At 67.8% G+C, this 55,278-nt stretch carries 58 protein-coding genes (1 of these 58 only partly in view); 31 read left to right on the top strand and 27 right to left on the bottom strand.

The window, feature by feature from the left end; translation table 11 throughout:
* A protein-coding gene (locus tag QCD70_RS09350) for a LamG-like jellyroll fold domain-containing protein (RefSeq protein WP_301215414.1) crosses the window boundary here: on the top strand, positions 1–2,509 show its 3' portion. The gene continues 935 nt to the left of window position 1, outside the view; only the last 2,509 of its 3,444 coding nucleotides appear in the window; its start codon lies beyond the left edge, outside the window; its stop codon occupies positions 2,507–2,509.
* A gap of 122 nt (positions 2,510–2,631) precedes the next feature.
* Here QCD70_RS09350 and QCD70_RS09345 read toward each other — a convergent pair whose 3' ends face one another.
* Complete coding sequence (locus tag QCD70_RS09345; RefSeq protein ID WP_301215412.1) at positions 2,632–3,396, bottom strand: glycoside hydrolase family 16 protein; 765 nt, start codon at positions 3,394–3,396, stop codon at positions 2,632–2,634.
* A gap of 128 nt (positions 3,397–3,524) precedes the next feature.
* Positions 3,525–4,736, bottom strand: a complete 1,212-nt coding sequence (locus QCD70_RS09340; protein ID WP_301215410.1) for an FAD-dependent monooxygenase — start codon at positions 4,734–4,736, stop codon at positions 3,525–3,527.
* A gap of 58 nt (positions 4,737–4,794) precedes the next feature.
* Here QCD70_RS09340 and QCD70_RS09335 point away from each other — a divergent pair, with 58 nt between their 5' ends.
* Positions 4,795–5,319: a MarR family winged helix-turn-helix transcriptional regulator gene (locus QCD70_RS09335; RefSeq protein ID WP_301215408.1), complete on the top strand. Its 525-nt coding sequence runs from the start codon at positions 4,795–4,797 to the stop codon at positions 5,317–5,319.
* 35 nt (positions 5,320–5,354) lie between these two features.
* On the opposite strand, the gene QCD70_RS09330 is transcribed toward QCD70_RS09335, so the two are convergent.
* Together QCD70_RS09330 and QCD70_RS09325 are read right to left on the bottom strand one after the other, a co-directional pair.
* Positions 5,355–6,056, bottom strand: a complete 702-nt coding sequence (locus QCD70_RS09330; RefSeq protein ID WP_301215406.1) for a haloacid dehalogenase type II — start codon at positions 6,054–6,056, stop codon at positions 5,355–5,357.
* A 13-nt stretch (positions 6,057–6,069) separates the two neighbouring features.
* Positions 6,070–6,642, bottom strand: coding sequence for a TetR/AcrR family transcriptional regulator (locus tag QCD70_RS09325; protein ID WP_301215404.1), 573 nt, complete (start codon positions 6,640–6,642; stop codon positions 6,070–6,072).
* Between the two features lie 82 nt (positions 6,643–6,724).
* Here QCD70_RS09325 and QCD70_RS09320 point away from each other — a divergent pair, with 82 nt between their 5' ends.
* Positions 6,725–7,609 carry an SDR family oxidoreductase gene (locus QCD70_RS09320; protein ID WP_301215402.1) on the top strand — a complete coding sequence of 295 codons (885 nt, stop codon included), beginning with the start codon at positions 6,725–6,727 and terminating at the stop codon, positions 7,607–7,609.
* Positions 7,610–7,616: 7 nt separating this feature from the next.
* Here the strand turns inward: QCD70_RS09320 and arr are convergent, their stop codons facing one another.
* Complete coding sequence (gene arr / locus QCD70_RS09315; protein ID WP_301215401.1) at positions 7,617–8,027, bottom strand: NAD(+)--rifampin ADP-ribosyltransferase; 411 nt, start codon at positions 8,025–8,027, stop codon at positions 7,617–7,619.
* A gap of 121 nt (positions 8,028–8,148) precedes the next feature.
* Positions 8,149–9,102, bottom strand: a complete 954-nt coding sequence (locus tag QCD70_RS09310; RefSeq protein WP_301215400.1) for a manganese catalase family protein — start codon at positions 9,100–9,102, stop codon at positions 8,149–8,151.
* Between the two features lie 388 nt (positions 9,103–9,490).
* Between QCD70_RS09310 and QCD70_RS09305 the strand changes: the two genes are divergently transcribed.
* Together QCD70_RS09305 and QCD70_RS09300 are read left to right on the top strand one after the other, a co-directional pair.
* Positions 9,491–9,970 carry a neocarzinostatin apoprotein domain-containing protein gene (locus QCD70_RS09305; RefSeq protein WP_301215398.1) on the top strand — a complete coding sequence of 160 codons (480 nt, stop codon included), beginning with the start codon at positions 9,491–9,493 and terminating at the stop codon, positions 9,968–9,970.
* 125 nt (positions 9,971–10,095) lie between these two features.
* Positions 10,096–13,551 (top strand): HtaA domain-containing protein, encoded by a 3,456-nt coding sequence (locus tag QCD70_RS09300; protein WP_301215396.1) that lies wholly within the window; start codon positions 10,096–10,098, stop codon positions 13,549–13,551.
* A gap of 56 nt (positions 13,552–13,607) precedes the next feature.
* Here QCD70_RS09300 and QCD70_RS09295 read toward each other — a convergent pair whose 3' ends face one another.
* Positions 13,608–14,267, bottom strand: coding sequence for a TetR/AcrR family transcriptional regulator (locus QCD70_RS09295; RefSeq protein ID WP_301215395.1), 660 nt, complete (start codon positions 14,265–14,267; stop codon positions 13,608–13,610).
* A 118-nt stretch (positions 14,268–14,385) separates the two neighbouring features.
* On the opposite strand from QCD70_RS09295, the gene QCD70_RS09290 reads away from it, so the two are divergent.
* Complete coding sequence (locus tag QCD70_RS09290) at positions 14,386–15,891, top strand: MFS transporter (RefSeq protein ID WP_301215394.1); 1,506 nt, start codon at positions 14,386–14,388, stop codon at positions 15,889–15,891.
* A 104-nt stretch (positions 15,892–15,995) separates the two neighbouring features.
* On the opposite strand, the gene QCD70_RS09285 is transcribed toward QCD70_RS09290, so the two are convergent.
* A complete protein-coding gene (locus QCD70_RS09285; RefSeq protein WP_301215392.1) occupies positions 15,996–16,700 on the bottom strand; it encodes an ABC transporter ATP-binding protein in 705 nt (234 codons plus the stop codon).
* Positions 16,697–17,761 (bottom strand): ABC transporter permease, encoded by a 1,065-nt coding sequence (locus tag QCD70_RS09280; RefSeq protein WP_301215390.1) that lies wholly within the window; start codon positions 17,759–17,761, stop codon positions 16,697–16,699. Before QCD70_RS09280 ends, QCD70_RS09285 begins: the two co-directional genes overlap by 4 nt.
* 163 nt (positions 17,762–17,924) lie before the next feature.
* Between QCD70_RS09280 and QCD70_RS09275 the strand changes: the two genes are divergently transcribed.
* On the top strand, positions 17,925–19,112 hold the full coding sequence (locus QCD70_RS09275; protein WP_301215388.1) for a sensor histidine kinase: 1,188 nt from the start codon (positions 17,925–17,927) through the stop codon (positions 19,110–19,112).
* Positions 19,109–19,735, top strand: coding sequence for a response regulator (locus QCD70_RS09270; protein ID WP_301215386.1), 627 nt, complete (start codon positions 19,109–19,111; stop codon positions 19,733–19,735). Before QCD70_RS09275 ends, QCD70_RS09270 begins: the two co-directional genes overlap by 4 nt.
* 102 nt (positions 19,736–19,837) lie before the next feature.
* Here the strand turns inward: QCD70_RS09270 and QCD70_RS09265 are convergent, their stop codons facing one another.
* Positions 19,838–20,323, bottom strand: coding sequence for a MarR family winged helix-turn-helix transcriptional regulator (locus QCD70_RS09265; protein ID WP_301215384.1), 486 nt, complete (start codon positions 20,321–20,323; stop codon positions 19,838–19,840).
* 86 nt (positions 20,324–20,409) lie between these two features.
* On the opposite strand from QCD70_RS09265, the gene QCD70_RS09260 reads away from it, so the two are divergent.
* Positions 20,410–21,201, top strand: coding sequence for an SDR family NAD(P)-dependent oxidoreductase (locus tag QCD70_RS09260; protein WP_301215382.1), 792 nt, complete (start codon positions 20,410–20,412; stop codon positions 21,199–21,201).
* Between the two features lie 16 nt (positions 21,202–21,217).
* Here QCD70_RS09260 and QCD70_RS09255 read toward each other — a convergent pair whose 3' ends face one another.
* Both QCD70_RS09255 and QCD70_RS09250 read right to left on the bottom strand, forming a co-directional pair.
* Positions 21,218–21,586, bottom strand: a complete 369-nt coding sequence (locus tag QCD70_RS09255) for a nuclear transport factor 2 family protein (RefSeq protein WP_301215380.1) — start codon at positions 21,584–21,586, stop codon at positions 21,218–21,220.
* A 101-nt stretch (positions 21,587–21,687) separates the two neighbouring features.
* Positions 21,688–22,047 carry a DoxX family protein gene (locus QCD70_RS09250; RefSeq protein ID WP_301215377.1) on the bottom strand — a complete coding sequence of 120 codons (360 nt, stop codon included), beginning with the start codon at positions 22,045–22,047 and terminating at the stop codon, positions 21,688–21,690.
* Between the two features lie 87 nt (positions 22,048–22,134).
* On the opposite strand from QCD70_RS09250, the gene QCD70_RS09245 reads away from it, so the two are divergent.
* The gene (locus tag QCD70_RS09245; protein ID WP_441004934.1) at positions 22,135–22,512 is read left to right on the top strand and encodes a winged helix-turn-helix transcriptional regulator; all 378 of its coding nucleotides are present in this window, start codon (positions 22,135–22,137) and stop codon (positions 22,510–22,512) included.
* A gap of 67 nt (positions 22,513–22,579) precedes the next feature.
* Here QCD70_RS09245 and QCD70_RS09240 read toward each other — a convergent pair whose 3' ends face one another.
* Entirely contained in the window at positions 22,580–23,410 is an 831-nt protein-coding gene (locus QCD70_RS09240; protein WP_301215375.1) for an alpha/beta fold hydrolase, read from the bottom strand.
* A 107-nt stretch (positions 23,411–23,517) separates the two neighbouring features.
* Here QCD70_RS09240 and QCD70_RS09235 point away from each other — a divergent pair, with 107 nt between their 5' ends.
* Entirely contained in the window at positions 23,518–24,096 is a 579-nt protein-coding gene (locus QCD70_RS09235) for a TetR/AcrR family transcriptional regulator (RefSeq protein ID WP_301215373.1), read from the top strand.
* A gap of 14 nt (positions 24,097–24,110) precedes the next feature.
* Here the strand turns inward: QCD70_RS09235 and QCD70_RS09230 are convergent, their stop codons facing one another.
* Positions 24,111–24,785 carry a GntR family transcriptional regulator gene (locus tag QCD70_RS09230; protein ID WP_301215371.1) on the bottom strand — a complete coding sequence of 225 codons (675 nt, stop codon included), beginning with the start codon at positions 24,783–24,785 and terminating at the stop codon, positions 24,111–24,113.
* Positions 24,766–25,710, bottom strand: a complete 945-nt coding sequence (locus QCD70_RS09225) for a DMT family transporter (protein ID WP_301215370.1) — start codon at positions 25,708–25,710, stop codon at positions 24,766–24,768. The genes QCD70_RS09230 and QCD70_RS09225 overlap by 20 nt, the downstream gene beginning before the upstream one ends.
* Positions 25,711–25,786: 76 nt before the next feature.
* Between QCD70_RS09225 and QCD70_RS09220 the strand changes: the two genes are divergently transcribed.
* From QCD70_RS09220 to QCD70_RS09210, 3 genes are read left to right on the top strand one after another with little or no spacing between them, the layout of a single operon-like run.
* Complete coding sequence (locus QCD70_RS09220) at positions 25,787–26,119, top strand: PadR family transcriptional regulator (protein ID WP_301215368.1); 333 nt, start codon at positions 25,787–25,789, stop codon at positions 26,117–26,119.
* Positions 26,116–26,763, top strand: coding sequence for an HAAS signaling domain-containing protein (locus QCD70_RS09215; protein ID WP_301215366.1), 648 nt, complete (start codon positions 26,116–26,118; stop codon positions 26,761–26,763). Before QCD70_RS09220 ends, QCD70_RS09215 begins: the two co-directional genes overlap by 4 nt.
* Positions 26,764–26,783: 20 nt before the next feature.
* Positions 26,784–27,620: a zinc-ribbon domain-containing protein gene (locus QCD70_RS09210; protein WP_301215364.1), complete on the top strand. Its 837-nt coding sequence runs from the start codon at positions 26,784–26,786 to the stop codon at positions 27,618–27,620.
* A gap of 34 nt (positions 27,621–27,654) precedes the next feature.
* Here the strand turns inward: QCD70_RS09210 and QCD70_RS09205 are convergent, their stop codons facing one another.
* Positions 27,655–27,846, bottom strand: a complete 192-nt coding sequence (locus QCD70_RS09205) for a hypothetical protein (RefSeq protein WP_301215362.1) — start codon at positions 27,844–27,846, stop codon at positions 27,655–27,657.
* 40 nt (positions 27,847–27,886) lie between these two features.
* Entirely contained in the window at positions 27,887–28,537 is a 651-nt protein-coding gene (locus tag QCD70_RS09200) for a TetR/AcrR family transcriptional regulator (protein ID WP_301215360.1), read from the bottom strand.
* A gap of 83 nt (positions 28,538–28,620) precedes the next feature.
* Between QCD70_RS09200 and QCD70_RS09195 the strand changes: the two genes are divergently transcribed.
* Positions 28,621–28,869: a DUF4287 domain-containing protein gene (locus tag QCD70_RS09195; RefSeq protein ID WP_301215358.1), complete on the top strand. Its 249-nt coding sequence runs from the start codon at positions 28,621–28,623 to the stop codon at positions 28,867–28,869.
* A 191-nt stretch (positions 28,870–29,060) separates the two neighbouring features.
* Here QCD70_RS09195 and QCD70_RS09190 read toward each other — a convergent pair whose 3' ends face one another.
* A complete protein-coding gene (locus tag QCD70_RS09190; protein ID WP_301215356.1) occupies positions 29,061–29,474 on the bottom strand; it encodes a winged helix-turn-helix transcriptional regulator in 414 nt (137 codons plus the stop codon).
* A gap of 86 nt (positions 29,475–29,560) precedes the next feature.
* Between QCD70_RS09190 and QCD70_RS09185 the strand changes: the two genes are divergently transcribed.
* The gene (locus tag QCD70_RS09185) at positions 29,561–30,418 is read left to right on the top strand and encodes an NAD(P)H-binding protein (RefSeq protein ID WP_301215354.1); all 858 of its coding nucleotides are present in this window, start codon (positions 29,561–29,563) and stop codon (positions 30,416–30,418) included.
* Positions 30,419–30,957: 539 nt separating this feature from the next.
* Here QCD70_RS09185 and QCD70_RS09180 read toward each other — a convergent pair.
* Positions 30,958–31,569, bottom strand: a complete 612-nt coding sequence (locus tag QCD70_RS09180) for a LysE family translocator (protein ID WP_301215353.1) — start codon at positions 31,567–31,569, stop codon at positions 30,958–30,960.
* A 224-nt stretch (positions 31,570–31,793) separates the two neighbouring features.
* Between QCD70_RS09180 and QCD70_RS09175 the strand changes: the two genes are divergently transcribed.
* The 12 genes from QCD70_RS09175 (at position 31,794) to QCD70_RS09120 (ending at position 43,979) form a co-directional block, all read left to right on the top strand.
* Positions 31,794–32,699 (top strand): ABC transporter ATP-binding protein, encoded by a 906-nt coding sequence (locus QCD70_RS09175; RefSeq protein WP_301215351.1) that lies wholly within the window; start codon positions 31,794–31,796, stop codon positions 32,697–32,699.
* Positions 32,696–33,571, top strand: coding sequence for an ABC transporter permease (locus tag QCD70_RS09170; RefSeq protein WP_301215349.1), 876 nt, complete (start codon positions 32,696–32,698; stop codon positions 33,569–33,571). The genes QCD70_RS09175 and QCD70_RS09170 overlap by 4 nt, the downstream gene beginning before the upstream one ends.
* Positions 33,568–34,509, top strand: a complete 942-nt coding sequence (locus QCD70_RS09165) for an ACP S-malonyltransferase (protein WP_301215347.1) — start codon at positions 33,568–33,570, stop codon at positions 34,507–34,509. Before QCD70_RS09170 ends, QCD70_RS09165 begins: the two co-directional genes overlap by 4 nt.
* The gene (locus tag QCD70_RS09160) at positions 34,499–35,248 is read left to right on the top strand and encodes an SDR family oxidoreductase (RefSeq protein ID WP_301215346.1); all 750 of its coding nucleotides are present in this window, start codon (positions 34,499–34,501) and stop codon (positions 35,246–35,248) included. Before QCD70_RS09165 ends, QCD70_RS09160 begins: the two co-directional genes overlap by 11 nt.
* A gap of 15 nt (positions 35,249–35,263) precedes the next feature.
* A complete protein-coding gene (locus QCD70_RS09155) occupies positions 35,264–35,554 on the top strand; it encodes a phosphopantetheine-binding protein (RefSeq protein WP_301215344.1) in 291 nt (96 codons plus the stop codon).
* Positions 35,551–35,991: a 3-hydroxyacyl-ACP dehydratase FabZ gene (gene fabZ, locus QCD70_RS09150; protein WP_301215342.1), complete on the top strand. Its 441-nt coding sequence runs from the start codon at positions 35,551–35,553 to the stop codon at positions 35,989–35,991. The genes QCD70_RS09155 and fabZ overlap by 4 nt, the downstream gene beginning before the upstream one ends.
* Positions 35,992–35,993: 2 nt before the next feature.
* Complete coding sequence (locus tag QCD70_RS09145) at positions 35,994–38,216, top strand: GNAT family N-acetyltransferase (RefSeq protein WP_301215341.1); 2,223 nt, start codon at positions 35,994–35,996, stop codon at positions 38,214–38,216.
* Entirely contained in the window at positions 38,213–39,511 is a 1,299-nt protein-coding gene (locus QCD70_RS09140; RefSeq protein ID WP_301215340.1) for a DUF6365 family protein, read from the top strand. Before QCD70_RS09145 ends, QCD70_RS09140 begins: the two co-directional genes overlap by 4 nt.
* Positions 39,512–39,545: 34 nt before the next feature.
* Positions 39,546–40,550, top strand: a complete 1,005-nt coding sequence (locus QCD70_RS09135) for an aminomethyl transferase family protein (RefSeq protein WP_301215338.1) — start codon at positions 39,546–39,548, stop codon at positions 40,548–40,550.
* Positions 40,547–42,925, top strand: a complete 2,379-nt coding sequence (locus QCD70_RS09130) for a beta-ketoacyl-[acyl-carrier-protein] synthase family protein (protein WP_301215336.1) — start codon at positions 40,547–40,549, stop codon at positions 42,923–42,925. The genes QCD70_RS09135 and QCD70_RS09130 overlap by 4 nt, the downstream gene beginning before the upstream one ends.
* A 3-nt stretch (positions 42,926–42,928) precedes the next feature.
* A complete protein-coding gene (locus QCD70_RS09125) occupies positions 42,929–43,504 on the top strand; it encodes a hypothetical protein (protein ID WP_301215334.1) in 576 nt (191 codons plus the stop codon).
* A gap of 124 nt (positions 43,505–43,628) precedes the next feature.
* Positions 43,629–43,979: a hypothetical protein gene (locus tag QCD70_RS09120; protein ID WP_301215332.1), complete on the top strand. Its 351-nt coding sequence runs from the start codon at positions 43,629–43,631 to the stop codon at positions 43,977–43,979.
* Positions 43,980–44,128: 149 nt separating this feature from the next.
* On the opposite strand, the gene QCD70_RS09115 is transcribed toward QCD70_RS09120, so the two are convergent.
* Both QCD70_RS09115 and QCD70_RS09110 read right to left on the bottom strand, forming a co-directional pair.
* A complete protein-coding gene (locus tag QCD70_RS09115; RefSeq protein ID WP_055947844.1) occupies positions 44,129–44,965 on the bottom strand; it encodes an alpha/beta fold hydrolase in 837 nt (278 codons plus the stop codon).
* 160 nt (positions 44,966–45,125) lie between these two features.
* Positions 45,126–45,677, bottom strand: a complete 552-nt coding sequence (locus QCD70_RS09110) for a GNAT family N-acetyltransferase (RefSeq protein WP_301215329.1) — start codon at positions 45,675–45,677, stop codon at positions 45,126–45,128.
* An 81-nt stretch (positions 45,678–45,758) separates the two neighbouring features.
* Between QCD70_RS09110 and QCD70_RS09105 the strand changes: the two genes are divergently transcribed.
* Complete coding sequence (locus tag QCD70_RS09105; protein WP_301215327.1) at positions 45,759–46,385, top strand: phosphoribosylanthranilate isomerase; 627 nt, start codon at positions 45,759–45,761, stop codon at positions 46,383–46,385.
* Positions 46,386–46,515: 130 nt separating this feature from the next.
* On the opposite strand, the gene QCD70_RS09100 is transcribed toward QCD70_RS09105, so the two are convergent.
* The 3 genes from QCD70_RS09100 to QCD70_RS09090 all read right to left on the bottom strand — a co-directional run bounded on the left by QCD70_RS09100 (position 46,516) and on the right by QCD70_RS09090 (position 50,800).
* Complete coding sequence (locus QCD70_RS09100) at positions 46,516–48,828, bottom strand: DUF4143 domain-containing protein (RefSeq protein WP_301215325.1); 2,313 nt, start codon at positions 48,826–48,828, stop codon at positions 46,516–46,518.
* 248 nt (positions 48,829–49,076) lie between these two features.
* A complete protein-coding gene (locus QCD70_RS09095; protein ID WP_301215323.1) occupies positions 49,077–49,706 on the bottom strand; it encodes an MBL fold metallo-hydrolase in 630 nt (209 codons plus the stop codon).
* Positions 49,706–50,800 carry an S-(hydroxymethyl)mycothiol dehydrogenase gene (locus tag QCD70_RS09090; RefSeq protein ID WP_301215321.1) on the bottom strand — a complete coding sequence of 365 codons (1,095 nt, stop codon included), beginning with the start codon at positions 50,798–50,800 and terminating at the stop codon, positions 49,706–49,708. The genes QCD70_RS09095 and QCD70_RS09090 overlap by 1 nt, the downstream gene beginning before the upstream one ends.
* 86 nt (positions 50,801–50,886) lie before the next feature.
* Between QCD70_RS09090 and QCD70_RS09085 the strand changes: the two genes are divergently transcribed.
* Positions 50,887–51,354, top strand: a complete 468-nt coding sequence (locus tag QCD70_RS09085; protein WP_301215319.1) for a GNAT family N-acetyltransferase — start codon at positions 50,887–50,889, stop codon at positions 51,352–51,354.
* 13 nt (positions 51,355–51,367) lie between these two features.
* Positions 51,368–52,180, top strand: a complete 813-nt coding sequence (locus QCD70_RS09080) for an aldo/keto reductase (RefSeq protein WP_301215317.1) — start codon at positions 51,368–51,370, stop codon at positions 52,178–52,180.
* A gap of 18 nt (positions 52,181–52,198) precedes the next feature.
* Here the strand turns inward: QCD70_RS09080 and QCD70_RS09075 are convergent, their stop codons facing one another.
* From QCD70_RS09075 to QCD70_RS09065, 3 genes are all read right to left on the bottom strand, one after another.
* The gene (locus tag QCD70_RS09075) at positions 52,199–53,206 is read right to left on the bottom strand and encodes a glycosyl hydrolase family 32 (RefSeq protein ID WP_301215315.1); all 1,008 of its coding nucleotides are present in this window, start codon (positions 53,204–53,206) and stop codon (positions 52,199–52,201) included.
* A 10-nt stretch (positions 53,207–53,216) separates the two neighbouring features.
* Positions 53,217–54,026 (bottom strand): carbohydrate ABC transporter permease, encoded by an 810-nt coding sequence (locus QCD70_RS09070; RefSeq protein ID WP_301215831.1) that lies wholly within the window; start codon positions 54,024–54,026, stop codon positions 53,217–53,219.
* A gap of 134 nt (positions 54,027–54,160) precedes the next feature.
* Positions 54,161–55,123, bottom strand: a complete 963-nt coding sequence (locus QCD70_RS09065) for a carbohydrate ABC transporter permease (protein WP_441004933.1) — start codon at positions 55,121–55,123, stop codon at positions 54,161–54,163.
* Between the last annotated feature and the right edge of the window lie 155 nt (positions 55,124–55,278).

Below are 55,278 nucleotides of genomic sequence, written 5' to 3'. Positions count from 1 at the left end.
GTCGGACGGCCCGGCGACGGTCACCGCCACGGCGACGAGCACCGTTCGAGGCGTCAGCGCATCCACCAGCATCACCCTCACCGTGCTGCCGACCAGCGACCAGGAACGGGTCGACGCGGCAGCGGCGGGCTATGTGCTGCCACCGGTCGTCATCTCGGGCACGGTGCTACCGGCCCCGGCCGACAGCACGACCGTCGTGCTGCAGAACGCTCAGGGCATCGCGGTCGCGGACGACGGCACGATCACGGCCCCGGATGCCGCTGGCGCGGCCGCCGCCGGCGACGTCACGGGAACGGTCGACGCGGTCATCTCCCGCACCGACGCCCCCGCGGTCACGGTGACGAAGACGTTCAGCGTGCGGGTTCTGCCGGCCGGGTCGTCGCAGGAGCTGCTGAGCTATCACCGCACTCCCACCAGCGCGAACACGGCGAACAACGCCGACGTCGCCCTGAGCATGCACCTCGCATTGCCCTCGGCGGATGCCGCGAGCTGGACGCCGCTCAACGAGAACTACGGAATCTTCTTCCCCAAGACGTCGATCACCCCTCCGCCCGGCGGCACCTCGGACGACATCATCCGCAGCCTCGTGAACCCGCAGGTGTTCGCGCTCGAGGACGGCGGCTACGGGGTGATCTCGACTCGCACCGCCCGTGAGGGCGCATCCGACGGCACGCAGAAGTCGAGCGTGCTGATCGCGACCTCGACCGACCTGTTGTCGTACGACGAGGTCGGCCTTCTCGACCTCGGTGAGACGAATGGCGTGAACGCGCCGCACGCGGTCTACGACTCTGCGGCCGACGTGTACCTCATCGCCTGGACCGACGACTCCGGAACCCCGAAGTACACGACAGTGGCAGACCTCGCCGACGCGGGCACCCGAGGCCAGATCGTGGCCGGCGTGGTCAACGACCGGGGCGCGGTCGCGGCCGCATCCGGAATCGACGACTACGTCGCCGGGCGCACCGTGCCCGTCGACGGGGCCACGATCACGGCCCTCGAGGAGCGCTTCGGCCGCATCACGAACACCGGCTACGCGCCGTTCGACGACGTCGAGGCGTCACTCGGGGAGGATGCGTCGGCCCTCGAGCTGCCGACCGACGTCGCGCTCGAGTACTCCGACGGGTCGACCGGCTCGCTGCCGGTTGCGACCTGGGACACCAGCGCTGTCGACACGTCGAAGCCCGGCACCTACACCGTGACCGGAACCGTGAAGCAGACCGAGTATCCGCGCCCGTTCGCAGATGAGCGCGCCGACCCGTCGGTCTACAAGTACGACTTCAACGGCACCACGAAGTACCTGATGATCGCCACGAACGACCTCTACGGGTCGAACATCGAGCAGCAGGGCGCGGCCATGATGCCCATCCGCATCGCGGACTCCATCTCGGGCCTGTCGGATGCCGCGGGCGCCGAGGAGATCGACCTGCTGAAGCGGGGCGACACCGATGCGCTCGGCAACGTGATGACCGGATGCTTCTGGGCGCCGGAGTACCACGAGATCGACGGTCGCCTGTCGATTCTGTTCATGCCCTGCTACGGCAACAACCCCGACATGTGGTCGGGTCGCGCGTCGATCATGCAGCTGAAGCAGGATGCCTCGGGTGCGGACCTCGACCCGGCGATCCCCGCAAACTGGACCAAGCCATCCACAGTCTTGCGTGCCGATGGATCCGACCTCAATCAGATCGCCGGCATCTCGCTCGACATGACGTACTTCGAAGACGGGACCGGCCAGGCGTACTACGTGTGGCAGCAGCTCGGCTCGCTGTTCATCGCCACGGTCGACCCGGCGAACCCGACCCGACTCACGTCGGAGCCCGTGCGCATCCTGGCGCCCGAGTACGCCTGGGACAACACGATCGCGGAGGGTCCGAACGTGATCACCCGCGACGGCAGGCTGCAGCTCATCTACTCGGGCTCGACGGTCGGCGACACCTACACGACCGGGCTCGCGACGGCGGATGCGTCGGGCGACACCGATCTGCTGAGCCCCGACGCCTGGTCGAAGCTCAACTACCCGATCCAGAAGTCGGGCGTGTTCGACGGCGCCTGGCAGCTCGGCACCGGCCACGGCATGTGGTCGGAGGACGAGGACGGCAACATGATCTACGTCTTCCACGCCCGCACCGACAACAACAATCTGAGCGGGCGCGACATGTTCGTGCGCCGGGTGCACTGGTCGGCCGAGGGTCTGCCGGTGCTCGATATGGAGCCCGAGGAGGAGCTGTCCTCGCCGACGGTGACGCTCAATGTGGTCGTCGCCGACGGCGCGGTGACGCCGCCGGTCGGCCCGACGCTTCCTGGGCAGCCGGGCCTGCCCGGGCAGCCGGGTGGCACGGGAGACCCGACGACCCCGGCATCCGGTTCGACGGTGGATGCCGGCGGCACGGCGGGCGGCCCGCTCGCCTTCACGGGGTCGGGCGCCCTGTTCGCCGGGCTCGGCGCGCTGGCGCTGCTGCTGGCCGGCGGAGCGGCCTTCTGGCTGCGTCGCCGCCGCCTCGTTCCCTGAGCCTGTCGAAGGGCCGGGGCAGTAATCCCCATTTCGGACAGCAGGTACCGGTGCGCCGGTACCTGCTGTCCGTTTCAGTACCTCCTGCGCGGCCGGCCGGGCGACTTCCGCACCCCCGCTGGTCACGTAGCGGAGGTCGCTCGCACCGAGTGGATAAGCGCGGTCTTCGGGTAGCTCTGCGGCGCGCGCTCGGGCCCGTTGGGAAACTCGAACAGGTCGATCATGAGCTGCTGCTCATAGTTCAGCCGCTGCGCGCTGGTCATCACGACCCGCCCGTCGACCGAGAATTCGATCACGTCGGCTGACCACGTCACCCCGTACGTGTGCGGCTCGGTGGCGTCGATGGCGAGCGGGATGTCCCGGATCTCATCGACCAGCCGCGGGTCGTGATGCGCCTTGATTCCCACCCGAACAGTGCTGGTCTCGGGGCCGATCTTGTCGCCGAACAACTCGGCGATGCACAGCTCTCCCGAGTCTGCGGGGTCGGACGCCTCGAAGCCGACCAGCCAGATGCCCACCATTACGGTCGGATCCGCCGACGCGCTCACCCGCACGGAGACCTCGCCCGAGGTCGGAGTCCAGAGCCGTCTCGTGGGCTGGGGTGTCACGACCCGAAGTCCGTCGAGGCGATGCCGATGGGTGCCGCGATCGCTGTCGAGCGCACCCGAGAACGTTCCCGTCTGCAGGTTGCTGACCCTCATCGCGCCGTCCGCATCACGCCAGGCGGGCTGGTCGGCGTCGATGCGCAGGCGCAATCCGTCGCCCTGCCAGTCGTAGCGAGCAGCCGACCTTTCGGGTGTCGTCCACTGCGGCAGATAGTGATCGACCCAGAGATCGGAGTCGAGTGCGCCGGTTGCGAAGTCGTCGTGGATGGTCGCTTCTGCCATGTCACCCATTCTGACCGGTCGCTCGGACGGTTCCCGGCAGTAGTAGTACCCGGCCCGGACAAGAGGTGCCGGTGCGCTGGTACCTCCTGTCCGTGCCGGGTACTACTGGGTCGAGGACTTCGGCCTTACTACTCCAGGTGCGCGTAGTCGGGCAGGTCGATGCTGTCGGCGGGCGGGGTGAAGAACCGGTCGCCCAGCCTGCCGATGATCGGGGTAGACGCCACGCGCACCGCTGCGCCGAACAGGGCGACCCCCGCGCGGGACTTCGGGTTCGCGACGCGCGGCACACCCGGCGGAAGCTTCTGGGCCTGGTCGACGTAGGGCCGCATGATGCGCTCGTACGCACGGAACGCATCCCGGTGGTGCACGTGCGCGGCGAGCTCGCCCGCAAGCACGTACGCGCCCGTGATCGACAGGCTCGTTCCCATGCCGCTGACGGGCGACGCGCAGTAGGCCGCGTCGCCGACGAGCGCGAATCGGCCGGATGTCCACCGCGGGGCGTGCACCTGCCCGATCGATTCGAAGTAGAGGTCGTCGGCCGCATCGATGCCCTCGAGCACGCGCTGGGCCTCCCAGCCCGCATCGCCGAACTTCTCACGCAGACGCACGCGCTGCTCGTCGATCGAGCGGCGCTCCGAGCCGGCGCGCTCGCGGTGGCGATCGGTGACGAACGAGAGGGCCGCTCGGATCGTGCCGTGGGCATCCGGTCTGAGGGTGATCGAGCGCCCGCCGGGCGCGTTGTACCAGCGCCACCAGTCGTCGTCGGCAGCGGTGCGAGGAATCGTGGCGTAGGAGGTCTCGAGGCCGAGGGAGCGGATCGTCGGCTCGTCTCCGAAGACGAGGCGGCGCGTGCTCGAGCCGATTCCGTCGGCGGCGATCACGAGGTCGAACCGCTCGTCGCCCGCGTGCTCGAACGAGACGGTGACGCCGTTCTCGGGAGAGTCGGCGAGGCCGGTGATGCGGTCGCCGAAGCGGTAGTCGGTGTCGCCGGCGGTGCGGGCGACGAGCAGCCGGGCGAGGTCGCCGCGCAGGATCTCGAGCTCGGCGGTCGCACCGCCGGAGTCAGAGGTTCCCGCGGGGAACTCGGCCTTCGTGACGCCGTTGCGGCCGATGAACCGTGTGCCCACCTCTCCGGTGGTCGCCGCGCGGATGTCGTCTTCGATGCCCATGCGTCGGGACACCTCGCGGCCCGCGCCGCGCACATCGACGTTCTGGCCTCCGGTGCGAAGTTCCGGTGCGCGCTCGATGATGGTCGTCTCGTAGCCGTAGCGATTCAGCCAGTACGCCAGTGCGGGGCCGGCGATGCTCGCACCGGAGATGAGGACGCGTTGCCTGCTCATTTTGCCTCGAATCTTGATTATCAATGAGATTAGCAATCTACACGAGTATTCTGACGTCGTGTCGATCGACGAATCAGAAGAGCTCAGCGCCGCCGCCGGCGTCGGTCGTGCCGACCGGCGGGATCGTGAGGCAGCCCGACGTGACGGGCGCCCCTTGCTCGATGACGACATCCGGGCCCGCGTGCAGCAGGTGGCCGTTCGGCAGCAGAAGTTCGAGCGCTACCTGGCGCGCGAGCTGGCCGTCGACTCCGTCGGGCTCGAGGTGATGGACCACCTCATCACGATCGGCTCCGCTACGCCGACCGAGCTGGCCCGACGGCTCGACACCTCGACGGCCGCGATGACCCTGGTGCTCAACCGGCTCGAGGATGCCGGCCACGTGCGCCGCGACAGGCATCCGAGCGACGGTCGCAAGCTGGTCGTCACGGCCGCGGATGCCTCATCGGACCGCGCGTACGAGCTGGTTCTCCCGATCATCGACGGGGTCGAGGCGCTCGTGGCGGGGCTGGATGCGACGGAGCGTGCGACCGTGCAGGCGTTCCTCGATCGGCTGCTCGCCATCTACGACGGCGCGACCGGCTGACCCGGCGCCGGTCGAGCCTTCTCGGCCGAGTGCGATCAGTCGAGGAGTCGCGTCAGGGCGGCCAGATCCTCCGCTTCCAGGTCGAATCGATCCTCGCTCGAGGGTCGCTCCGCGCCCGGCCGGGCGATATAGGCGGTGCGGAACCCGTGCAGCGCGGCGGCTCTCAGATCCCATGGATGGGCCGCGACGAAGAGGGTCCGCTGCGGGTCGATGCCGAGCTGTTCGATGGTGAAGCGATACGCGGCCGGCGCGGGCTTGAAGGTCTGCACGGCCGAGGTGGACAGTGCGATGTCCCAGCTGATCGAGTTGGTGTTCGCTAGGCGAGCAAGAGAATCGAGGTCGCCATTGCTCACGCCGGCGACGAGGCGGTTCTGTCTCAGGGCGGCGGTCGCGCGTGCGACGTCGGGCCACGCCGGGTACTCCCGGTCCACGAACTCCACGAGCGTCGAGGTCGCCGCCGACGTTCTGCCGCCCAGGCGTGCGATCGCCTCTGCGGCGGAGTCGCTCACGAGCCGACCGTGCGGTTGCCAGCGAGCATCCCCCGAGATCACGGCGTTCATTCGCTCGTCGAGGAGCTCGACCCAGCGCGCGTTCAGCCGTGCCGGCTCGCTGATACCCGCCTCCTTCGCGAGCTGCGCAGAGACCGTGGCCCACGTCTCGTCCTCGTCGACGAGGGTTCCGATCACATCGAAGACGATCGCGTCGATGCGAGTCGCGACGAACGGCATTGCCTGCATGACGTGAAGTCAATCAGTCGAGCTGCGTCATCGCCACCCTGAAGCGGTCGAGCGCGGCCGACGTCAGCGCGCCCAGGCTCTGCTCGCTGTCGTCGGAGATCCACTCGTCGAAGCCCACCTTGAAAGCGAGCACGCCGAGCTCGGCGGCCATGAAGGCCGACGACTCGTCGACACCCCTGTCGCGCAGGGCATCGGCGATCGCGGCCGCCATGCCGACGCGCTTGAGCACCGCGCGCTCCTGCAGCTCGCCGCTGGTCGCGATGACGGCCTCGAGGCGTGGACCGAGCTCGCGATTAAAAGGAGTCATGGCGGAGGACGCGTTGGCGAGGCCGGCGGCGACCGCTGCGAGGGGGGATGCGTCGGCGGGAGCCGAGTTCACGCCGTCGGCGAGCAGGCGCGAGAGGGTCTCCTGCCCGGCCGCGAGAACCTCGCGCTTGTCGCTGAAGTGCCTGAAGAACGTGCTCTTCGTGAGACCCGCGCGTTCTGCGATCTGAGCGACGGTCGTCTCGTCGTAGCCCTGATCGGTGAAGAGCTCGAGGGCCGCGGCGACGAAGCGTTCACGAGCGTCCGGTTCCCAACGAGGCATGACCACAGTCTAGCGACGGGACAATTGTCCCATCGCGGTGCTACTGTGATGAGACAAGAGTCCCATCACAAAGGAGCAGGTCATGCGCATCTTCGTCACCGGAGCATCGGGCGGTATCGGATCGGTCGTCGTCGAGGAGCTGGTGTCTCACGGACACGAGGTGCTGGGCCTGGCCCGCACCGAGGCATCCGCTGCGAAAGTCGAGGCGGCGGGCGGAACGGCCGCGCGCGGCGGGCTCGGCGACCTCGATGTGCTGACGGCGGCCGCATCCGAGACCGACGGCTCGATCCACCTCGCCTTCAGCAACGACTTCTCAGACCTCGAGCGCAGCATCGCCGAGGAGGGCCTCGCGATGGACACCATCGGCGCCGCCCTGGTGGGCACCGGCAAGCCGTTCTCGATCGTGTCGGGCACCACCTTCTCCAACGGCCGGATGGCGACCGAGCACGACCCGCTGTCGACCACCGGGCCCGTGGGCGGCCGGGGAATCAATGCCCGCCGCATCCTGGATCTCGCGTCGCAGGGCGTGCGCACCTCGGCCGTGCGCCTGCCGCGTTCGGTGCACGAACGATACGTCTCCTACGGGTTCGCAGGGCTTCTGATCGACGCGGCGAGGCGGTCGGGGGTGTCGGCGTACGTCGGCGACGGCACGCAGCGCTGGCCGGCGGTGCACCGGCGGGATGCCGCGTCGCTGTTCCGGCTGATGATCGAGAAGGGCGAGCCCGGCACTTCGGTGAATGCGGTCGGCGACGAGGGTGACTCCATGCTCGAGATCGCGACCGTCATCGGCGCGCAGCTCGATCTGCCGGTGCGGCAGGTGCCCGCCGAGACGATCGGCCCGCTCGGTGAGATCTTCGCGATGGACCAGCCGGCCACGAGCGCCTGGACTCGCGAGACCTACGGGTGGGAGCCCACGCATCCGGGCCTGATCGCAGACCTCGAGGCAGGGGAGTACCCGGCGGGCTGAGCGGCGATCAGTTGATGATCTCACCTCGCTCGTCGGCGCGGAGTATGGCCAGGCGGTTGTGCCACGCCTGCAGCTCGTCGGGCGTGAGTCGAGGCCAGTCGAGTACCTCGGCGACGACCCGGAGGGGTGCGGTGCTGCGATACGAACGGGTGGGGTTGCCCGGGAACTTCTTGTCGGTGACGTTGGGATCGTTCTCGAACTCGCCGGTCGGCTCGACCTCGTAGACGCGCGGAGCCCCGTCTCCGGCGGCGAGCTCGGCCGCGAGGCCGGCTCCGTTCATAAGGGCCGTGAAGTAGATGTGGTTCATCACTATCTCGGGGCGGTAGTTCGAGCGGCGTCCCGTCACGAGAAGATCGCCGACCTTCACGTCGGCCTTCGTGCCGTGAAAGAACGGCCCGTCGTCGAGTGCAGTGCTCACGGATTCAGTGTACGAAGTCGTGCTCGAACCGTTCAACAGGATGAATCGAGACATCGTCGGTGTGTCACGTGACGAACACCGGAGTGTCGTCGATTCATCCTGTCGAACGTCGGACCGGCTGCTACTTCGCCGTCGGGCCGTAGAAGGCGTTGACCTCCGCCAGCTCCTGCTCGGCCGTGGCCTGGATCAGCTTGAGCAGCTCGGGGTCGAGCCCGGGCGAGAACTCCTCGAGGCGCTCCGGCGCGATGAACGAGGGCGTACCGATCGGGGCCTGCTCGCTTCCGTCGAGGTCTGTGCCGTCGTTCGAGGGCGACGCCCCCTGGAAGATGCGGCCGGCCTCGGACTCGCCCTTCAGGTCGAAGGTGAACTGCTTGCTCTGCAGGCCGAGGTCGACGAGCTTCTTGACCTCGGGGAACTGCTCGGCGTTCGTCTTGGGAATCGGCAGCGTCTTCTTCCAGTCGACGCCGAGCGTCTCGAGCGCCTTGGCGTAGGCGTTCTCGTGGGCCTGGTCGCGCACGATCAGGTACGCGATCGTCGAACGCGCCGTCTTGTTGGCGGTCATCTCGTAGATGCGCGTCTTCTGCAGCCGACCCGTCGACTCGAGCATGAGGTTGTAGAGCAGGTCGAGCACGAGGTTGCCCGAGTTGTAGACGTAGCTGCCCAGCCATGGGTTTCCCGCCGAGTCGACGGGAAGCGCGCCCTGAGCGCCCACCAGATAGTGGTGGATGTTGCCGTGATCGAGGGCGATGTTCAGAGGAGTCGCACCGCCTGCACCCGGGGTGTCGAGCGGGTCGGTCAGCTTGCCGCTGTATCCGGGCGCCCCATCCAGCAGCCGCGAGATGGTGGTGCCGATCAGCTCGACGTGGCTGATCTCCTCGGTGCCGACTCCCTGGATCAGGTCGCGATACGGCTTCGCGGCGGGACCGCGGAAGTTCATCGCCTGGAACAGGTACTGCATCATGGTGCGCATCTCGCCGAACTGCCCGCCGAGACCCTCCTGCAGGGCGTTCGCGGCCGCAGGGTCCGGCTCGTCCTCGGCGATGTCGTTGATCCATTCCTGAACGTGGAAGTACATGCTGGTCTCCTTCGACCGGCGGCGCGGTGCCCCCGATTCGATCAGCCTGCGGTCTCGAATCGAATCGTGATCCGACCCTTGCTTTAACGGCCGGATGCGCGCAGCATGACCCGCCGCACGGCTGCGGACCCAGCGGCGTGACGATGCGAGCGAGGGTTCTCGGCGTTCGCTCTTGTCACCGACGCACGGTGTGCACTACCTTGAGCTTAGGTTAGCCTAACCAAACTTCGAGGGTGACTGATCCGTGTAAGCGGGCCGGGGTGAGTGTCGTGAAGGATCCCTCACCCCGGCAGCCCTGCAGCCCCTCGAGTCGCGCTCGCCAGATGGTGCGCGCGGTCCGTTCAGACGAGGCAGCAGTGCTTTGTCACACCGTGAAAGGTCGACAACCATGTCAATTCTCACTCATCCCCGCGTCGCCACAGGCCGTCGCCGCCGAGTCATCGGGTCGCTCGCGGCTCTGGTCGCGGCCGCCGGGATCGCCCTGGCCGCTCCTTTGTCTGCCTCGGCCATTTCGAGCGTCACGGTCTCGCCGAGCTCCGGCCCGGCCGCCGGCTACACCACCACCGTCACGGTGAACGGCACCGAGGCGGGGCACACCTACCGCGTCGGCCTGTGTTCCGACGGCAATGTGGGTGTGCCCGCCATCGCCCCGGCGTGCCAGTACATCGGCGCGGAGTTCACCGGAACCGGGGGCACCGTCACGCAGTCCGGCACGGTCAAGCGCCTTCTAACCAACGCGCACTACGGTGTGATTCCTGGTCAGCCGGAGACGTTCAACTGCGGTACCACGCTGTGCCGCGTCGTTGTAACCGACAACCACTCGAGCGGGTCGTTCCCGTCGGTCTCCGCCGACATCGCCTTCTCCTGATCGAAAGCGTCCCCGGCGGCCGTCGCCGCCGGGGACGCGTCAGCTTGCCCCTTCAGCTGCGAGTCCCTCTATCTGCTTTCTCCTCTGCGCATTCGTGCGCCCTCGACCCCAAAAGAAGTGCGATCGTGACAACCATTCCGACCCGAACCACGCACCCGTTCCACTCTCTCCTCCTTACCGCGACGGCCGCCGCCGCCCTCCTGTCGGGCCTCGTGGTTCCGACGGCCGCGAACGCGGCTGCGAACGCCGCCGCAACAGCGGACGCGGCCGATGCCTCTCCGACCGCGGTCTCCATCACCGAAGGCACCATGACGTGGGGGATCAAGGAGTCCTGGCGCAAGTACGTCGGCGCCGACTTCACCACGGTCGAAGACGGGGCCACGCGCACCGCCGACGGCCTGTACTCGTTCCCGCTCACCTCGGGCAGCTATGACTCGGCCACGCAGACGACCATGCTCACCTTCGCCGGAAGCGTGCACTTCGAGGGATACTGCGAGGATTACTGCCAGCTCGACACGCGCTACGGCAACTTCTCTGTCGAGATCGGCCCCGACGGCCAGGTCATACGCGGCGACTGGGCAGGGCGCCTGCAAGGGGACCCGGCAGCGGGCATCGAGACGAAGACAGGAGTCGATCTCGCCACCCTCGACATCGCCGAGGTTGCGCTCGAAACCAGCGAAACCCGCACCCTCTGGCCGGCCATTCCGAGTGCCGCGACATCCGACTTCGTCACCTACCCCGCCGGAACCCCGCTCGACCCGGTGACGATCGACTACGCAGGCCCGGGAGGTGCACCCGACCTCGAGGAGCGATGGGACAGCCCGGGAGCGCCGGTCTACACCGCTGGTGCCCAGTGGGTCTCCGACAAGAAGGAGTCGAATACTCGGGTCGCCTACCCGACCGCCGACGGCCAGACCGTGGTGATCGTGCAGGGCGCGACGGGCCAGGTCGGCGTCAAGCAGCACTCGTTCATCGCCGCCGACCCCATCACCCTCGAGCCTCGGGGAGAGGCACTCGTCATTCCAGAGAGCGACTCCATCGCGATGATCCGCACCGCGTTCGATGCCGAGACGGGCGCGGTCTTCTGGCCGTCGGTGACCGCCGAGACGGTGATCGTCAACCGATCGGTGTGGAACCCCGGCACCCTCGCCTTCGACACCGAGCCCATCGGTAACCTTCCCCCGGGCGCCGTGCGATTGGGGAGCGCAGAGATCACCTCGTTCGCCTGGAACCCCGTGAACCGTGAACTGGCCGTCGTCTCCGGTCTCTTCAGCTTCGCTGATCCGCAGAGTTCGTTCACGATCTTCCGCTCCGCGTCCTCGGGGTGGACGAGCGTCGTGTCCGCACTCGACATTCCGGCCGACCTCCGCGCAGAGTATGAAGGCAGCCTCGATGTAGCCATGCCGTTCGGTCTCTCCGGCCTCTCAACCAATCTCACGTTCCTCCCCGACGGCAGCGCAGTGCTCGCAGGCGGCGGCTCCGTGTACACCGGCCCCGAGGACTGGTCGAATCTCACCGTCACTCCAATCCCTGCGTTCCACATCGTGACCGGCACGGGTGACGCGGCCGATGGCATCCGGGTCGAGGCGATCGACGGCGCCGAGCCTGTCGACGACCCCTTCGGCGCGGGCTACGGAAGCGCATCGGCGGCCGCCGACGGGTCGGTGCTGCTGACGTCGGCGGTCGGCGCCTTCCGTCCGGTGTCCCTCATCGACGGTGCCGCTGTGGCCGGCGACCAATTCACGCTGGATGTCGGCGGCAACGTCTACGCGTCGCCCACGGTCGTCGGCGACCCGGCCACCGGACTCACCCTCACCACGAATCTGTCGGCCAAGCGCCTCCTCGCGTTCCGCGATGGCGCGCTCGTGGGCACCCAGGAGCTGCCGCTGATCAACGGCTTCAACCCGCAGGCGCTCACGATCGGACCGGACGGTTCTCTCTACCTGCAGATCCGCACGGCCGACGGCCTCGGCGGCATCCAGCGCTACTCATTCGCAGGAACCGTCCCCGAGATCACCTCCCAGCCCGTGTCCGTCGTCGTCGACACGGCAACGGGAGCGACCACGGCGCGCTTCTCGGTCGAGACGACCGGAACGCCCGAGCCGACCGTGCGCTGGCAGTCCAAGCCCGTCGGCCAGACCGCGTTCGCCGACATCGAGGGCGCGACATCGGCCGTTCTCGAACTCCCCGTGACACCGACCGACGACGGCACCGCCTACCGGGCGGTCGTCACGTCGTCGACCGGCACCGTCGCATCCGAGGTCGCGACGGCGACGGTGCTCTCGGCGCCGGCGTTCGTGCAGCAGCCCGTCGGCGTCACTCTCGAGCCGGGCGACGAGGCGGTGTTCCAGGTGCTGATCTCGGGCAATCCCGAACCGGTCGTCACCTGGGAGCAGGAGATCGACTCGGCCTGGCAGCCGGTGATCGTCGACGGCCAGCAGGCGACCGGTACCCGGCTCGTGATTCCGGATGCGCGGGAGGCCGCCCGCATCCGAGCCGTGGCGACGAACGACCACGGCACCACGGCCTCGAACGCCGTCGCCCTGAGCGTCGTGACGCCCACCGTGCATGCCGACGGGTCGATCACCGGAACGCCGAACGCCGCCGGCGCGTACACGACGGTCTCTCCGGCCGTCGAGCTCGCGGCCGACGGTTCCGCGGTTCTCAGCGTCGCAGGTTCGAACTTCACGAAGGGCACGAACAAGTCGGGCCTCTACGTGCTCTTCGGCTATGTCGAGACCTTCCCTTCGGAGGGTGGAACGCACGGCAGCGGCTACGCCTACATCGACGGGGAGGAGAACCAGCGCTTCATCGCGTGGCCCGGAGCGGGCACGGCCGGTGCCGCGAACGCGCTCTTCGAGTCGAACGGCTCGTTCACGGTCGACGGCCTCGTGACCGCCGCACGGTTCACCGCGGGATCGGAGCAGGTCGACTGCCTCGACGGCAGTGTGCGCTGCGGCGTGCTCACGATCGGAGCCCACGGCCAGCGCGACGCGGGTCTCGAGACCTTCACCCCGGTCTACTTCGCGGGGCAGGAGGCTCCGCCCGTCACGCCGCTGGCGCCCGTCGTGCTCACGCAGCCGGCGGCCACGTCGGCGACGGTCGGCGAGTCGGTTCGCTTCGAGGCGACAGCGTCCGGCTATCCCGCGCCCGAAGCCACCTGGCAGGTGCTCGCCGCGGGTGAGACCGAGTGGACCGACGTTCAGGGCGGCGGGGCCGGGGCGTCGGCGCTCGCGGTCGCTCCCGCACCAGCGGTCCTCGAGCTGGATGCCGTCACGGACTCCCAGGACGGCTCGCGTTACCGGGCGGTCTTCTCCAACGCGGCCGGCCAGGTGGTCACGGAGGAGGCCGAGCTCACGGTGAGCGCTGTCGGCGAGCCGGAGCCGACACCCGCGCCGACGCCGACGGTGCCCGCCGCGCCGACGGCGTCGGACCCGGCGACAGGCGCATCCGGTGCCACGGGCCAACTGCCCCGAACGGGAACAGACCCCGGATGGATGTTCGCCACCGCGCTGCTCGCCCTGCTGGCGGGCGTCGGAGTGCTGACATTCCGCCGCCGCCTGGGGGCTGCGGGCCAGTAGTCGCCGTTCAGGACAGCAGTTGCCGGTGCGCCGGCAACTGCTGTCCGCGCGGGTACCTACTGCTCGGATCGGCCGAGCAGCACACCGAAAATCTGCCGCAGGGGTGCGGTCAGGTCGTCGCCGCTGGCAGAGGCCACGGGCTGCACGGCGGCCGAGGTTCGCAGCATCACCACACCGAGCGAGGTCGCGATCGCGAGCTGGGCGCGCAGCAGGATGGCCTCGCTCTCGCGATCGTCGGGTCTCCAGCCGGCCGCGGCGGCGAGCCGGCGGGTGAAGTGCTCGAGGGTCCTGCGGCGGATGAGATCGGCGTTCTCGTCTCCCGAGGAGCGCAGGAGGAGAAGGAGCTGCAGCGGGTCATCGCGGTCGGGCGCGTTGACGACGTGTTCGATGAGGCGCTCGATGACCTCGTCGATGCTCTTCGATGGCGTGGACGCCTGCGTCTCGAGCTCGTCGGAGGTGCGCAGCATGCAGGCCTCGAACAGCCCCTCCTTCGAGACGAAGTAGCGGTTGATCAGGGCTACGTTCACGCCCACGTCGGAGGCGATCCGCCTCACGGTCGTCGCGCGGTAGCCGTCTGTCGCGAAGCGGCGGCGGGCTGCGCGCACCAGGGCTCGCCGCGTTGCGGTGGCATCGCGACCGGAGCGGATCAGTTCGCCGTCCGCTCCCGGGGCGGCCTCGCCGAGGTCTGCTGTCGACGACTGTGTCTCGTTGCTCATGTATCAACTCCTCCGTCCACTGTAGCGGCGCCCCCGCCAGCAAGTAAACGATTGTTGACAGAGGTCATCGAGTGGTGAATACTCATCAAGTCAGCAAGTGCTTACATCGAGGAGAGTCATGTCCGTCACCACCCAGGGCCCGTCGACCGGGTCCGTCCGCGCTCAGTCGGGCGCGGCCGTCAAGACGCCCGGGTCCCGGTCCGTCGCGATCGTGCTGTTCCTGTCGCTGGGCGGGCTCTCGTTCGCCGTGCTGCAGTCGCTCGTCGCACCGGCGCTCGGCACCATCGGATCCGACCTCGGCGTCGCCACCTCGGATGCGAGCTGGGTTCTCACGGCCTATCTGCTCTCCGCCTCGGTGCTCACGCCCATCCTCGGTCGTCTCGGCGACATGGTCGGCAAGCGCAAGGTCATCATTGTCGTGCTGGCACTCCTTCTCGTCGGCACCGTACTTGCCGCCCTCGCCCCGAACCTCGGTGTGCTGATCGTGGCCCGCGTGCTGCAGGGCGCAGCCGGCGCTGTGATGCCGCTCTCGATCGGCATCGTGCGCGACGAGTTGCCGAGGGAGCGCGTCAGCGTGACGATCGGTCTGCTCTCGGCCATCTTCGGCATCGGCGCGGGCGTCGGCATCGTCGCCGCCGGCCCCATCGTCGAGGCGCTCTCGTGGCACTGGCTGTTCTGGCTGCCGGCCATCCTCGTGGCGATCGCCCTTCTCGGTGCGATCTTCGGCATCCCGGAGTCGACCCGGCGCACACCGGGCCGTCTCGACCTGGTGGGCACCGGCATCCTGTCTGTCGGTCTCGTCGCGCTGCTGCTCGCCATCGGCGAGGGCCAGAAGTGGGGCTGGGGCGACAGCAAGACCGTGGGCCTGCTCGTTCTCGGCGCCGTCGCGCTCGTGGTCTTCGTGTTCGTCGAGCTGCGGGTGAAGGAGCCGCTGATCGACATGCGCCTGTTCCAGCACCGCGGCGTCTGGACGGCTCACATCGTGGCGCTCGCGTTCGGCTTCGCGATGTTCGGCACCTTCATCCTCGTTCCGACCCTTCTGCAGCTGCCCAGCGCGCTCGGCTACGGCTTCGGCAAGTCGGTGAGCGAGTCGGGGCTCTACCTGCTGCCGACCGTCGTCGCGATGGTGCTGTCCGGCGTGGCGGCCGGCACCCTGATCCGCAAGATCGGGCCGAAGATCCCCATGATCATCGGAGGCGTCTCCGTGGCGGTCGCCTTCATCATCCCGGCGCTCGGCCACGCCGAGGAATGGCAGATCCTGGTCTCGGGCATCCTCACCGGAATCGGCATCGGCATGGCGCTCGCCGCCACGTCGAACGCCATCGTCGAGAGCGTCCCCGCCGCCCAGACGAGCGAGGCGATCAGCGCGAACACGGTCATCCGCACGATCGGAAGCAGCATCGGAACAGCGGTCATCGCCGCCCTGCTCTCGTCGAACGTGACCGCCCAGGGCGCGCCGACCGACGAGGCGTTCACGATCGGCTTCTGGGCCTCGGCCGGAGTCGGAGTGCTCGCGATCCTCGCAGCGCTCGTCGCCCCGTCGCTGCGTGCACGCCGCCGCGAGGCCGCCGCCGCCGGAGTCGACGACTTCGACGAGCTGGAGGTCGACGCCGACGCGAAGTAGGCCGCGTCGCGACGCAGGCTCATCGAGTTGCCCGAAATAGCCGCCTCCCTCTGCGGGGAGGCGGCCGTTTTCTGCAACTCGGCGCCGCGCGGCGACGGCAGGGACTACGCCGCCGCCACTCGACCGTCGACCATCGCGCCGTCGACCAGGCGCAGCGCCCCGTGCATCCGAGGCAGGTGCAGGAGATCGTGCGTCACGAGCAGGGTGCTGGTGTCTAGCTCGTCCGTGAGCCGCAGGATGAGCTCGATGATGCCGGCGCCCCTCTCCTGGTCGAGGGCGCTCGTCGGCTCGTCGACCAGCAGAACGGCCGGGTCGTTCATCAGCGAGCGGGCGATGTTCACCCTCTGCCGCTGCCCGCCTGACAGCTGATGGGGCCGTTTGTGGCGCTGGTCGGCCAGGCCGACGGCATCCAGAAGCATCGCTGCGCGATCGGATGCGACGGCGCGGCCCCGGCGGCCGGCCCGCGTACCCCGTGCGCCGAGTTCGTTCATGACGACGAGCTGCTCCAGGGCCGTGAGCGACGGGATCAGGTTGGACTGCTGGAAGACGATGCCGATCTTCTCGCGGCGCAGCTCGGTCGCCTCCGCGGCGCTCAGCCGGCCGGCATCGAGCCCGTCGATGAGAACCTCGCCCGAGTCGGGCCGGATGAGAGTGGCCGCCACGGCGAGCAGGCTCGACTTACCCGAGCCGCTGGGCCCCGTGATTCCGGTGACGGTGCCGGGATGCGCGACGAGTGAGACGTGGTCGATCGCGGTGATGCGGCTCTCGCCGTCGGGGAAGGTGAGGGTGACGTCGTTCAGGCGGATCATCGGGTGCTCCCTAGAGCGGTGAGTGGGTCGGAAGAGGTGATGGTGCGGAGCGCGAAGGCGGCTCCGGCGAGGCCGAGAACGATCATGATCGCCCCGGGCAACAGGGTGGTCAGGGGGCTCAGAAGAAAGGGGAGCGCGGAGCCGGCGAGCAGCCCGAGCGCGGTCACGATGCCGAGGCCGACCCCGATGCCCGCGACCAGAACGATGAGGGCCTGGCCCAGCGCATCCGTTCGAAGAGATCGCGTACTCGCCCCGAGCGCCTTGAGAACGGCGATGTCGCCCTGTCGCTGCATGGTCCAGACGGTGAAGAACGCGCCGATCACAAGACCTGAGATGCCGAAGAGCATCGCCACCATGAGCAGCAGCGAGCCGATCTCCGAGCGGAACGCGCTGAGCGCGGTGAGTGAGCCCACCACGCTTTCCGAGATCGACACGGTGGCCGTGTCGGCGGCGGCCCAGTCGGGCGTTCCGGATGCGGCGAGCACGGTCGCGTAGCTGTCGGGGCTGCCGGTGGCCGCCGCGTAGGCCTGCCAGTCTGTGAGGGTCATCCAGACGACCGGGGTGTGGCTGTACCAGGCGTCGCCGTCGACACTGTCGACGACGCAGTCGCTGCCTCCGATCGTCACGGAGCCGCCCACCTCGACCCCGAGGGCCTTCGCGGCCGGAGCTGCAAGGCTCACGTGCCCGCTCTGCGTGGGCGCGGCCCCGGTGAAGCCCGGCTGCACGCCGAACACGGCGATCGCTGCCCGAGTGCCGCCCGCCTCGGCGCGGGTCTGGCTGATACCGATCGGCAGCACCGAGGTGACGCCGGCCGTCGAGGCCCAGGCCGCGGCCTGCTGCTTCGTGATCGCCGAGTCGGAGTAGCTCGCGCTCTCGCCGGCGGTCGTCGAGAAGACGATGCGGTCGCCGGGGAGCTGGAGGATGGCCGAGATGTTCTGGGTGGCGAGCCCTCCGGTGAGGCCGCTGAGGAACCCGACGAGGATGGTGATGAGGGCCACGACCGAGCCGATGAGAATGAACCGGCCCCGGGCGAAGCGCAGGTCGCGAAGGGCGACGAACATGGAGTGTCCTTTCGTGCCACCGGTGCGGTGACCTCTCTCACTTTTCCGTGGGACCATCGCCGTGGCATCCGTCTGACGCACGGCCGCCCGCGACCGATCGACGGGCTGGGGAGTCGTCCTTTCGGACGATGCGGCCGCCGGGCCGACGCGTAGAGTTCGATTCATGGCCCACACCGCGCTCACCCCGGTCTTCGTGGGCCTGCGCACCGGTCTTCACGTTCTCTTCGCCGTGCTCGCGGGGCTGGTCGTCGTTCGCGCGATCGCGGCGCCGACCGATGCGAGCCCGGCGGTCGTCGCGCTGGCGATCCTGCTGATGGCCACCTACGCGGCCGGGGGATTCGTGGCCGGGATCGCGCGCGGTCGAGGCCGCCCGCCCGCATTGGTGTGGCTCGCAGCACTCATCGTCGAGTGGGTCGCCCTCCTATGGCTGACGCCCGAGGCCGCCTATCTCGTCTTCCCTCTGTTCTTCCTCTTCCTGCATCTACTCGGCCGGTGGTGGGGTTCCGGCGCGATCGTGATCGCGACCGTCGTCGCGATCTGCGCCCTGGGCGTCCATGGCGGATGGAGCGTCGGCGGGGTCGTCGGCCCGATCGTGGGCGCGGGCGTCGCCTTGCTCATCGGCCTCGGCTACCAGGCGCTCGCGCAGGAGGCGCAGCAGCGCGAGGCCCTGGTGCAGGAGCTCCTGGCAGCCCGCGGCCAGCTCGCCGCCACCGAGCACGAGTCCGGCGTGCTCGCCGAACGCGCCCGGCTCGCCCGCGAGATCCATGACACCCTCGCCCAGGGACTGTCGAGCATCCAGATGCTGCTGCACGCGGCCGAGAGGGCCGACCCCGAGCGGCCGGGCGTGGAGCACATCCGGCTCGCCCGCGAGACCGCGGCCGACAATCTTGCAGACGCCCGACGCTTCATCAGCGAACTGACGCCCCCGCAGCTCGACGACAACGGCCTCGGCGGGGCGCTTCGTCGACTCGCGTCGGGCCCGTGGCGAACGCAGGGACTGCAGGTGACCGTGCGCGTCTCCGATGCGGCCCCGCTGCCCATGCACCTGCAGACCGCGCTCCTGCGCATCGCCCAGGGCGCCGTCGCGAACATCATTCAGCACGCTCACGCCGCGGAGGCGACGATCACCCTCGAGGTGCAGGATCGTCGGCTGCGCTTCAGCATCGTCGACGACGGCACGGGCTTCGACCCGGGGCAGGTGCCGGATGCGCGGGGCGGCCGGTCCGACTCGTTCGGCCTGCAGGCGGCCCGGGAACGCGTCGGACAGCTCGGCGGAGAGCTGATCGTCGACTCCTCGCCTGGGAGCGGCACGACGCTCGCGGTCGAACTCGCGCTCGAGAACGTCTCGTGATCAGGCTCGTCGTCGCCGACGACCATCCCATCGTGCGTTCCGGCCTCATCGCGCTTTTCGGTCTCGAAGACGACATCGAGGTCGTGGCCGAGGCCGCGACTCCCGACGAGGCGGTGGCCGCGACCGTGCACGAGAATCCGGATGTCGTTCTGATGGACCTGCAGTTCGGGGCCCGGTCACGGGCCACGGGCGCCGACGCGACCCGCCGCATCCGGGCTCTCGATGCGGCGCCTTACGTGCTGGTGCTCACGAACTACGACTCCGACGCCGACATCCTGGGCGCCGTCGAGGCCGGCGCCAGCGGCTACCTGCTCAAGGACGCGCCGCCGCACGAGCTCATCGCGGCCGTGCGGGCGGCCGCTGCGGGTGAGAGCGCCCTCGCGCCGGTGATCGCGTCGCGCCTGCTCAGCCGCATGCGTGCGCCCCAGGCGAGCCTGAGCTCTCGCGAGATCGAGGTTCTCGAGCTGGTGGCCTCCGGCCGCTCCAATACCGAGGTCGCCGGCGACCTCTTCGTGAGCGAGACCACCGTCAAGTCGCATCTCGCCCACATCTTCACGAAGCTGGGCGTGAGCTCGCGCACCGCGGCCGTCTCCGAGGCCCGCACCCGAGGCATCCTGCGCTGAGTCCGCCGCCGCGGAGTTTTCGGGCGGAGATTCATGGGTTGCGCGCCCCTATGGGTGTCGGTGGCCCCGAATCTCCTCCCGTTCGAGCCTGGACGGCGGTGGCTACCGCGGCGCCCACCCGTCGTTCGCGCGGATCGCCTGCTGGATGCGACGGCTGATCGCACGCAGCTGGTTCTTCTGAGCGCTGGTGAGGGGGTCGAGCACCAGTTCTCTGACATTCTGCTCGTGCACGGGAGTGGCCTTCTCGAACACCTCGAGACCCTGCGCGGTGAGCAGCGCAAGAGTCGAGCGCCCGTCAGCGGGGTCACGCGTGCGCGAAATCCACCCGCGCCCTTCGAGTCGGGTCGCCGCTCGTGACAGCCGCGAGAGCGAACTGTTCGCGTAGCCCGCGAGCACGGTCATGCGAAGGGTCCGCTCGGGTGACGTGGCCAGGGCGTAGAGGATGCCGTACTCGAAGTGGGTGAGATCGAAGTCGCGCACGAGTCGGGCGTCGAGCGCGGGCGGCAGCCACTCGAGAACAGTTGCGAGCGCCGCCCAAGTGGCCAGGTCGTCGCCGGTGAGAGGTGATCCGTCGGACTCGTTGCTCATAGTCCAAGGCTACCCCTTTAGTTGCTCAGTCAAGTGAATTCGTTTACCTTTTACTTACCCAGTCAAGTAAAAAAGGACAAAACCCCATGGATCTGCAACTCGCCGACAAACGCGCCTTCATCAGCGGCTCGACTCAGGGCATCGGCTACGCGATCGCGAGGGCGCTGCTTCAGGAGGGCGTCGAGGTCGTGATCAACGGTCGGGATGACGCACGGGTGCAGGAGTCGGTGCAGCGCCTGCGCAGCGAGGTCTCCGGTGCCGTCGTCACGGGGATCGCCGCCGACTTCTCAGACGTCGCCGACGTGCAGCGACTGATCGAGTCGATCGGTCGTGTCGACATCCTGATCAATAACGTGGGCCTCTTCGACGTCACGCCCTTCGCCGACATCACGGATGCCGACTGGGCGCGCTACCTCGACGTCAACCTGATGAGCGGGGTGCGTCTGTCGCGGGCCCTGCTTCCGCACATGCTCGCACGGCGATGGGGTCGCATCCTGTTCATCTCGAGCGAATCGGGCGTGAGTGTGCCCGTCGACATGGTGCACTACGGCGTGACCAAGGCGGCCACGATCGCGCTGGGCAACGGCCTGGCCAAACTCACCCGCGGCACAGCCGTGACGGTGAATACGATCCTGGGAGGTCCGACCTACTCCGACGGCGTCGCGGCGACCGTCGACCGCATCGCACAGGCTCAGGGGGTGCCGACCGAGCAGCTGAAGTCGGCGATCATCGGCGCGAATCACACCTCTCTGCTCGAGCGCTTCATCGACGCCGACGAGATCGCCCACCTGGCCGCCTACCTGGCGAGCCCGCTCTCGTCGGCGACGAACGGAGCCGCCCTGCGCGCCGACGGCGGAGTGCTGACAACCCTGCTGTAGGCGGCGCGGTGCGCAGCTACTCGGGCTGAGCGACCTCGACGAGCAGGGTGCGCATCGTCCTGATGCGTCCATCGCGCACGGTCACGATGTCGAGGCCACGCACGACCGGGGAGCCCGCCGGGCCGAAGGCCCACGGCAGGGCGCCGGTGTCGGCAGACTCGTAATGGATGCCGTCGGTGACGAACTCGAAATCGGCGGGTGCCGTGGCGAGCAAGTCGCCCGCTTTCTCGTCGAGCGCATCGCGGCCGACGACGGTTCCCTCGGGATCGGTGAACTCCACATCGTCGGTGTAGGTCTCGTCGATCACTCGTCTCCGATCGGCGGCGTCGCGGTTATTGAAGACGCGGAACAGATTCGTGTCGAGCAGTTCGTGCACCGTGGCCATGGTCGAGTCCTCATCGTTCGTAGGGAGTGGCGGTGTGCTCCATTATTCGCCCGGTGGCCCGGGTCGGCCAGGTGCCTTGCCCTCCGACCTGGGTGCCCGCGTCACAACCAGACGGTCGAGAGCCACACCACGATCGCCGCGGCCACGGCCAGTGCGAGGTTCATCCAGATCGTGTCGTGTCGGCGGAGGTGGACCACCGCGGCCCCGACCTGCACGGCGAACAATCCGACGGCCGCGGCGAGGCTCAGCCACGGCAGGATGCCGACGAGCGGCGGCACGATGAGCCCGATCGCTCCCAGCACCTCGACGAGGCCGATGGTGCGAACCGCGCCGATGGGCATGTCGTCGACCCACTGCATCATCGGGCGCAGCCGGTCCTTCGACTGGATGAGCTTGATGCCCCCCGAGTACAGGTAGAACAGGGCCAGAAGGCCTCCGACGATCCAGTAGGCGATCAGCATGGCGATCCTCTTTCATAGTTACGCTTGGTAAGCATCGCCAGTATGGGCGCTCCGAAGGAGCCCTGCAAAAGGCACACACGTGTAACTGTGAAGAGGTCGAGGGTGTCGGACTACGAGAACGTCTGCCTGATCCGCGGCGATCAAGGGCGGGCCATCCGGTCTCTGCTCGACCGGATCGCCGACAAGTGGACCCTGCTGGTCATCGCGACCCTCGACGACCAGCGCCTGCGCTTCACGGAGCTGCAGCGTCGCATCCCGGGCGTCTCGCAGCGCATGCTGTCCCGCACGCTGATGCACCTCGGCAGAGACGGTCTGGTCACCCGAACGGCCTACGCCGAGGTGCCGCCCCGTGTCGAATACGAGCTCACACCGACCGCGAAGACCTTGCTGCCGCACGCCATAGCGCTCGCGGACTGGGCCGTCAACAACATCGTCGACGACGACGTTCCGGCTGCGTCAGGGTAGTTGTTCCCGTTGCGGACTATAGGTACCGGCGCACCGGTACGTGTAGTCCGCAAGAGGAACTACTGACTCACGCGCGGGGGAGCGCCTTGAGGAAGGCGAGGATCGCGTCGGAGGTGATCTTCGGCTGCTGGGCCTGGGGGTAGTGGCCGGCCTCCGGCACCATCACGACCTTCGCTGCCAGCGCTTCGCCGATGAAGGCGGCCTCGGCCGCGGGGTTCTTGAAGTCGGGATCCTTCTCGCCCATGATCACGAGCGTGGGTGCCGTCACCCCTCCGAGCTGCGCCTCGGCGGGGTCGTGGGTGGTCTGCCGGGTGGTGAGCGAGAAGGCCTTGCCGTACGCGCTGCGCTTGAGGCTGGATACGACGGCCGAGCGGTACTCGTCGAAGTCGTCGGGCTTGCGGCCGGAGTAGAGGGTGGGCATGTAGGCCTTCCAGACCGACGCGATCCAGAGCGGGTTCATCATGACGCGGAATGCCCCGGTGATGAGCGCGTTCGCGGGCGGATTGCGCACGAACGGACCCACGAGCACGAGTCCGTCGACCTGGGCAGGATGCTCGGCCGCGACGATCACGGCCGCTCCGGCTGCCAGGGAGTTGCCGACGATCACGGCCGGGCGGCCCAGCTCGGTGATCAGGGCCCGGATGTCGGCCGCCGTCTCGACGTCGCCGTACGACGTGAACGAGGTGTCGCTGTCGCCGTGGCCGCGGAGATCGGTCGTTGCGACCGTGTAGCCGGCGGCGACGAGCGACGGGGTGAGGTGGCGGTACGACGAGCGCAACTCGCCCATTCCGGGGACGAGAACAAGGAGCGGGCCGGTGCCCTGGATGTCGTAGGCCACGCGGCCCTCTGGGCGCGAGATGAACCGGGTGACGGGCGAAGACGATGAAGTGGAAGTCATGAAGCTACTGTGCATCCCCGGTTAGCTAATGTCAATAGCCTAAGTGAAAAAGCTATTGACATTAGCCGGGTGCCCGGGTCACCCTTGAGTCATGGAAAGACGAGCACGTGCCTAGGGCCGGCCTGACCCGGGACCGCGTCGCCGAAGAGGCGGCCGTGATGGCCGACGAGGTAGGGCTCGCGAAGCTCACGCTCGCCGCCCTCGCAGACAGGCTCGGGGTGCGACAGCCCTCCCTCTACAAGCACATCGACTCGATGGCCGGACTGCAGCGCGACATGGCCGTGCACGCGAAACGCGACCTGGGCGGGGTGCTGGCGCGCGCATCCGTGGGTCGTTCGGGAGCCGACGCGATCTCGTCGATGTCTCACGCCTATCGCGACTGGGCGCGCGCCCACCCGGCGCGGTACGAGGCATCCAATCTCATGCCGGCGCCGGGCGACGTCGAAGACGAGGCCGTGTCGATCGAGGCCGTGCAGCTCATCGCCGATGTACTCGCCGCCTACAACCTCGAGGGCGATGACGCCATCGACGCGATCCGGGCGTTCCGCGCGACGCTGCACGGGTTCGTCTCGCTCGAGACCAGTGGCTCGTTCGCCCTGGCCGCCGACGTCGACCGCAGCTTCGACCGCCTCGTGCGCGGATTCATCGCCGCCCTCGCCCAGTGGACCGGCGACACAGCGAGCTGACGAGGTCTCGTCGGTCAGTCGGCATCGGGCGATGACCTCGCGGCGCGGATGAGTGCGGTCGAGTGGTCGAGGTGGGCGCGGACCGCGTCGCCGCCTGATCCCATGACGTCGACGAGGTAGGCGCGGTGTTCGTGCGCGAGGGCGCCCGGCGGATAGTCGGGTCGCACGTGCGCGAGCAGCAGGAGGATCTCCGACTCGAGAAGCCGGTGGGCCTCGGCGATGCGCGGACTGCCTGCTGCGGCGACGATCGTGCGGTGAACGAGGGCGTGGGCGCGCGTGATCGCAGGCCAGTCGCCGGATGCCTCGGCCCGGGCGAGATCGTCGACGGCCGCGTGAATCGGCATGGTCACCTCGTCGGGCCACGACCTGCCGTGGATCTCCGTCGTGAGTCGCACGGCCTCGGTCTCGAGCGCCCCTCGGAGCTGCTGCAGCGCGATGAGCGATTCATCGTCGAGGACGGCGACGCGCGCGCCCCGATAGGCAGCGGCCTCGACGAGGCGCTCGGACGCGAGTGCCGCGAGTGCCGTGCGCACCGTGTGCCTCGAGACTCCGTGCCGCAGGGCAAGCTCCTCTTCGCGCAGCGGGGCTCCGGGCTCGACGTCTCCGTCGAGGATGCGGGCACGCAGGGCATCCGCCAGCTGCGCGGCCGTGGTGGGACTCACGTGGTCGTCACGACGTCGCGGTGTCACGCACGAATCCCTTCCGCCGAGTGGGGAGCGTCAGGATCGTCAGTCCCACCGCCATGATGATCAGCCCGACGATCGCGGGGGCGGAGAGGGTCTCGCGCAGAACGATCAGCCCCAGCAGCGTGGCGACGAGCGGTTCCGCCAGTGTCAGGGAGGCGACCGTCGTGGGGGCCAGGCGCTTGAGTCCCCAGCCGAAGAGAAGATAGGCGACCACGATCGTGACGACGCCGAGCCAGAGCACGAGCAGCACTCCCTCGGTCGTCGTGAGCCACGCCAGCGAGGTGCTCAGCAGCACCGGCACGCTGAAGACGGAGGCGACGCCGAAGACGGCGCCCATCGATGCCGACGTGCTCCATTCCCGGTCGAGCAGGAGCTTGCTCGCGATGGCGTACACCGCATACGAGGCCCCGGCGCCGAGCGACGCCAGGATGCCCACGGGAGCGATCTGCTGTCCGCTCCCGTTGCCCGCGACCCCCGACACGAGCACGACGCCGGCCAGGGCGACGGCCGTCGCGACCGCCCATCGTGATGTCGGTCGGCTGCGGCGGATGGCCGCATTCAGGATGCCCGTGAACACGGGGGCGGAGCCCAGGGCGACGACGGTTCCGATGGCGACCCCGTTGAGCCGGGTGCCGGCGAAGAATGTCGGCTGATAGGCCAGAACTCCGAGAGCCCCCACGACGATGACGACCCAGCTCGGCACGGCCCCGCTCGGCACGCCCCCGTCGCGGCGCGCACGATCCGAGCGCGGCCGGCGTCGCCGCCGGAGCAACGCGACGAGCGCGATCACGCCGAGAAGGCCGCCGCCCACGAGCACACGGGCCGCGCCGATCGAGAGCGCCGACCCGTCGACGTCTGCGAGCGCCTGGGCGGTGCCCGTCGTGGCGAAGCAGAGCGCCGCGAACAGCACGGCGAAGACAGCGGTCATGAGGAACATTGTTACACAATCCGCAGAAACGCTAGCGCCTTGCATCTATCATGCATAACAAGGTAACGTGCAAAGCATGACAGTGGATGTGGGTGCTCAACTGCGCAAGGGCGTGGTGGAGTTCTGCGTGCTCGGGCTGCTCTCGCGCGAGCCCATGTACGGCTGGCAGCTCTCCGAGCGCCTCGTGAAAGCGGGCATGATCGCCAGCATCGGCACGCTCTACCCCATGCTCTCGCGCCTGCGAAACCAGGGTCTCGTCACGGCCTACGACGAGGCATCCGCTTCAGGCCCCGTGCGCAAGTACTACCGGCTCACCGCCGAGGGCGACGCGCAGCTCGAGACCTTCCGGCTTCAATGGGGCCCCTTCGCCGCCACCGTGCACGACCTCGTCGGAAAGGACGACTCATGACCGAACCTTCTTCGAACACCGTGACCGCCTACCTCGCCCGGCTCGACTCGGCCCTGGTCGGAGTCGAACCGAGCGTGCGCGCAGAGATCGTGTCGGGAATCCGCGAAGAACTCGCCGGGCTCGATGCAGCCGACGCCGCGGCGCGCATCGCCGATCTGGGCGATCCCGCCCTCATCGCGGCCGAGGCCCGCGCCGGAACGGCGGCACCCGTCGCCGAACCGGCACCCGTCGCCGAACCGGCACCCGTCGCCGAGCCGGCGCCCGGCCGAACCCTCTCGATCGTGGCGGTGCTCGTGCTCATCGTCGGCAGCTTCATCGTGCCGGTTCTGGGGCCGCTCGTCGGTCTCGTCTGGGTCTCGCTGTCGGCAGCATGGTCGCGCCGCGAGAAGCTGGTGATGTGGCTGATTCCCGTCGTGTCGGTGGTGGTCGTTCTGGCCGTCGTCGCCATCGTCGAGGCCACCGATCCGGATGCCGCATCGCCCACGCTGCCCGTCGGGTTCGCGGGCGTCTCGCACCTGGCCATCCTCATCCCGTTCGTCATCCTTCCGATCGAGGGCATCGCGCTGCTGATCCGTGCGCACAGGCGCGGCTGGCGGCCCGAGGCGCTCGGCGCGAATCGGGGCGGTGTCGGGGGTCCCGCTTAGATTCTTCAGCGGGAGGTGCGGTGCCGGAGAACGTACAGGCCTGGTGGTCGCGACGCCAGTGGTCGAAGGGGGCCGAGGTGCCCTACGCCGTGGGCTCCTATCGCGACGACTGGCAGCGCTATCCCGTGCTCGCCCGCCAGTTCCACCCCGACCTCAACGCCGGCATCGTGCTCACCCAGATACCGCCCGCCGCCGACGTCTACCTCACCTGGCAGTGCGACTCCGGGCACGTCTTCGTGGCCACGCCAGACGAGCAGCGCACCCGCCCGGGCCGCACCCGACGCCGATCGTCGTGGTGCCCCGACTGCTCCGCGCTCGCCGCGCCCCGTCGCATCCGCACCGCAGACACGCCGCCGCGGGCGGCCTCGAAACCGGATGCGCGACGCGTCGCGAGCGCGCGGGCACCGCACAGCGGCCGTGCGCCGGGCGAGGCGTTCGTCAGCGACCGCGCACCGCGGCCGAGCTCGGCCGCCGAGGGCGCGCTGCGTCAGAAGCTGGCGCGCAGGCTGGCGCTCGACATGACCCCCAACGCCGTGGCGGTCTCGCGACCGTTCTTCGACCGGGCGGAGGTGTGGCCCGACATCGTCATTCCCGAGCTGAAGGTGGCGATCGAGTACGACACCATCGGCAAGTTCGGCCTCGAGCACGTGGGCACCCGTGAGGCCGTCGACCGCCGTAAAGACAGGCTGCTGCGCGAGGTGGGGTGGCAGGTCATCCGCATCCGCTGCGGCGCCCTGCAACCGCTCGGCCCGCACGACGTGGCGGCATCCGGGGTCAACGCGGCGCTGATCGAGCGCGTGCTCGACGAGCTGCGGGTCATTCGCGGGGCGTTGTTCGTCGAGGCGTACCTGGCCTGAGCCGGTGCGCCGCGCGGCGTCACCCCGGAACGGGTTATTTGAGTTCGCCGCGGCGGGAGTAGATGAGCGTCACGAAGCCGTAGCCGAACAGGCCGCCGCCGACCCACGTCAGAACGTGCAGCGCCGAAGGACCGCCGTTGAGATCGAGGACGAGGCCGATCGCCCCCATCACGATGCCGATGATGACCATGGTGACGCCGATGGAGCGCCGAGTCGCGGTGTTCATGACGACGAGCATAGTGACGTGTCGAGCGGGCGTCACGCACTCATTCTGCGGCGGGGGTGGGCTCGGGCAGTTGCTCGGCGAGGGTGAGCAGCTGTCGGCTCGTCCAGTCCGACCACTGCTCTGGCGACCAGCCCCGAGAGCGGGTGAAGTGCAGGTAGGCGTCGGCTCCGGTGACGTAGCTGAGCACGTCGGCGGCGGCGTCGGCACTCGATTCGGGGATGCGGCCGCGGCCTGCGAACCAGTGCGCCGCGATGGTCATGTCTCTGTGGCGACGCTGTTCGAGCTCGTCGTACGCCGCTCGCACGGCAGTATCCGCGTCGGCGGCCGCGGACATCGCCTTCACGATGCCCGCGGAGCGCTGATGCGCGGCCCCGAGGAAGTCGACGTAGCGCCGAACTGCCGTCTCGAAATCGGGCTCGCCCATGATCGCCGCCATGGACGGCCGGTCGGCGAGGGAGTGGGTTCCCTCGTCTCCGGCGAACGCCACCTCGAAAGCGGCGATCAGCAGGGAGTGCTTGCCGCCCTGCTGTTGCACGGTCGGAAGGGACACCTGTGCCTCGTCGGCGATCGCCCGGAGCGACGTGGCGGCATAGCCGTCGCGCACGAACAGCTTCTCGCCGGCCGCGATGATCGCCGCTCGAGTGGAGGCGGCATCCGCTTCTCGTCGGGGTGAGCGGTATGCGCGGGCCATGGCAACGACGCTACCGGTGATGGCGAGGGGTGTATGCAGGCTTTCTGCGTGCGCGATTCGGCCCGGCCCAATATCGTGTCTCCATGAGCCCAGACCGCGTTCTCGCCCCGAAGCAGCCCACCGACGGCTCCAAGCTGAAGGGGCCGGCGTCGTATTTTCCAAGCATCGAGAAGACCTATGGCAAGCCGATCCAGGAATGGCTCGACCTCGTGAGCGCACAGCTCGTCGACAACACGCACATGCAGGTGGTGTCGACGCTGAAGGCGGATCATGGCCTGGGGCATGGTCACGCGAACGCGATCGTCGCCTACGTGAAGGCGGCCCAGAAGTAGCGACGGCCGACCGTACCCGGCCGATGGCCCATTGAGGTGCGGGAAAGTGTCGTCTGACCGGCACGCGAGGCGGCCCTATCCCGCACCTCAGCGCTCCGCGGACCGCCTTGACTCAGTCTTGACGGGGAACGGATTGTCCACCCCGCGACCGTTCGTTGGTCAGTTTCGCGGGCTGCTCGGGTGAGCCGCACTCAGTCGTACTTGGTCGGTTTCCGCTGTCGGATGTCGTGCTCGCGCTGGTGTCGAGCGACCGCCGCGCTGCTGGCTTGAACCCAGGTTGCCAAGGCGATTGCGGGGAGTGCTGCTTCGTGGCCAAGGAGGGTGAGCTCGTAGTCGACGCGTGGCGGAATGGTCGGGTAAGGGGTGCGGGTCACAAGCCCTGAGCGTTCCAGCTCCCTGAGCGCTTTTGCGAGCATCTTCTCACTGCACCCTTCGACGAGGGTATGGAGCTCGCCGAATCTCTTCCGCCCCGAGCTGAGGCCCATAATTACGAGCATCCCCCACCGACCAGTCACCTGGTCCAGGAGGGCGCGCGCTTCGCCGGCTCGGTCGAAGATGGCCCACTCTGCCGAGTCGTTCGGCGGGGGATGTGATTCGGCGACCATGGATCGATCCTACTGGGACCGCTTTCCACGAGTTGCTTAATTTCATCTCAGACTGTTACTTTCATTGGGAAAGTGACGAGGTGGACATGATTGGAATCACTGGCGCAAGCGGCAAACTGGGTTCTCGGGTACTCGCGTCTGTTCGAGACTGCCTAGGCGCAGACAACGTGATCGGTTTAGCGCGCATCCCGTCCAATCTCCCAGGGAGTGGTCGGTGGGCTGACTTTGATCAACCCGATTCCCTTGAGGTGGCCTTTGCGGGAGTCGAGACGTTGCTGTTCGTGGCATCGAACGCTCCAGACCCGGCCCGAATGGTGCAGCACGCCGCGGTGGTCGCCGCTGCCACCGCGGCTCGGGTGGGCCGGGTGGTGTACACATCCCTGGTCGATTGCGATCGGCGGGCCACGCCTGTCGATAAAATGCATTCCGCAACGGAGGATCTGATCCGTCGGAGCGGCATGTCGTGGACGTTTCTTCGTAACGGTGAGTACACCGAGAACTGGATCAATTTCGTGTCCGTGTCCGAGTACGCGACGACCGGTCTGGTGCGGGCCAATGTCGGCGGTGCGCGTTTGGTCTCGGCGACGAGGGACGATCTTGCTGAAGCCACCGCCACGGTGATGCTCGGAAAGGGGCACGCGGGCAAGACGTACGACCTCACTGGTGACCGGTTGTGGGGGTTCGCTGAGCTCGCGGCGGCCGTTGAACGAGCAACCTCGAGGCCTGTGATGTACCGGAATGTTTCCAACGATGAGCAACGCCGACTCTTCCAACGGCGAGGCCTGCCGGCACATGTCGTCGACCTGATGATGGACGTGCACAGGGAGATCCGAGTGGGCGGATTCGCCCGACCTGCCACCGACCTGACCCAGCTGCTCGGCCGTGAACCCCAATCCATGGAGGATGCCGTCGCGGCCGCAGTTGGACATGGGGAGTCACCGTGACTGAAGCGTGGCGGCGTCAAGACGTTCGAGTGAACCGCTGAGCTGGCGGTCGGTCACGCCGCCGGGTGCGGCTCTGAGGTGATCTGCACCGACTGGAATGGGCGAAGGAGCAGAGGTTGCGCGAGGAATCGGTCCTCGTCTGCAAATGTCACGGGCTCGGATTGCCAACTCACGCCCACGTAGTCGGCGAGCCCCTCCTCGTTAGACCACGTGCTGACATAGTGGACCGGCGCCAGTCGTCTCGATCCACCAGGACCTCGTGGCGAATCAGGCCCGGATAGCGCTGTGGGAATGTGGCGATCAGGCTGAACAAGAGCGTGGTGAAATCCTTCTCCATTCCTGGACGAACGTAAGCCTCTGAGACGCAAAGGTCGTCTCCGTTCCACAGTGGCTTGGGATCGCAACGGCCCTTCCGGGGTGCGCGCTATTCGGCCTGTCGGGGAGTTAGCGTCCACAGTTGGACCGGAATGCAGACCCGAACCCGCTTGTACCCTCAGACCTGCTTCAGCGTGATGACAAACGTGTATCGCATCGGGCGGCTATCGGGTTTCGAGGGCGAGGCGGCCGGCGAGCAGGACGTAGGTCGCGGCGAACGTGCGGCGCAGCCATGCCATGACTTTCGGGCGGGTGATGACCTGGTTACGCATCGTCGCGGCGAACACTCCGTAGAGAGCGAACACGACGAACGTCAGCGCCATGAAAACCATGCTCAGCCCGATCAGGTGCCAGCTGCCGTTCGCCTCGCCCGCGGGGACGAACTGGGGCAGGAATGCGAAGAAGAAGATCGTCAGCTTCGGGTTGAGGAGGTTGATCAAAATCGCGGTGCGGATCACCGACCAGAACGATGCCGGCGCGGTGTTGGCGTCGACGTCGATCAGTGACTTGTCGCGGAAGGTCTTCCACGCCAGGTACAGCAGGTAGGCGACGCCGAGCCACTTGATGGTCTGGAACGCGATCGCGGAAGCGTTCAGGATCGCGGCGAGCCCGGTGATCGCGGCGACCATGTGCGGGATCACGCCGAGGGTACAGCCGAACGCGGCCACGATCCCGGCCTTCGTTCCGCGCGAGAGTCCAGCGGCGATCGAGAACACCGCTCCCGTGCCGGGGGTAGCGACCACCACGAGGGTGGTCAGCAGGAATGCAATGCTCATCGAAAGTCCTTACCAGAGTCGTTGCTTCCGAACAGTACCGCGTCCGCGTAGTCCCAGTGGCAGGTGGACTCGGCACCGGCCGGCGTTTTGTGGGCCTGGAGAAACTTAATCCACAAAATGAGGCTTAAACGCATTAGGTCTGTTAGCCTCATGAGGTCGTCGGGGGACGAGGGCTCGCACCGGTCATTCCGGGCGCCCTCATCAACCCTGAGGAGCTGTCCAGAGTGATTCGTGTCGCCCACCTCACCAAGAGGTTCGGTCCTGTCACGGCCGTGAACGACCTGTCGTTCGATGTGCCCGCCGCGAGTGTCTTCGCCTTTCTCGGCACGAACGGCGCGGGCAAGAGCACGACCATCTCCTGCCTGACCACCGTCACGACGGCCGACTCCGGGCGCATCGAGATCGACGGCCTGCAGGTCGGTCGAGACGACGACGCGATCCGGAGAAGGATCGGCGTGGTCTTCCAGTCGTCGCTGCTCGATCCGAGCCTCACGGTCAGAGAGAACCTGCGCGACCGTGCGTCGTTCTACGGGTTGAGCGCGACCGACTGCGCCACGCGCATCCGGCAGCTCGCCGAGCAGATCGACCTCACCGACTTTCTCGACCGCCCCTACGGCCCGCTCTCGGGCGGACAGAAGAGGCGGGCCGACATCGCCCGGGCGCTCATGCACGATCCGGTGCTGCTGTTCCTCGACGAGCCGACGGCCGGCCTCGACCCGCAGAGTCGCGAACAGGTGTGGCACACCATCCACTCGCTGCGACAGACGAAGGGGCTCACCGTCTTTCTCACCACGCACTACATGGAGGAGACCGAGGAGGCCGACCTGGTGTCGATCATCCACGCGGGATCGCTCGTCGTGCAGGGCACGCCCTCTCAGCTTCGAGCGGCGCACAGTTCGAGCGTGCTCTCGGTCACGTCGAGCGACATCGAGGCGGTGATGCGCGCCTGCGCCGACGCCTCGCTCGCCTGCACCGTGTCGGGCGATGGCGGCCGCATCGCGGTGCCCGACTCGGCCTCGGCCCTCGACTTCGTGAACCGCCATCGATCGATCGTCGACGATTTCGAGTTCCGGCACGGCACCATGGACGACGTCTTCCTCTCGGTCACGGCGACGGGAGGCCGAGCATGAGCGCCTGGATCCTGGCCCGCCGCAACCTGCGCATCTTCTTCCGCGACAGGGCTGGCGTCTTCTTCTCCCTGCTCTCGGCCCTCATCCTGATCGCCCTGTACGCCCTGTTCCTCGGAGGCCTCCAGGTCGACAACCTCGCCGAGCGCTTCGCGAACGCGTCGACGGGCGAGATCCAGGCCTTCGTCGACGCCTGGGTTTTCGCCGGAATCACGATGATCACGACGCTGACGACCGGCTTGGCCGCCCTCAGCGTGTTCGTCGAGGACTCGGCGAGCGGGCGCTTCAAAGACTTCCTGGTGTCGCCGATGCGGCGTTGGAGCATCATCGTCGGCTACATGATCTCGAGCTTCGTCGTCGCCGTGGTCATGACCGCGGTGGTCGTGGTCGTCTCGCAGCTCTACACGCTCCTGCGGGGCGATGAGCCCATGACCCCGCAGAGCCTGCTGCTCACGGCCGCCTATGTGGTCGTGGCGGCCGCGGCGTTCTCCGCCGTGTCGGGCTTCGTGGTCACGTTCCTCACGTCGAACAGCGCGTTCGCCGCTCTCAGCACCATCGTCGGCACGGTCATCGGATTCCTCGCGGGGGCGTACATTCCGGCGGGAACACTGCCCGTCGCCGTGGTGAACGTCATGAACGCCCTCCCCTTCGCCCAGGCGGCGATGCTGCTTCGGCAGCCTTTCACCCACGAGGCCGCCCAGGCCTTGACGAACGGCAACGCCACAGCCGAGGCGACGCTGAATACGTTCTACGGCATCGCGATCTCGGTGGGCGACCTCGAGGTGTCGAACGGGTTCGCGCTCGCAGAACTCGCGGTGCTCTTCGTCGTGTTCGCCGTGCTCTCAGCTCTCCGGCTCGCGAAGCGCATCCGATGACCGCCGCAGACGCAACGCGCACGAGCAGCATCGGGCTCTTCCCGGGCCAGGGCAGCCAGTTCGTCGGAATGGGAGCCGGCCTGGCCGGGCGTTTCGCCGAGGCCGCCGCGGTCTTCGACGAGGCATCCGACGCGATCGACACCGACCTGAGGGCCCTGTGCTGGCAGTCGTCGGCCACCGAGCTCGCGGCGACCGAGAACGCGCAGCTCGCGATCGTCGTCTGCTCTGTCGCGGCCTGGCGGGTGTGGGCTGCGGGTCGGCATGGCACCGAGCCCGCGGCGGTGGCCGGACACAGCGTGGGTGCTCTGCCTGCCGCGATGGCCAGCGGCCACCTCACCCTGCGCGACGGCATCCGATTGGTGCGCACCCGCGCGCAGCTCATGGGCGGCGTTCCGCGAACGGGGTCGATGCTCGCGGTGTCGGTCACGTCCGACACGATGCTTCAGGATGTTCTGGCGAACGCCGACCGGCTCTCTCTCGACGTCGCGGCTCGCAACGGGGCGAGGCAGGTCGTACTCAGCGGCTCGATCGGCGGCATCGAGGCGGCCAAGGCGTACTTCGGCGCCCGCTCGCGAACGCTCGACGTGAGCAACGGCTTCCATTCGCGCGTGATGGACCCGGTCGTCGACGCGTGGAGCCGTGCCGTGGCAGACACCGCGTTCGCAGACGGCGACGGCCCGGCGTACGTCGCCTCGACGACCGGCCGAATGGCGTCGAGCACCGCCGACGTGACGCGTGACCTCATCACGGGCCTCCGGCGCACGGTGCGGTGGGACCTGGTGATCGGCGACGCGACCCGCAACCGGTGGATCACGTTCGGTCCCGGTGGTGCGCTCGCGAGATTCGGCCGAGGCCTGATCCGGGCCGACGACATCACGAACGTCGACGACTCGTTCGTGGCCGACTCCTCTGTCGATCGGCGGGCTCATGCGCGCTGAGGTGCACGACACGGGGATCGCCCTCGTCTTCGGAGGCTCACGGGGCATCGGGCGCGCGGCCGCCGAGCGGCTAGCGGAGTGCGGGATGGCCGTCGTGATCGCCTACCGATCCGACGAGACGGCCGCGCTCGACGCGGTCACGAGCATCCGACAGGCCGGAGGCCGAGCCGAGGCCCTGTGTGCCGATGTCTGCGACGAGGCCGCCGTTCGCGGCGCCTTCCGGGCGGTCGCCGCCATGGAAGGCGTGCTGCGCACGGTGGTCTTCAGCGCGGGGATCACCTCGGACGGCCTGCTCGCGACGATGTCGGCCGAGAGCTGGAGCCGCGTGATCGACACCAACCTGACGGGCGCTTTCCATGTGAGCCGGCAGTCGGTGAAGGCCATGCGCAAGACCGGGGGATCGATCGTTCTCGTGAGCTCGACCTCAGGCATCAGCGGCCAGCCGGGTCAGGGCAACTACAGCGCGAGCAAGGGCGGAATCAACTCACTCACCCAGTCGCTGGCCAAGGAGGTCGCCGGCCTCGGCATCCGGGTCAACGCGGTCGCGCCCGGCTTCACCGACACCGACATGCTTCGGCGAATGGACGCGAAGGCACGAGCGGAGTACGCCGCCCTCATTCCGCTCGGACGCGTGGCCGACCCTCGGGAGGTCGCGTTCGCCATCGAGTTCCTCGCCGGCCCCCGGTCGTCGTACACAACAGGACAAATACTCGCGGTCGATGGTGGCATCACCGCCTGACATGAAGGAATCCGAATGAGCACATTCACTGAGATCCACGCCGTCGCCGAGCAGCGCTCGGCCCTCAACGCCCGCCTGCGGTCGCTGCTCGTGGAGGGGCTGGAGCTTCCGATCGACGCACAGATGATCGAAGACGACCAGCCGCTCTTCGGTCGCGGCCTCGAGCTGGACTCGCTCGACACCCTCGAGATCGTGAGCCTGGTCGAGGAGGAGTTCGAGGTCTACATCACCGACGACGACAAGTCGGTCTTCGGCTCGATCAACAAGGTCGCCGACTACATCGTCGCGAACCGACCGCGCCCGTGAGCACGGTGCTGACCGCGGCGCAGATCCTGCGCAGGCTGCCGCACCGGCATCCGTTCGTGATGCTCGACGCCGTCACCGAGCTCGTGCCGTCGCACTCCGGCGCGGCGCTCAAGAACATCTCGATCTCCGATCCGGTGTTCGCGGGGCACTTTCCGGGTGAGCCGATATATCCGGGCGTGCTGCTGATCGAAGCGGCGGGCCACCTCTGCGGACTGGTCATGGCCGACCTCGACGAGCCCGCCGCCCCGGCGATCGGCTACCTCGCATCCGTCAAGCGGTTTCGCTTCGTGACGCTCGTGCGCCCGGGAGACCAGGTGCGCATCCGGGCGACGGCCGGCACCCGGTTCGGCGGAATGACCGACTTCTCGGTGGCCCTCACCGTGAACGGCGCAGACGTCGCCTCGGGGTCGCTCGTGATCGCGCTGCCGAACTCGTAGCCATGTCCGCCCAGATTCGGGATTACAACCCGTCGACCGATGCCGACGCCGTCTCCGAGTTCTACAACCGCAACCACTACGGGCCGGCGCGAGACGCGGGCGTGCTCACGGGGCGACAGCTCAACCTCGTTCTGGCCGAGCGAGGCGTGCACATCTTCCTCATCGCAGAGGACCGAGGGCGCGTCGTCGGCACGATCGGCTACCTGCGTGTGTCGGGCCGCAGGGTCACTCGCGACGACGAGCTGTTCGCGGGCATGTTCGTGATCGACCCCGGGTACCGCGCTGGCTTTCTCGCCGGACGCCTCTTCACCACCTCCTTCGGCCGCCTCCTCGAAGACGGCATCGCCACCCTGCGGGTCGAGGTGAATCCGGCGAACGTGAAGGCGCTTCCCCTCTACGTGCGCGTCGGCTTCCGATCCGCCGAGGAGCACCCGCAGCCCGATCAGGACGGCTACATCGAGCTCGTCAGCCACATGCCGGGGGCGGTCTCGCGGCTGCTGCGCGAGCTGGCGGCCGATGTGCCCCTCACCGACGTGTTCTCCACGTTCTCGTGGCGAACAATGGCGGGCGGTCGAAACCGCTCGATCGGTCACGGCATCACCGTGCACGACGGCGAGGTTCTCGTCGAGTACGACTTCACCGTTCGAGGCGACGCCATCCGCGTGCGGGTGCGCATGGAGGACGGCGCGCCCGTCGACACGACCATCAACGGCGTCGTCATCCCGTTCTCCTCGGTCCCTGAGCCTGTCGAAGGGCCTGCCGAGGGCCCTGTCCAAGGCCCGCCCCTCGGCATGCGCGCGGCGGCGACAGCACGTCATGCCCGCCGAGAAGTCTCGGTGGGCGATTATTCGGTCGAGGTGGATGCCGACGGCACGGTGAGCGTTCGGCATCCGTCGTACGCCGGTGCGGTCTATCGGGATGCGCTCGCCTCGGTCGAGGGCCGACCCTCGGCCTGGAGGCGCCCGGCGTCTCAGGCGCCGCTCATCACCGAGCACCGGGGCGGATGGCTGCTCGCCTGGCAGGTCGATGAGGTGCGCCTGCAGAAGGAGATCTCGATCGCGGACCGCACGGTCACGACCGTGGTGCGCGGCCTCCCGGGCCGAACGCTCGCGGCCGAACCCTGGAGCTCGATTCGCGGGGCGACGGTTCGCACCTTCGTGGACGAGTCGCCGCAATACCGGGCGCCGAACGTGCCCGGTCTGTGGCCCCGCGATCTCGTAGATTTCGAGGCCGCCATCGACGCCGAGCCTCGTGCGGGTCGGCGGCGCATCCTGATCGACGAGCCGGTGTCGGGCCTGGGCCTCGGCTTCGAGTGGCACGACGCGGAGTTCGTGCGCGTCGAGGGGCAGCCGCTCGGCCGGGCCACGTCGTCGAGCTCTCTGCTGCGCTACTCCCTCACGCTCGGCGTCGCGTCGCCGCACGAAGGCGATGGCGTCTACCGACACCCCGACGGCGTCGATCGCGTGGCAGCAGTCACGAGCCGGCCGGCAGTCTTCGCTCGCGATGTCGCCGGCGCGGCCTGGGCCGCCGAGACCAGGGGCCGGTTCGAGGCGATCGTCGCCCGCTCCTCGAATTCGTCGAACGCGTCGAAAACCTTGAGCGAGCTCGTCGTCGTCGCCGATCGGGGAGTCGTGTGCTGGACTGCCTTCGGGCACGACGTTCTCACGTCTCCGTTCCCCACCTCTCGCACACTCGGTCCCATCGACGACTGGGCCGCAGGGTTGTGGGTGAGCACCCAGAGCGCGCGCGAAGATCTCGAGCGCGGCGTGGGCTGGGGCGGGTCGCCGCGGGTCGGCTACAGCGCCACCCCTCCGGATCGCGGACCCTCGTGGTCGATCGACGTGCTCGACGACGCGGTCGCCGCGATTCGACTGACACTGCGGAGCGGCGCATCGCCGACCGACCCCGAGGTCGTCGGGCACCTCACACCGAAGGTCTGGGGGTCGACGGTGTTCATCCCCGCGCATCCGACGGGGTGGTGGGCACTCGACCGCTCGGAGCGCCGGTGGTCCTGCTTCGCCCGCGCCGCACGCATCCCCCTCGCCGAGGATCGTGTGCTCGTCGTCACCGCGGGCGGGGGCGACGACGAGCTGCTGATCCGCTCGAGCGCCGATACGTTCCTGGTGTCGCTGATCAGCCGCGCCCAGTCCGCACATGCTGAGTCCGTCGACGCCGCGGGTGGCTCGTGGCAGCTCTCGGTCGAGACGTCGGAGGCCGCCCGATGAGCCGCCCCGCCGAGATCGTGTTCGTGTGCCCAGGTCGCTACAGCGTGGGCGAGCTCTACAACGCCATCGTCATGAGCCGCAGTCTGGAGGCCGCCGGAATGACGACGAGGTTCATCGTCACCGAGCAGCTCGCCGACTACGCGACGGCGAGCGGGGCCGACGTGATCGTCCGATCCATGCGCCGCACCCGCGGGGCCGAAGTCATCGACACGATCGAGCAGCTGAGTCCGGATCTCGCCATGCTCGCCGATTACCACTTGCCGTTCCTGGAACCGGGCGCAGCCGGCATCCAGAATCTCGTCTCGCCCGTCGTGCCCACCGTCATGCTCGACTCCCTCGGCTTCGGACTGTCGGGCGCCGAGGTGACGAACACACTGGCCGCGCTGCCGGGCGCGGAGACCCTGCGCCGGTGGTTCACGCCGATGACGAGCATCCCGCGCGCCGAGAATCCGCAGGCGCTGCTGCATCCCGTTCCGGTCGCGACACCGGATGCGCCGGGCTCGTTCTCGCTGTACGGCTCGGTTCCCGAGGTCGGCGTCGACCGGCGTGCGACTCGCGAGCGCTACGGCGTCGCGCCGGGGCGGGCCCTGGTGGTCGTCGCCCAGTCCGCCTGGGCCGCGACCGGATTCACCCAACTGGGCCGCACGCGGGGGCGCCAGCTGGGCAGGTCGTACGACGACCTTCGAATCGACTGGATCCTGCACTGCCTCAGCCTGGCGGGCGTCGACCTCACGGTCGTGGGGGTGCGCCGCGATTCCGCAGCGCGCGATCGCTACCCGAACGTCTCGCTGGTGCACACCCCGTTTCTCGGGCTCGACGACTTCTCCGACCTGCTGGGGGCGGCCGACCTCTACATCACCGACAACATCCTGTCTGCGGCGATGGCCCGGGCGGCCGTCATGGGCACGCCCTGCCTGGCGCTCGTGCACTTACTCGACGGGGTCGCGGAGCCCGCCGACGGGTTCGAGGCGAACTGGCACGCCGAGATGCGCGCCCTGTTCCCCGGCTACGACTTCCCGTATCTGGTGAACCCGTTCGGCTGGATCTCGGAGGTCGGGGCGATGATGGCCGGCAACCCGTATCTGCAGTCGGTGCCGCGCGTCGACGTGTTCGACCCCCGGGCCGTCTCGCGGGCCGTGCGCAGGCAGCTGTCGACCTCGGCAGACACGAGACCGACGCATGTCCTCCGCGATCCCGGAGCCGCGAGGGCGAGCCCGGTCGACGTCGTGCGGCGGGCGCTCGCTCGGCCCTCCGACCTCCTCCACACCTTTCGCATCACTGACCCACACCACTGACCCACACCACACGAACGGAACGGAACTGATGACAATGCTCGACACAACTGCCGGCTACCACGCCCTGAGAAACACGGCGGGTGCCTACCGTCGCGGCACGAGCGTGCTGAGCGTGACCGGCCCCGACCGAACGGCGTTCGTGAGCCACCTCTGCGCCAAGCGCACCGAGTTCGCCCAGCCCGGCACGGTCACCGAGTCCATCGCGCTGTCCGACGACGGCACAGTCGAGTCGCTCATCCTCGTGGTCGTCGAAGACGAGCGCATCCTGCTGGTCTCCGACCAGGTGGTCACCATCGATGCCGCGGCGATCGCGGCCGAGCTCGAGCTCCCCCAGGTCGCCGTGGCCGATGTCACCGCCGGGTTCACGGCGGCATCCGTCGAGGGCCCGCAGTCGTGGCGGGCCATCCAGCAGCTCATCGACGACGACATCTCCTCGGTGCTCCTGAACGAGCTGAGGAGCATCGCCGTGCCCGGAACGACCGCGCCCGCGCTGCTCGCCCGTGTCGGCACGACGGCGGAGTACGGGTACCTCGTTCTGATCGAGGCGCCGGCTCACGAGACCGATGCGCTCGATCTCGCAGTGCGGCTGGCCGGCGAGGTCGGGGGAGGGCAGGTCGATCACCACGCCCTGCACAGGGCGCAGGCCGAGGTCAGCCACCCGCTGGTGCCCGCCCAGTTCGACGGCCTGTCGCTGGCCGAGGCCGGAGCGCTCTGGACCCTCTCCGCCGACCGGGACGACGACTTCAGGGGCCGATCCATTCTCGTGGCGGCCCGCCCGGAGCGTCGCCTCATCGCCGTCACGGCGCCCGGTGCCGATGCGCCCGACGTGGGCGCCCCCGTGTTCGCGGGCGAGACGCAGGTGGGGCGCATCCAGGTGTCTCTCGCGCGGGCGGGCCTGCCCGACGGATTCGCGCTCGCGGTTCTCGACACGCCCTTTCACGTGCCCGGCCTCGCGCTCACGTCGCACGGCGTCGAGCTGCTGACCGTGTCGCGCCCCGCGGTCGACCTCGTCTCGTGGGCGGAGCCGATCGGATCATGAGCCGAATCGTCGTCACGGGAATAGGGCTCCAGGCCGCCTCGGGCCGCAACGCCGACGAGAGCTGGGCGTCGATCATGAGCGGAACGAGCGGCATCGCGCCGACCACGGTCGTGCCGACCGACGGCCTCATCAGTTCGATGGGCGGTCAGGTCTGGGGACTGCCGGCGTCCCGGTCGACGTATCTCGACCGCTGTCATCGGCTGGCGGTGGATGCGGCCCGGGAGGCGCTGGTCGGCTCGGGCGTGCCGGAGGGCCACGGTGAGCGCATCGCGATCTCGCTGGGAACGTCGCTGGGCGGGGCTCGAAGCGGGCAGCAGTTCCACGACCAGTGGATCAGGGGCGGCCTGCGCTCGGCGAACACCGCCCTGCTGCGCCACTATCCGCTGCACAGCGTCGCAGACCACCTGGCATCGACGTTCGGCCTCTTCGGTCCGCGCAGCGTGCAATCGAACGCGTGCGCGGCGGGCGCCGTGGCCATCGCCTACGCCGTCGAGCTGCTCGAGTCGGGAACGTCCGACTTCGTGCTCGCTGGCGGCGTCGATCCGCTGGCGCTGCTGTCGTTCGGAGGGTTCTCGTGCCTCGGCGCGCTCGACCCGCAGCCGTGCGCCCCGTACACGCGCAGCTCCGGGCTGAATCTCGGAGAGGGAGCCGGCTTCCTGGTGCTCGAGACCGAGCAATCGGCGCTGGCCCGCGGCGCGAGCATCCACGCCGAGATCGCGGGCTACGGGCTGAGCGCCGACGCGTATCACGCGACCGCTCCCGACCCGAACGGTCGGGGTGCGCTCCGCGCCATGGAATCCGCGCTCGAGATGGCGGGACTCGATGCGCAGCACATCGACTACGTGAACGGACACGGCACCGGAACGCCGGCGAACGACTCCGTGGAACGCAAGGTCATCACGCACCTGCGCGCGGGATCGCCGCCCCCGATCAGTTCGACGAAGTCGATGATCGGCCACACGCTCGGCGCAGCGGGAGCCGTGGAGGCGGTGGTCTCGGTGCTCGCCCTGATGAATCAGCAGATTCCGCCGACGCACGTGCCGGAGGGAACGGACGTCGCAGACGGTGTCGACATCGTCGCAGGGGTCGGACGAGCCGCCGAGCTCTCGGTCGTGGTCTCGAACTCGTTCGCGTTCGGCGGCAACAACGCGTCGCTCGTGATCCGCTCCCGTCCCACAGGGCCGGCGGCCGATGTCCCCCGTCAACGCGTGGTCGTCACGGGTATCGGCGCGATCGCCGGATCGGCGGCGACGACCTCGGATGTGCGTCGGCACTTTCTCGAGGCGACGCCCGTCTTCGGCACCGAGACCGTGCACCTGGAGCATTTCGGCGCCTTCGTGACGGCGGAGATCCCCTCGGCCGACCTCACGGCGGGCATCAATCCGCAGCACCTGAGACGAATGGACACGCTCGGTCGTCGGGCCGCGATCGCGGCCGGCCAACTGCTGCGCGAGCGCCGGTTGTCGCGCGAGGAGGCGACGGGCACAGGACTGTTCTCGGCCACGGGCACCGGCCCGGTCTCGACCATCGAGGCCTTCGAACGCGAACTCCTCGAGACCGGAACGGGAAACACCCGCCTGTTCCCGAACACGGTCATGAACGCGGCCGCGGGGCATGTGGCGCTGTTGAACAGGCTGCAGGGACCAACCGCTACGATCTCGGCCGGGGGAACCAGCGGGATCTCGGCCCTGCATTTCGCCAGCGCCCTGATCGCGCGGGGAGCTGCCGACCGCATCATGGTGGTCGGTGCCGACGAGTCTCCCGCCGCGATGCTTGCGGGATACGCGCGCATCCCCGGCTATCTCGCCCGCACCGACTCGGTGCCCTTCGGGCATTCGGGCCGTCTTCTCGGTGGCGCGGGAGTCGCCATCCTTCTCGAACGCGAGGGCCTGGCGCCGACCGAGTCGGTGCTGGGCAGGCTGTCGGGATTCGGGCTCACCGGCGACGCGAGTGGGGCAGGGCGCCTGAGCGAGGGGAGCGAGGCCTGGGCGCGCTCGTTCACGCTGGCGCTCGCGGATGCGGCGGTCGACGCATCCGCTGTCGACGCGATCGTCTCGGCCGCGTGCGGCCGCGATCAGGTCGATGGGCTCGAGCGAGACGCGCTCGAGCTCGCCGGCATCGCGGATGTGCCCCTCGTCGCTCCGAAGAGCCTCTTCGGCGATGCGGGTGCCGCCTCGGCCCTGCTCGGGGTGGCGCAGGCGATCTGGATGGGCCAGGCCGGGCGCATTCCGGGGAGCAGGGCCGTTCCGGTCGGCGCGCCGCCCGCCCTCGTCTCCGTCGACGGTCTCGACGCCGCGGTCTCGAGAACGCTCGTCTCGTCGTACGAGGTCGGCGGCAGCTATCAGTCGGTCGTCGTGGAGCGGGAGGCGTCCTGACTCGTGGCTCATCCCCGCGTCTGGATCTTCGCCGTGCCGTCGACGCGCGTCGATGACTTGGGCCGAGAGCGCGCGCCTTCCGGCCTGCGAGCGCTGACACGGGCGGCGAGCCTCAGCCTCTGCTCGTCGGGCCCGCATCCGTGTGTCATCGAACGAGATCGCTTCGGGGTGTCGTCGTGCGCTCGGTGTCGCGACAGCTGGTCGGCGACGCACTCCGGCGGCGTCGTGCTGGCGGCGCGCTCGCGGTCTCCGGTCGGCGTCGACGCCGAGGTTCCGAGAAGCCGACCCGCCGCCTTCCGGTTTCTGACCCGGGTGACGGGCGCATCCGTCGTGTCGATCGAGCAGTGGACCCAGGCCGAGGCGATCTGGAAGGCACGCGGGCAGGCGCATCGACGGCCCCGGCCCGGGGAACTCGTGATGCCGGAGTCATACGAGAACGGATGGAACAGCACGGCCGACTCGGCCTGGAGGGTCTTCACGCATCGGGAGCGGGGCCTCGTGTGGAGCATCGCGGTGCCCAACGGCGGCCGCCGTACGCTCGAGGTGTACGACCTGCGCGGTGCGCCCGCTATCGGCTGAGAAGCCTGCGTTCCCTGAGCTTGTCGAAGGGCACAGGCTCATTCCGCTTGGCCCGATCCTCGGGTAGCGTTCTTGGCAACTTCCGCGCCGACAGCGTCGCGGATCGACGGGGTGGGGGCCGAAGATGACAGAGCCGAGCAGCACGCACGCATCGGTGAAAGTACGCCCGCGGGTGTGGATCGGGCTGGCGATCTACGTCGGTTACATCATCGTCGTGTTCTCCGTGCAGGCATTCTCGGGGGTGCCGTATGACAAGCTCGGGGAGAGTGGCACCAACCTCTTCTTCGGGGCGGGCCTGTCGCTCATCATCGCGGCCGTCCTCCTCGCCATCACGACGACGCTGCTCGGCTGGTGGCGGCCAGCACTCTTCGACCGCCACCACAGTCGAGCCCGTGGGCATCTACACGAACATCGGCTGGAAGTTCGACAGCTGGCACGACGTCGCCTGGTCTCAGCTCGACCTCGACCCGCATGAGGATCTGGCGGCTCCGCCTCGAGAGACGCGGTGAGCGAGAGAGAGCAAAACGCCGTGCCTGTTGCCGAACGCGACGGATGTTGCCGGGTGACCGGCAACATCCGTCGCGTCGGGTGACACTCGCTTAAGTGCCGGGGTGGCCGAAGCCGTTACTGCTGGATGAACGCCAGCAGGTCGGGGTTGATCACGTCGGCGTGCGTCGTCAGCATGCCGTGCGGGTAACCCTCGTAGATCTTGAGCGTCGAGTTCTGCAGCAGCTCGTGCTGCTTGAGGGACGCATCCTTGTAGGGAACGACCTGGTCGTCGTCGCCCTGCGTCACGAGAACGGGAACGCTGATCGCCTTCAGGTCCTCGGTCTGGTCGGTCTCGGAGAAGGCTTTGATTCCCTCGTAGTGCGCCAGCGCGCTGCCGGTCATTCCCTGGCGCCACCAGTTGTCGATCACCGGCTGCGAGACCTTCGCGCCCTCACGGTTGAAGCTGTAGAACGGGCCGGATGCGACGGCCACGTAGAACTCGGCCCGGTTGGCGGCGAGGGCCTCGCGGAATCCGTCGAAGACCTCGATGGGCGTTCCCTCGGGGTTCGCGTCGGTCTTCACCATCAGCGGGGGCACGGATGAGACGAGCACGGCCTTCGCGACGCGGCCCTGCGGCTCCCCGTACTGGGCGACGTAGCGGGCGACCTGTCCGCCACCGGTGGAGTGGCCGATGTGGATCGCGTTCTTCAGGTCGAGGTGCTCGACGACGGCCGAGACGTCGCTGGCGTAGTGGTCCATGTCGTGTCCGGTGCCGATGTCGGTCGACCGGCCGTGGCCGCGACGGTCGCTCGCGATGACCCGGTAGCCCTTGGAGTGGAAGAACAGCATCTGCGCGTCCCAGTCGTCGCTCGACAGCGGCCAGCCGTGGTGGAACACGATGGGCTGGGCGTCCTTCGATCCCCAGTCCTTGTAGTAGATCTCCGTGCCATCTTCTGTTGTCACAAACGCCATGATTGACCTCCGATTTCGTGTCGAACCAAGTCGCGCTCGGGACGACTAAATGTGGGCATTCCGCTCCCCGATGAGGTGGGGAGCGCTCTCACACTAACTCCGCGGAACGGTCGAATCGAGGGGGAGGCGGAGGTTCCGACATCTGTTCAGCGGACACCCGTCATTCGTCGAGATCGGCGGGTCGACGAGGCGCGAGTTGCATGCACAGCAGCCGCGGCCGGTCATCCCAGGACTCCACGAGATCGAAGCCGCGCGAGCGGTACAGCCGCACGGGGCCGTCGCGCCAGTCCCACACGGTCAGGCGGATGGGAAGATCGCGACGGGTGAGCGCCGCATCCATCAACGCCGAGCCGACGCGCAGGCCTCGTGCGCCGGGATCGACCCAGAGTCGCTTGATCTCGCGGGCGGCCTCGTTCTGCTGCACGACGACGAGTCCCACGAGCGAGCCGTCCGCCTCCGCCACCGAGACGACCGAGCCGGTATAGGCGCGCCGGGGGTCGTCGACCTCGTCGCGGTAGCGCTCGGGGAGCTCGTGCGTGTGTGCGTCCTCTCCCTCGCCGAGATGCGCCGCCTTCTCGGATTCGGTCTGCGTGAGGTAGGCCTCGACGAGGCGGCCGACAGCCGCGTTGTCAGGGCCATCGAGGTCGGCCGGTCGAACGGTGATGGAGCGCGTGGGCTGTGTAGCTCCTGCCGAGAAGCCGTTCATCGTCATCCGAGGGAGCCTAGCTGGAGTTCTCCAATGGCGCGCCTCGGGAGCCCTGTTCGCTGCCTTCGGCCCGCTAGGCTCGCCCGCATGGTTGTCCCCTCGCTTACCGTGAAGATCTGCGGCCTCCGAACCGAAGCGGCGATCGATGTGGCCGTAGCCGCAGGCGCGGATGCCGTCGGTTTCGTGATCGCCGAAGGCAGTCCTCGCTTCGTCGATGCACACAGGGCTCGCCGACTCATCGAGCACACCGCCGGGCGCGCGACGACCGTGCTCGTGACGAAGGGTCTCAGCCCCGAGGCGGCCGCCTCGGCGGCGCACGGATGCGGCGTCGACGTGCTGCAGGTGCACGGATTCGACCGGCTGCAGCTCGAGCGCGTGCTCGACCTCTTGCCGCGCGTCTGGCGGGCCACCTCGCTCGGCGCGGGTGACCTCGATGCGCATCTCGAGTCATGGGGTGAGGAGATCCTCCTGATCGATTCTCCTCGAGCCGGGTCGGGCGAGCGGTGGGATCTGGGCGCGCTGAAAGCGCGGCGACCGACGGGTCCGTGGCTGCTGGCCGGTGGGCTGGGTCCGCAGAACGTGGCCCAGGCCATCGCCGAAGCCGCTCCCGCGGGGGTCGACGTGTCGAGCGGTGTCGAGTCCTCTCCCGGAGTCAAAGATCACGCACTCATCGAGCTGTTCGTGGCCAACGCCAGGTCGGCCGGGTCTGCCTGACGCGGCTGTTCCGTATTACAGGAAACTCTTCGGATCGGCGCCGCCGAGCATAACTTGGCCCCGCATTGGGCGATGGATCTTCGCGGTAGGGTCCACTAAGCGCTTTCGTGGCTGCAGGCCCGCGTGTCCTTCAGACCCTGTCTCTCCACGCTCGCGCAGATGTTTGGATTCCTCTGATGAGCTGCAACGCGGAAGTGAATGACCGACTCATAGGCCGCAGATGCCGAGACACATCGCCCATGACCCTCAGCTGTTGTTCCATCGCCTCCGCCCCCGGTACCTCGAGTGTGTTTGCGAGACCATCTAGCGACTCAAAGACGGTTCGCCGGGTCGACGGATCGGGCATCTCGCTCAGAACGAGTGTGATGCGTGAGATTCCGGAGTCGTAAGCCTGCCAGATAGAACCGAGTTGAGCTGTGGCTCGGTCAAGGTTTTCAACAGGGATACGTAGTTCCTCTCCGATATCGGCAAGTGCACTGGCAGCCCCATATGTATGACTCAGGTTCAGCGGAGGTCTTCCCTGGAATACGCCACCGATGCCCTCAAGTGCTGCTTTGAAATCTGCGACAGCTGCCTCGAACGGTTCTTTTACTTCCTCGAGTTCACGTTGAACGTCGAGAAGATCTCGATCGTCCTCGATCTTTTTCGACGACTGGGCGGAATTGGATGTCAGCGCGTTAGCCCTGTTCTCGATGGTCTGTTTCAACCTTTGAGCGACGCGCTCTAGGAACTGGTCATATTGAATCGATCCTGGTTCGATCCGGCGCACTTCGGTTGCGTCTTCCCACTGCGTCTGGCGAATCTTCCTCAGGACAGGATCGGTGTCGGCAACGACATCTGTCTCAGAGATATCAATCCATTGAAGAGGTAGAAGCAGCTTGGGTTCTTGAGCTTCATCGGCCGCTGCGGCGAAGTTCAGAAGTTCATCCCGGCAGGCGGCGCTCGTAAGATAACGCGGTGTCACAATGCTCAGCAGGAAGGTCGTCGCTTCGGTTTCGGTTCGGAGTCGATTGCTCCACTGCTGACCCCAGGTGATGTCGTCTCGATCTACAAATAGCTGAATTGTGTGGCCGTAAAGATAGTCATAGGTCTCAACGAGGTCTCGAGCGAACGTGACTATACGGCCTCCAGATCGTTGGTCGTCCGCGTGCACATAGCTGAGGAACATGCTCGCGTCGCTGCTACGGGGTTCTGAAGGATGTGTCACGGTGTCCTCGATATTCGGTCGGGCTGAAGCAGGATCTGCGGTAAATGTCTTGGCGTCGTTGAGACTGCTGATAGGGAGCGCCCAGATATTGTCAGCAAGTTGGACTACTTCATTTCCGGTGTAGTAAATAAAACCGCGATAGAGACCGCGGTCCCGTTCAAGGGCCCGCAGCCCTGCTGTGTCGCTGAGATGCACGGTTCGGGATGCTTTTACTTCAACACCGATCAGCCTGTCGGATCCATCTACGAGCACCAGATCCACTTCAGGACTCCTCGCGCTTGCCTGTCGCCAGAAGTAGGCGTCGGGTCTGGATGTCGACCATTCGGATGACGCCAAAATCTGATTTACGACGTGGCTTTCGAGGAGGGCGCCAAACTTCTCGCGGTCGGCGATGAGATTCGTTCCTGCTCGTGCGAGGGACTCTACGGAGAACGAGGTGTCCACCGGATGGATTTTGGCCCGGGCGTGACTTTGCCGGGACGGGCTCGTGGCGAGGTTTGCAAGCCAGTGAACCAGAAAAACCCGCTCGAAGAGTCCCAGGTATCGATCAATAGTGCGACGGTCCAGATCGAGAGATTGCGCGATTCGGCTTGCGTTGAAGATGCCGCCCGGTGTCCGAAGCAAGCTGTCCAAGGCTGTGCGCGCGATAGTCGAATCGATTCCTCGACCCGGAAGGACATCGTCGCTGAGAACTGCGGTGAGGTCAGACCGGATGCGTTCGGAGGTCTGGCTTGGTGTCTCGATGACGTCAGGAAAGACGTAGGTGGGAAACCCGCCTAATCTCATCTGGTGGAGGAGGGCGTCATCTGATGTCTCGGTCACGCTCTGTTGCACGGGCTCACCGTCGAAAAGTGAGTCCATGAGAGAACCTTGCTGCGAAGCGATCTCCCACTGCGTCAGTGGGCTCATCGTGAAGCGCCGAGACCGCCTCGTGAGGGGATCGGCTCCGCTCAGGCCGGACCGGCCGATCGATGCCGATCCGGTCAGGATGAAATGCGTGCCTGAACCAAGCTCATCGACCAACTCTTTGAGTGCCAGCGGCAGGTCAGGAAGGAGCTGGGCTTCATCGATGATGGCCGGACGGGGAAGTCGTCGAAGCCACCCCTGAAGATCACTGCGTGCGAATCGCAAGGTCGCTGAATCTGCCAAGGTCGCGTATGAGAAGCCTGCGGCCACGATGTCCTTTTTCATCAAGGTTGTCTTGCCGACGGCGCGTGCGCCTTCGAGCACGAGCACTGGGGTTCCACTTGCCCTTAACAGGTACTCGCCTAGAAGCCTCTTAATTAGAACCATGCAATAAATGTACATGAATAGGATAAATATTTGTACATCCGATGATCTTTTTTTGCTGGTAACGTCAAGCGGCTTGCATCGACACGCGAACTGAGTCGAGTGAGTTGCCGCAGCGTGCAATGTAGGAAAAGTTGGCCATCAGCGCGCAGGATCGTCTGAATTCCGCCAACTCTCCTGAACGAGAGCAGCAGTCAGTGGCCGCGTGCAATCCACTCGTCGAGGTGTGGTGCCTCGGCGCCGATCCTGGTCGAGTCGCCGTGGCCCGTGCGCACCACGGTGTCGACGGGTAGGGTCAACAGCTTCGACGAGATCGACTCGATGATCGTGGGGAAGTCGCTGAACGAGCGACCGGTCGCTCCCGGTCCGCCGTTGAAGAGGGTGTCGCCGCTGAAGACCGTGCCGAGCGCGGGGGCGTAGAAGCAGACGGCGCCGGGCGAGTGCCCCGGGGTGTGGAGCACCGTCAGCTCGACGCCCGCCACCGACACGACCTGGCCATCGACCAGGCCGGAACTCGGCGCGGTATCGGGATAGACCGAGTCCCAGAGCATCCGATCGCCGTCGTTCAGCAGCACCGGCGCGCCGGTGGCGGCCTGCAGCGCGGCGACCGCGTCGATGTGATCGTTGTGGGCATGGGTCAGCAGAATGGCCGTGAGGGTGCGGTCGCCGACGGCGGCGAGGATGGCGTCGGCATCGTGGGCGGCGTCGATGACGACGCACTCGCTGTCGTCGCCGACGATCCAGACGTTGTTGTCGACATCCCAGGTTCCGCCGTCGAGGCTGAACGTGCCGCTCGTGACCTGGTTCTCGATGCGGGCGGCCATTACAGAACCACCACCGAACGCAGCACGTCGCCGCTCGCCATGCTGGCGAACGCTTCTTCTATGTCCTGGATGCCGATTCGCTCGGTCACGAATTCGTCGAGCGGCAGTCGGCCCTGCAGAAACAGGTCGGTGAGCATGGGGAAGTCGCGCTCGGGCAGGCAATCGCCGTACCAGCTCGACTTGAGAGAGCCGCCGCGGCCGAACACGTCGAGCAGCGGGATCTCGAGCATCATGTCGGGGGTGGGAACGCCGACGAGCACAACGGTTCCCGCGAGGTCGCGGGCGTAGAACGCCTGGCGCCACGTCTCGGGGCGGCCGACCGCGTCGATCACGACGTCGGCGCCGAAGGTGTTCGTGAGCTCCTGCACCGCAGCGACGACTCCGGCCTCGTCGAGCTCGCTGGAGTCGATCACGTGGGTCGCGCCCAGGGCTGCAGCCTTCGTGAGCTTCTTGGCGTCGCGGTCGATGGCGATGATGGTGCTCGCGCCGGCCAACTGCGCGCCGACGATCGCCGCGGTGCCCACGCCGCCGCATCCGATGACCGCGACGGAGTCGCCCCGTGTCACGTTGCCGGTGTTCATGGCGGCGCCGAGGCCGGCCATGATGCCGCAGCCGAGCAGGCCCACGGCGGCGGGGTCGGCATCCGGATTCACCTTCGTGCACTGCTTGGCGTGCACGAGCGTCTTCTCGGCGAACGCGCCGATGCCGAGGGCAGGGCTGAGCTCGGTTCCGTCTTCGAGGGTCATCTTCTGGGTGGCGTTGAAGGTGTTGAAGCAGTACCAGGGCTCGGCGCGGAGGCAGGCGCGGCACTCGCCGCAGACCGCGCGCCAGTTGAGCACCACGAAGTCGCCGACCTTCACGTTGGTGACGCCCTCGCCGATGGCGCTGACCCGACCGGCCGCTTCGTGACCGAGGAGGAAGGGGAAGTCGTCGCTGATTCCGCCCTCGCGGTAGTGGTAGTCGGTGTGGCAGACCCCACAGGTCTCGATGTCGACGACGGCCTCGCCGGGCCCGGGATCGGGGATGACGATGGTGGTCAGCTCGACGGGCGCGCCTTTCGAGCGGGCGATGACGCCGGTCACGGTGGTGGGCATGCGGGGGACTCCTTTGTGCGCGGCGGGGTGGGGCGGTTTCAGCGTACCCGCCGGGTGTCCGCGGGGCATGCTGGCATCATGAACGGATGGAACCGGCCATCCGCCCTGCTTTTCGGCACGATGCCGAGCAGCTGGTTCTTCTGAGTCTGAAGGTGTGGGACGAGGCGTACGGCGACACTCTTGATGCGCGCGCGTTGAGTGCCCGACACGAGGAGCCGCGCTCGGCGCGTGAGGAGCGCTGGGTCGCCCGCATCGCGGATGACGAGGTGCTGGTCGCCGTCGACGGTGACGAGTTGGTGGGTTTCGCTCGATCACGGGCCGAACGGCAGGAGCGGCGAGAACTTGTCTCGCTCTATGTTCGGCAGAGGTGCTGGCGGTCTGGGCTGGGAAGTCGACTTCTGAACACGAGCATGAGGGGTCGGTCTGCCCAGTTGTGGTTGTTTGAGGGGAACGTACGAGCCCTGCGGTTCTACGAGCGTCACGGCTTTCTTCTCGATGGGCGACGGCGTGAGGACCCGCCCTACGGTTTCGAACTGCATATGGTCCGTCAGTGACAGGGTTGTTTCCATGATCACTTTCCCCAACGGCACGACGGTTCCTGCTCTCGGACAAGGCACGTGGAACATGGGCGACTCGTCTCTTTCTCGTGAGTCCGAGATCGACGCGCTGCGCACCGGTATCGACCTCGGCCTCACCGTGATCGACACCGCCGAGATGTACGGCGGCGGGCGCAGCGAAGAGCTCGTCGGGGAGGCGATCGCGGGTCGGCGCGACGAGGTCTTCCTCGTGAGCAAAGTGCTGCCCTCGAACGCCTCGCGCTCGGGCACGATCGACGCCTGTCGCGCGAGCCTGCGCCGCCTCGGCACCGACCGCCTCGACCTCTACCTGCTGCACTGGCGCGGTCGGCATCCGCTCGACGAGACGGTCGATGCGTTCGAGGCGCTCGTCGCCGACGGCTCCATCCGCGCCTGGGGCGTGAGCAATCTCGACGCCGATGAGCTCGCCGAACTGCCCGACGGATGCCAGACCGACCAGGTGCTCTACAACCTCACCCGCCGCGGCCCGGAGTTCGACCTGCTGCCGTGCGCCTCCACACGAGGCATGCCCGTGATGGCGTACTCGCCCGTCGAGCAGGGGCGCCTGCTCGGCAGTTCGGCGCTCGCCGACATCGCCGGCGACCTGGGAGCGACGCCCACGCAGGTCGCGCTCGCGTGGACGATGCGCAGCGGCACTGTGCTCGCCATCCCGAAGGCGTCGACCGCCGCCCACGTGCGCGAGAACGCGGCGGCCCGCGAACTCACCCTCTCGGATGGCGACCTCGAGCGCCTCGATCGCGCGTTCCCTGCGCCGACGCGTGCGGTGCCGCTCGAGATGCTCTGAGCGCCGCGTCTGTTCAGCTCACCTCGCCGCGGTCTCGCCGACGCCGATGCCGCGGCTGCCTGCACCGACGAACTCGGCAGCACGCAGCACGAGTCCCCGCTCCGGATCGGCGGTGACCGGCACCGGGTCACTGAGCGTGCCCACGAACTGACCGTCCACGACGTTGATGAAGCCCAGCAGCATCCATCGGTCGTCGGCGTCGCGAACGAGTCGCGCGGCATACAGATCCGTGCGCGGGAAGAGAACCGCGTTCGAGAAGTCGACGTGCTCGAGCCGCGCATCGACGGGCACGCTGTACACGCCGCCGACGTCGCCGCTCGCTTGGCGCTCAGGGGAGAGCTCGCCGTACCCGCAGCAGAACAGCAGCACGGGCACGTCGTCGACGGTCTCGAACTGGAACACCTCGAGCTGTCCGAAGCCCTGGCCGGGATCGCTGAGCGGGGGGCGAACGGTCCAGTCGATCAGGTTCTCGCTGGTCGCGTGACCGAGCACCCCGCGCTCGCGGGGGTCGCCCGATTTCGATCGCGCCGTGATCAGCATCTGCCACGTCGATTCGCCGGGGAAGCGGAAGACCCAGGGATCACGCCAGGCCTGGTCGTGCCAGACGTCGAGATCGAGGAGTTCGTAGTGCTCGGGGTCGGCCTCGACGAGGGCGTCTCGCGACACCTTCTCCCAGCGAATCAGATCGGTGGATGTCGCGGCCCCGATACGCTGCACGGTCGCGTCCTCCGCGCGCGACGTTCCGGTGTAGAACATCCACCAGACCCCGTCGTCTGCTCGGACGATCGAGCCGGTCCAGGTGGTCGCATCGTCGAAAGCCTCGGGCTCCGAGACGATCAACGCGTCTTCGACCACGGTCCAGTTCGTGAGATCGGTGCTGACGGCATGGCCGACGATGGGGTGGCGGTGGCGGCGATCGGCATCACCGAGAGCCCTGCTCGCGTGGAGATAGAACGCGTGGGTGACGCCGTTCTCCTGCACGTACCAGGAGTCCCAGATCCACTTGTCGGGCAGCTGGAGTGACATAGACGAAGACCTAACCTTTCACACCGCTGGACGCGATGCTGTTGACGAACGAGCGTTGGAAAGCGATGAACAGGGCGACGACGGGCAGCGTGATGAGTGACGCATAGGCCATCACCTCGCCCCACGAGACGTTGAGTTGGAAGAAGTACTGCACGCCGACCATCACGGGGCGCAGCTCCTCGGTCTGCACGACCATCAAGGGCCAGAGGTACGAGTTCCAGGCGGGGAGGAATGTGAGGATCGCGACCGTGGCGATCGCGGGCCCGGACAGCGGCATCACGACCTGACGGTAGATGCGGAACCACCCCGCTCCGTCCATTCGTGCCGCTTCGTCGAGCTCTTTCGGGATCGACTCGAAGTACTGGTGGAACAGGTAGATGGAGAACGCATTCGCCACGAAGGGAATGATCTGCACCTGGTAGGTGTCGATCCACCCCTTGGTGAACGAGAGGCTGAAGCCATCCATCTCGAAGCTCGGCAGCTGGTTCACCCACCAGACGAGCGGCAGCGCGAGGGTCTCGAACGGCACGATGAGGGTCGCGATGATCAGGGTCAGGATGACCGTCTTGCCGCGCATATTCATGCGGGACAGGGCGAACGCGGCGAGGCTGTTCACGAGGATGCCGGCGGCAACCGTGATCACGGAGATGCCGATCGAGTTGATCAGGAACCGGGCGGCGGGTACCCGGTCGAAGACTGCCGCGTAGTTGTCCATCGAGATGTTGCCGATGGGCAGGAAAGCAGCGATCGACGACAGGTCTCCGAAGATCTGCTGGTCGGGTTTCAGCGACGAGACGAACATGAACAGGATCGGGAACATAAAGACGACCGCGAGCAGGATGCGCGCCAGCCATCCGATGATTCCGACGGTTCGCTTCGAGCGTTTCGCGGACGACGTCCCGACGGGGTGGGGGGTGGGGGCGACCGGGGCCGCGACTTCTGCGATGGCCATGATCAGTCCTTGTCTCTGGTGAGGAAGCGCTGCACGACCGAGATCAGCAGCACGATGACGAAGAAGACGAGCGAGATCGCGGAGGCGTACCCGGTCTCCTGCTGGGCGAAGCCCGCGCGAACGGCTTCGTAGACGACGGTGGTCGTGGAGTCGAGCGGCCCGCCCTGCGTCATCACGCTGATCTGGGTGAAGAGACTCAGCGCCTGAATCGTGATGGTGACGAGGATCAGGCTGCGGGTGGCGCTCAGGCCCGGCCAGGTGATGTAGCGGAACCGCTGCCACCCGCTCGCACCGTCGAGGTCGGCGGCCTCATAGAGGTCGGCCGGGATCGTCTGCAGACCCGACAGCCAGACGATCATGTGGAATCCGACGCCCTGCCATACCGACATCAGGATGATCGCCGGCATCGAGGTGGCGGTGTCGTTGAGCCAGTCGGGGCCCTGGATCAGGCCGAAGGTGACGCGGTCGATGATGATGTTGATGAGGCCGTCCTGGCGATACATGAACAGCCAGAGCAAGGACACGACCACCATCGAGGTGACGACGGGCAGGAAATAGACGGTGCGGAAGAACGTCGTGCCGCGCACCTGCTTGTTGATGAGCAGCGCCATCACGAGTGCGACCCCGGCCTGCAGCGGCACGACGACGACGGCGAAGTAGGCCACGTTGATCAGGGCGCGGAAGAACGTGGGATCGCTCGCGAGCCGGATGAAGTTGTCGAGGCCGACGAAGGTCGCAGGGTAGGGCGAGATGAGTCGCGCGTTCGTGAAGGCCAGCCCGAAGGCCAGGATCGCGGGGATGAAGATGAACAGGGCGAGCAGGATGACCGCGGGCGCGATCATCACGATCGCGCGGCGTTCCTCCTTCTTGCCATGACGGGTGAGCGCGATTCTTCGCGACGACGAGGGTCGTGGTTCGACAGCGCTTGTGTCGGCGGATGGTGCGGGTCGCTCGATGGTGGTCATGATGCCTCCTTGAGTGGTGGGGGGGGGGGGGGGGGGGGGGGGGGCCCCCCCCCCCCCCCCCCGTCCCGCATAGCCCCCGGGGGTGTTGTTTTGTGTGGCGAGGCCTGACCAGCCCCCCCTCCTCCACCACCCGGGGGCGCGCGCGCCCCGCGGAG

It is taken from the genome of Agreia sp. PsM10 (genome assembly GCF_030433855.1).
GTDB lineage: Bacteria > Actinomycetota > Actinomycetes > Actinomycetales > Microbacteriaceae > Agreia.
Note: the sequence above shows the minus strand (reverse complement) of the source record. Positions and strands in the feature narration are given on the sequence as shown.

Coding starts and splice junctions, on each gene's coding strand:
- QCD70_RS09345 (WP_301215412.1), bottom strand. CDS start 3,396: ATGGCAGAAGCGACCATCCACGACGACTTCGCAACCGGCGCACTCGAC.
- QCD70_RS09340 (WP_301215410.1), bottom strand. CDS start 4,736: ATGAGCAGGCAACGCGTCCTCATCTCCGGTGCGAGCATCGCCGGCCCC.
- QCD70_RS09330 (WP_301215406.1), bottom strand. CDS start 6,056: ATGCAGGCAATGCCGTTCGTCGCGACTCGCATCGACGCGATCGTCTTC.
- QCD70_RS09325 (WP_301215404.1), bottom strand. CDS start 6,642: ATGCCTCGTTGGGAACCGGACGCTCGTGAACGCTTCGTCGCCGCGGCC.
- QCD70_RS09320 (WP_301215402.1), top strand. CDS start 6,725: ATGCGCATCTTCGTCACCGGAGCATCGGGCGGTATCGGATCGGTCGTC.
- QCD70_RS09310 (WP_301215400.1), bottom strand. CDS start 9,102: ATGTACTTCCACGTTCAGGAATGGATCAACGACATCGCCGAGGACGAG.
- QCD70_RS09305 (WP_301215398.1), top strand. CDS start 9,491: ATGTCAATTCTCACTCATCCCCGCGTCGCCACAGGCCGTCGCCGCCGA.
- QCD70_RS09295 (WP_301215395.1), bottom strand. CDS start 14,267: ATGAGCAACGAGACACAGTCGTCGACAGCAGACCTCGGCGAGGCCGCC.
- QCD70_RS09290 (WP_301215394.1), top strand. CDS start 14,386: ATGTCCGTCACCACCCAGGGCCCGTCGACCGGGTCCGTCCGCGCTCAG.
- QCD70_RS09285 (WP_301215392.1), bottom strand. CDS start 16,700: ATGATCCGCCTGAACGACGTCACCCTCACCTTCCCCGACGGCGAGAGC.
- QCD70_RS09280 (WP_301215390.1), bottom strand. CDS start 17,761: ATGTTCGTCGCCCTTCGCGACCTGCGCTTCGCCCGGGGCCGGTTCATT.
- QCD70_RS09275 (WP_301215388.1), top strand. CDS start 17,925: ATGGCCCACACCGCGCTCACCCCGGTCTTCGTGGGCCTGCGCACCGGT.
- QCD70_RS09265 (WP_301215384.1), bottom strand. CDS start 20,323: ATGAGCAACGAGTCCGACGGATCACCTCTCACCGGCGACGACCTGGCC.
- QCD70_RS09260 (WP_301215382.1), top strand. CDS start 20,410: ATGGATCTGCAACTCGCCGACAAACGCGCCTTCATCAGCGGCTCGACT.
- QCD70_RS09255 (WP_301215380.1), bottom strand. CDS start 21,586: ATGGCCACGGTGCACGAACTGCTCGACACGAATCTGTTCCGCGTCTTC.
- QCD70_RS09250 (WP_301215377.1), bottom strand. CDS start 22,047: ATGCTGATCGCCTACTGGATCGTCGGAGGCCTTCTGGCCCTGTTCTAC.
- QCD70_RS09240 (WP_301215375.1), bottom strand. CDS start 23,410: ATGACTTCCACTTCATCGTCTTCGCCCGTCACCCGGTTCATCTCGCGC.
- QCD70_RS09225 (WP_301215370.1), bottom strand. CDS start 25,710: ATGACCGCTGTCTTCGCCGTGCTGTTCGCGGCGCTCTGCTTCGCCACG.
- QCD70_RS09220 (WP_301215368.1), top strand. CDS start 25,787: ATGACAGTGGATGTGGGTGCTCAACTGCGCAAGGGCGTGGTGGAGTTC.
- QCD70_RS09215 (WP_301215366.1), top strand. CDS start 26,116: ATGACCGAACCTTCTTCGAACACCGTGACCGCCTACCTCGCCCGGCTC.
- QCD70_RS09205 (WP_301215362.1), bottom strand. CDS start 27,846: ATGAACACCGCGACTCGGCGCTCCATCGGCGTCACCATGGTCATCATC.
- QCD70_RS09200 (WP_301215360.1), bottom strand. CDS start 28,537: ATGGCCCGCGCATACCGCTCACCCCGACGAGAAGCGGATGCCGCCTCC.
- QCD70_RS09195 (WP_301215358.1), top strand. CDS start 28,621: ATGAGCCCAGACCGCGTTCTCGCCCCGAAGCAGCCCACCGACGGCTCC.
- QCD70_RS09190 (WP_301215356.1), bottom strand. CDS start 29,474: ATGGTCGCCGAATCACATCCCCCGCCGAACGACTCGGCAGAGTGGGCC.
- QCD70_RS09185 (WP_301215354.1), top strand. CDS start 29,561: ATGATTGGAATCACTGGCGCAAGCGGCAAACTGGGTTCTCGGGTACTC.
- QCD70_RS09180 (WP_301215353.1), bottom strand. CDS start 31,569: ATGAGCATTGCATTCCTGCTGACCACCCTCGTGGTGGTCGCTACCCCC.
- QCD70_RS09170 (WP_301215349.1), top strand. CDS start 32,696: ATGAGCGCCTGGATCCTGGCCCGCCGCAACCTGCGCATCTTCTTCCGC.
- QCD70_RS09165 (WP_301215347.1), top strand. CDS start 33,568: ATGACCGCCGCAGACGCAACGCGCACGAGCAGCATCGGGCTCTTCCCG.
- QCD70_RS09160 (WP_301215346.1), top strand. CDS start 34,499: ATGCGCGCTGAGGTGCACGACACGGGGATCGCCCTCGTCTTCGGAGGC.
- QCD70_RS09155 (WP_301215344.1), top strand. CDS start 35,264: ATGAGCACATTCACTGAGATCCACGCCGTCGCCGAGCAGCGCTCGGCC.
- QCD70_RS09145 (WP_301215341.1), top strand. CDS start 35,994: ATGTCCGCCCAGATTCGGGATTACAACCCGTCGACCGATGCCGACGCC.
- QCD70_RS09140 (WP_301215340.1), top strand. CDS start 38,213: ATGAGCCGCCCCGCCGAGATCGTGTTCGTGTGCCCAGGTCGCTACAGC.
- QCD70_RS09135 (WP_301215338.1), top strand. CDS start 39,546: ATGCTCGACACAACTGCCGGCTACCACGCCCTGAGAAACACGGCGGGT.
- QCD70_RS09130 (WP_301215336.1), top strand. CDS start 40,547: ATGAGCCGAATCGTCGTCACGGGAATAGGGCTCCAGGCCGCCTCGGGC.
- QCD70_RS09120 (WP_301215332.1), top strand. CDS start 43,629: ATGACAGAGCCGAGCAGCACGCACGCATCGGTGAAAGTACGCCCGCGG.
- QCD70_RS09115 (WP_055947844.1), bottom strand. CDS start 44,965: ATGGCGTTTGTGACAACAGAAGATGGCACGGAGATCTACTACAAGGAC.
- QCD70_RS09110 (WP_301215329.1), bottom strand. CDS start 45,677: ATGACGATGAACGGCTTCTCGGCAGGAGCTACACAGCCCACGCGCTCC.
- QCD70_RS09105 (WP_301215327.1), top strand. CDS start 45,759: ATGGTTGTCCCCTCGCTTACCGTGAAGATCTGCGGCCTCCGAACCGAA.
- QCD70_RS09095 (WP_301215323.1), bottom strand. CDS start 49,706: ATGGCCGCCCGCATCGAGAACCAGGTCACGAGCGGCACGTTCAGCCTC.
- QCD70_RS09090 (WP_301215321.1), bottom strand. CDS start 50,800: ATGCCCACCACCGTGACCGGCGTCATCGCCCGCTCGAAAGGCGCGCCC.
- QCD70_RS09085 (WP_301215319.1), top strand. CDS start 50,887: ATGGAACCGGCCATCCGCCCTGCTTTTCGGCACGATGCCGAGCAGCTG.
- QCD70_RS09080 (WP_301215317.1), top strand. CDS start 51,368: ATGATCACTTTCCCCAACGGCACGACGGTTCCTGCTCTCGGACAAGGC.
- QCD70_RS09075 (WP_301215315.1), bottom strand. CDS start 53,206: ATGTCACTCCAGCTGCCCGACAAGTGGATCTGGGACTCCTGGTACGTG.
- QCD70_RS09070 (WP_301215831.1), bottom strand. CDS start 54,026: ATGTTCCCGATCCTGTTCATGTTCGTCTCGTCGCTGAAACCCGACCAG.
- QCD70_RS09065 (WP_441004933.1), bottom strand. CDS start 55,123: ATGACCACCATCGAGCGACCCGCACCATCCGCCGACACAAGCGCTGTC.